Here is a 57,671-nt window from a genome sequence, read left to right as displayed (position 1 = left end):
GGTCACCGATTTGATCAAAAACGAAAAAAGCAGCGGAATAGACGCCTCGCGAGTTTTCCTCGCCGGTTTTTCCCAAGGTGGCGCGGTGGTTTTCCACACAGCGTTTACCAAATGGCAGGGTGCCTTGGGAGGCGTCATCGCCCTCTCCACCTACGCGCCCACCTTCAGCGATGAGCTGGAATTGTCCGCCAGCCAGCAGCGCATTCCCGCTCTGTGCCTGCACGGCCAGCACGACGAGGTGGTGCAGAACGCGATGGGCCGTACGGCTTACGAACACCTGAAGAGCCGTGGTGTCACCGTGACATGGCAGGAATACCCAATGGGCCACGAAGTGTTACCTCAGGAGATACACGATATCGGCGCCTGGTTGAGCGCTCGCCTAGGCTGATACTCCGCATTTATGTAGCCGTATGACAGACACACTACGCCGCGCCCGATTCTTGCATTACACTGCCCGGCGTACATTCCTTAACCAATTAATGAGATCACCGTGCTCAAAGCACTTAAGAAGATGTTCGGCAAAAGCGAGGCTGAGCCGCTCGCGCCTGTCCCCAGTGCTCCTGTCCCCGCCTCCGGCAGCCGCAATGACGGCCAACAGCCCGACCGGACCGCTCCTATCGCGCAGCCGAAGACGCCGCCGGTGACATCGCCCGAACAGGCAACCCCTCAGGCTGAAGCCGCGCCCGCCCCCAAGCCTCGCCGGGAACGCGCCCCTAAACCGCCGGTGATCCCATGGAAACTCGAAGACTTTGTCGTCGAGCCCCAGGAAGGTAAAACCCGTTTCCACGACTTCAAACTGGCCCCGGAACTGATGCACGCCATCCAGGACCTGGGCTTCCCGTACTGCACGCCGATCCAGGCGCAGGTATTGGGCTTTACCCTTGCCGGCAAAGACGCCATCGGCCGTGCCCAGACCGGCACTGGCAAGACCGCCGCGTTCCTGATCTCGATCATCACCCAACTGCTGCAAACGCCGCCGCCGAAAGAGCGCTACATGGGTGAACCGCGCGCGCTGATCATCGCCCCGACCCGGGAGCTGGTGGTGCAGATCGCCAAGGACGCCGCCGACCTGACCAAATACACCGGCCTTAACGTGATGACCTTCGTCGGTGGCATGGACTTCGACAAGCAGCTCAAACACCTCGAAGCCCGTCACTGCGACATTCTGGTAGCGACCCCTGGCCGCCTGCTGGACTTCAACCAGCGCGGCGACGTGCACCTGGACATGGTCGAAGTGATGGTGCTGGACGAAGCCGACCGCATGCTCGACATGGGTTTCATCCCGCAAGTGCGCCAGATCATTCGTCAGACCCCGCCGAAAAACGAGCGTCAGACCCTGCTGTTCTCCGCGACCTTCACCGAAGACGTGATGAACCTCGCCAAGCAGTGGACCACCGACCCGTCCATCGTCGAGATTGAAGCGCTGAACGTCGCCAGCGAAAACGTCGAACAGCACATCTACGCGGTGGCCGGTGCCGACAAGTACAAACTGCTCTACAACCTGATCAACGACAACGGTTGGGAGCGCGTGATGGTGTTCGCCAACCGCAAAGACGAAGTACGCCGCATCGAAGAGCGTCTGGTACGTGATGGTGTCAACGCCGCGCAACTGTCCGGCGATGTGCCGCAACACAAGCGCATCAAGACACTGGAAGGCTTCCGCGAAGGCAAGATCCGCGTGCTGGTGGCCACTGACGTGGCGGGCCGTGGGATTCACATCGATGGCATCAGCCACGTGATCAACTTCACCCTGCCGGAAGTGCCGGACGACTATGTGCACCGGATTGGCCGTACTGGCCGTGCGGGCGCAGCGGGTGTGTCGATCAGCTTTGCCGGGGAAGATGACTCGTATCAGTTGCCGTCGATCGAGACGTTGCTGGGGCGCAAGATCAGTTGCGAGACACCGCCGACGCACTTGCTGCGAGCTGTAGAACGCAAACGCCCGTAAGCTGAAACCCGGTCAAAAATGTGGGAGGGGGCTTGCACCCCGATAGCAGTGGATCAGTCGATACCTAAATTGACTGACACACCGCTATCGGGGGCAAGCCCCCTCCCACATTTGGTTCTGTGTTCGGCTGGCTACTTCCAGCGATCCGCTGCAGCGTGGTCGCTGTCCCGCCCTTCCACCCAGCGCGCACCCTCACTGGTATTTTCCTTCTTCCAGAACGGCGCTCGCGTCTTCAAGTAATCCATCACAAACGCACACGCATCAAACGCAGCCTGGCGATGGGCACTGGCTGCCGCGACAAACACAATCGGCTCACCCGGCTCCAACGCGCCGACGCGGTGCAGTACGTCCAGCTTGAGCAACGGCCAACGCTGCTCTGCTTCCACGGCGATCTTGGCCAGGGCCTTTTCGGTCATGCCGGGGTAATGCTCCAAGAACATCCCCGATACGTCGCGACCATCATTGAAGTCGCGTACATAACCGACAAAACTCACCACCGCGCCCACGCCCACGTTGGCCGCGTGCATTGCGTTAACTTCAGCACCGGGATCAAACGCCTCAACCTGCACACGGATGGCCATGCTCAGCCTCCGGTCACGGGCGGGAAGAAGGCAACTTCGTCTCCGGCGTGTACCGGTTCGTCGAGACTGCACAACTCCTCATTGCGGGCGCACATCAGGCTTGGCTCGTTGAGGACTGCAAACTCCGGGTCACTGGCCAGGGCCAGGCGCACGGCATCCACGGTGGCAAACTCACCTTCCATCTCCAGCGAATCGAAGCCCACCGATTCGGCGTAGCGCGCAAAAAACAGGACGTTAATACTCATACTTGATCCGCCTTGAAATGCCCGCTCTTGCCGCCCAGCTTTTCCAGCAGGCGAATACTTTCGATGGTCATGCCGCGATCCACGGCCTTGCACATGTCGTAGAGGGTCAGCGCAGCGACGCTGGCTGCCGTCAATGCTTCCATTTCCACGCCGGTCTGCCCGGACAGCTTGCAGCGCGCCACGATATGAACCGCGTCCTCGCCATCGGCACTCAGTTCGACCTTGACGCCGGTGAGCATCAGCGGATGGCACAGGGGGATCAGATCACTGGTTTTTTTTGCTGCCTGGATCCCGGCGATGCGGGCCACGGCAAACACGTCGCCCTTGGGATGGGCGCCGTCGACAATCATTTGCAGGGTGCTTGGCAACATGCGCACCCGCGCTTCAGCCACCGCCTCACGGAACGTCACGGACTTGTCGGTGACGTCGACCATATGGGCGCGACCTTGGGAATCGAGATGAGTCAGCACAGCGATACTCCTGATCAGGAGCCGCGATTGTAAACCCAACACACAACAAAATGTGGGAGGGAGCAAGCCCCCTCCCACACTGACCGCATTTACAAATGAGACTCTGCGTATTCAGCCAGGATCGAACGTGGAACACCCTGCAGCGCAATGTGCACGCCGTTCGGGAAGTCTTTGAAGCGTTCAGTCAGATAGGTCAGCCCGGAGCTGGTCGCGGACAGGTAAGGGGTGTCGATCTGTGCCAGGTTGCCCAGGCACACCACTTTGGAACCGGCGCCGGCACGGGTGATGATGGTTTTCATCTGGTGCGGCGTGAGGTTCTGGCATTCATCGATCAAAATCAGGCTTTGCTGGAAGCTGCGACCTCGGATGTAGTTGAGGGATTTGAACTGCAACGGCACTTTGCTGAGGATGTAGTCGACGCTGCCATGGGTGTTTTCGTCATCCATGTGCAAGGCTTCGAGGTTGTCGGTGATCGCCCCCAGCCACGGCTCCATTTTTTCCGCTTCGGTGCCGGGCAGGAAGCCAATTTCCTGGTCCAGCCCCTGCACGGAGCGGGTGGCGATGATGCGGCGATAGCGCTTGGTCACCATGGTCTGCTCGATAGCGGCAGCCAGGGCGAGGATGGTTTTACCGGAACCCGCAGCGCCGGTCAGGTTGACCAAGTGGATGTCCGGATCGAGCAGCGCATACAGCGCCAGGCTCTGGTAGATGTCGCGCGGTTTCAGGCCCCAGGCTTCCTGGTGCAACAGGGGTTCCTGATGCAGGTCGAGGATCAGCAGCTTGTCGACCTGGATCTCTTTGATCCAGCCCACGAAGCCCTGTTCGTCGATGATGAATTCATTGATGTGCACGGCCGGCAGGTTGTCGATCAGTTGTACCTGGTGCCAGGTGCGGCCATGGTCCTGACGGGTTTCGACCTTGCTCACGAGGTCCCAGAAGGAACCGGTCACCGTGTGATAACCACGGGACAGCATTGAAACGTCATCGACCAGTTGGTCGGTGCTGTAGTCCTCGGCCGCGATCCCACACGCTCGTGCCTTGAGGCGCATATTGATGTCTTTGGTCACCAACACCAGGCGCAAGTCCTTGTCACGCGCGTGCAGGTCGATCAATTGGTTAATGATTTTGTTGTCGTTGAGGTTTTCCGGCAGCAGGCTGTTGGGCTCGCTGCGCTTGCTCATCAGAATCGACAGCAAGCCCTTGGGCCCGCTCTTGCCACGCTGGATCGGCACGCCGACTTCAACGTCCTCGGGTGACGCTTCGCCCAGGGTCTTGTCGATCAGGCGGATGGCCTGGCGGCATTCGGCGGCGACGCTGTGGTGCCCACTTTTGAGTTTGTCGAGTTCCTCAAGCACGATCATCGGGATGGCGACGTGGTGCTCTTCGAAATTGAGCAGTGCGTTTGGATCGTGGATCAATACGTTGGTATCAAGCACATAAAGGATTGGCTGGTCGGAAGAAGGGGTGCGTCCATGATCATCCATACTCGGTCACCTTTGTGGGAGCCAGTCGACGCAATACCACGACAGTGCTGCGCCTTGATTCGACCACCGACTGCACCTGAGTGACGTCAAGCGCAGTGCCCACATGAGGAGTCTTGGAAGACGCCACCTGTGTTGCAGGTTTCGGCGATCTGACTTCGTAATACCGCAAAACCCATGACAGGAAAAAGCACTTTGACGCTTTTTTGAAGTTTATTTTTCAGGATGACGAATAGCACTAGCCGAGTGCCATGCACCCCGTTAAAGTCGGAAGTCCGCCTGCATCGAAATGTCGCACAAAATCACCCCGAAAACGCCTCATACCCAACAGGGCCGGGCACTTCATCTTTTTAACGAAATGCTTCCCGGCAGTCCTGCCAACCCAAGCCACTCTGCGCCGTTGCCTGTAGCAACAGCGGCAATGCCACCCGCGCCTTGTCTTGAGTGTCGTGAAACACAATCACCCCTTTGCGCCATAGCAACATCAGTGTGAGCACGCGCTGCATCGACTCATCGGCCTTGAGCTTGCCTGGATCATCCTGGGAATCGATGTCCCACAACGCCACCTGCAAACCCTGGGATTGAAAGAAGCCCTGACTGTCCGCGCGGCGCTGGCCGTACGGTGGGCGGAACAGCGGCACGTAGTTTTCCGGCATCAGGTTCTGTACCAACGACGCACTGCGGGTGACGGAGCTCTGCCAGTCCACCCAATGGCTGTGGGAGCGGTACTGCCAACCCTGGGTGCCGACGCACTGGCCTTGGTACAACGCCTCCACTTGCGCGGCGGAACTGCGCTCGACACGGGTTTGCAAGCTGCTGCCGAGGGCAAAGAACGTTGCGTTCATCTTCTGCTTGCGCAGGTAGTCGGCGAGCCAGTCGGTATTGCCGCTGACCGGTGCAGGGCCGCCGTCGAACGTCAGCAGGAACAGGCGGTCGTTGAATTCGTCGCCATTGCGCTCATGGTCGCCAAACCGAGCAACTTCGCTGCTGATCTGCGGGAAAAGCGCGGCCTTTCTCAGCAGTTCGTCCAGGTAACGTTCATGGAAGGTATGGCTGGGGGCGGCCCAACCTATATAGAAGGAGTCTTGGCTGACTTCGAACTTGCCGGCCTGTTCGCGCAGGTCGTCCATGTTTTCCACCAGGTAGCAGAACGAGGCATCCACCTCGCAGCTCTGCTGGGCGACGGTGTAGTTTTCCAGCAGGCGTTGCCAGAGCTGGCGGCGCAGGTCGTCGATGGCGGCCTGGTTGATGATCCTCAGGCCCAGGCGCTGCTTGAGCGCCGCGTCATCCAGGGACTCGCTGGCCAACAGGCTGCGGGCGAACATCAGAATTTCGGCGCGCGAGGCTACGTCGAACAGCGCTGGGCTGCTGAGTTTTTCAGGCCAGGTGCCACGGTCCAGGCTGGCTACATCCACCGGTGCCGCCTGGGCATTCAGGCACAGCAGACAAGCCGACAACAAAAGCGCTATTCGCACGCAGGGTCTCCCTCTCCAGAGTCACCGGCCATCATAGCGGATCGCGCCTATCGCCATCATAGGTGGAGTCAAAACGCCCGAGCCCCTAGAATCCCCCCACGATTACAGGAGACGACTTCATGCTGACGGTGATTTCCCCCGCCAAAACCCTCGATTTCGAATCAAAACCGGCGACCCCACGCTTCACCCAGCCGCAGTTCCTGGACCATTCCCAGGAATTGATCGAGCAACTGCGTGAGTTCAGCCCAGCGCAAATCAGCGAACTCATGCATGTCTCCGACAAAATCGGCGGCCTCAACGCCGCACGTTTCGGCAGCTGGACCCCGGCTTTCACCCCCGAAAACGCCAAACAAGCCTTGCTGGCATTCAAGGGCGACGTGTACACCGGCCTCAACGCCGACACCTTCACCGATGCCGACTTCAGCTACGCCCAGGACCACCTGCGCATGCTCTCGGGCCTTTACGGCCTGCTGCGCCCTCTGGACCTGATGATGCCGTATCGCCTGGAGATGGGCACCAAACTGGCCAACGCACGTGGCAAGGACCTGTACGCCTTCTGGGGCACGCGCATCAGCGAATGGCTGAACGAAGCCCTGGCCGAGCAAGACGATGACGTGCTGCTCAACCTGGCGTCCAACGAGTACTTCTCGGCGGTCAAGCGCACAGCCCTGAACGCGCGGATCATCAACACCGAGTTCAAAGACCTGAAGAATGGCCAATACAAGATCATCAGCTTCTACGCCAAAAAGGCCCGGGGCATGATGAGCCGCTTCGTGATTGAAGAACGCATCAACGATCCCGCCAAGCTCAAGCAGTTCGATGTGCAGGGTTATCGCTTCAATGCGGAGCAGTCCAAACCGGACAACCTGGTGTTTTTGCGCGATCACGCACCGGAATAAAGCTCTCAACAGCACCGATGTTCAAATGTGGGAGGGGGCTTGCTCCCGATAGCAGAGTGTCAGTCACTGATTGGGTGACTGATACACCGCTATCGGGAGCAAGCCCCCTCCCACATTTTTATCTGCGTTGAATCCGACAAACGCCAACGTTTTGACGTCAAAAAATATCCTGTCGCATTCCTAACGTTTCTTTCACTCGACATTTCTAAATTTTTTTCGTAGTGGCACCACTTTTTTAAAACACTAGTGGCACAAAACTATCTCTCCAAGCCAACTCCCTATAACTACTGGCCCAAATAGCAAGTGCTATCAATATAGTACTAGTGCCATCCCTCCTAATATTTCAAGAAATTTCAGCGCTCTAGATAGGCGGTCTGGAACTTCGTCCCAAAGCACGGCTCATACCACCGGTAACGAAATTCTCTGTTTCTGTAGGAGATGACTTACATGGCGACCAACGGAAGTAGCGAAGTTGTCATATTAAACTTTGACTCATTGGTCATATTGCCAACCGATTAATTAAGAGCGGCGACAAGGATGATTTGCTTCTCCCTATAAGGCCAGGGCTAAGCCTCCCCTAATGGTCAGTGACACAACCCAAGGCATTGATATTTAAAGGCTTGCCGCCTCTATCAAAGCCCTGCGGCACTGGCGCCAGGCCCTTCTCCCAGGAAGGCCGGCTGCATTTGAGGGCAGGTCCCAACAATAAGGCCAAGTTGCGCACAACTTGAGTGCAATCGTTAGTCACTCATTATTCAACATGCCTGTACGCGGTAAGTCGGCGTCTATTCGCCTAACTTTCGTGGCATTTGTGACGCTTGCAAACATGAACTCCGGCCATTAATTGGCATGATTAACACAGAGGTAAATGCGATGCGCATCAGCATATTTGGTCTAGGTTACGTTGGCGCAGTGTGTGCCGGTTGCTTGTCTGCCCGTGGCCACGAAGTGGTAGGCGTAGACATCTCCAAGGATAAGATCGACCTGATCAACGCTGGCAAATCGCCAATCGTTGAACCGGGTCTGGGCGAGCTGTTGAGCCAGGGTATCGAAACCGGTCGACTGCGCGGCACCACCAACTTCGCCGACGCCATCCGTGATACCGACCTGTCGATGATTTGCGTCGGTACGCCGAGCAAGAAAAACGGCGATCTGGAACTCGACTACATCGAAGCCGTGTGCCGCGAGATCGGTTTTGTCCTGCGTAACAAACCCCCCCGCCACACCGTCGTCGTACGTAGCACCGTACTGCCAGGCACCGTGGCCAACGTGGTAATCCCGATCCTCGAAGACTGCTCCGGCAAGAAAGCCGGCGTCGACTTCGGTGTCGCGGTCAACCCGGAATTCCTGCGTGAATCCACCGCCATCGCCGACTACGACTTGCCACCGATGACCGTCATCGGCGAGTTCGACAAAGCTTCCGGCGATGTCCTGCAATCCCTGTACGAAGAACTCGACGCACCGATCATCCGCAAGGACATCGCCGTTGCCGAGATGATCAAGTACACCTGCAACGTGTGGCACGCCACCAAGGTGACCTTCGCCAACGAGATCGGCAACATCGCCAAGGCCGTCGGCGTCGATGGTCGTGAAGTGATGGAAGTGGTCTGCCAGGACAAGACCCTCAACCTGTCCCAGTACTACATGCGCCCAGGCTTTGCGTTCGGCGGCTCGTGCCTGCCAAAAGACGTGCGCGCCCTGACCTACCGCGCCAGCACCCTGGACGTGGAAGCGCCGCTTCTCAACTCGCTGATGCGCAGCAACGAGTCCCAGGTGCAGAACGCCTTCGACATCGTTGCCGGCCACGACAAACGCAAAGTCGCCTTGCTGGGCCTGAGCTTCAAGGCCGGTACCGACGACCTGCGTGAAAGCCCGCTGGTAGAGCTGGCAGAAATGCTGATCGGCAAAGGTTTCGACCTGAGCATCTACGACAGCAACGTCGAGTACGCCCGTGTCCACGGTGCGAACAAAGATTACATCGAAGGCAAGATCCCGCACGTGTCGTCCCTGCTCAACTCGGACTTCGACGACGTGATCAACAACTCCGACGTGATCATCCTCGGTAACCGTGACGAGAAATTCCGCGCCCTGGCGCAGAACGCACCGCACGGCAAGCAAGTGATCGACCTGGTGGGCTTCATGTCCAAAGCCACCTGCGCGACCGGTCGCACCGAAGGCATCTGCTGGTAACAGCAACGGCAAGTTTCAGGCGGCGCGCGTTTCCATCCCCAGCGCTCGCCGCCTGAAACCTCCTTCACCTTCGGAAGATGCTTATGTCCAAGTTAAAACACGTACTACTGCAATCCGCCGGCTGGCTGTTCTTCCTCAGCCTGCTGATGGGTCTCGCCCTGCTGTTGCCGGCGAGTACGTTCGACTCCGAGTCGAAGAATTTTATTTTCCTGATTGGCGCCGTCGGTATCTGGCGCTATTCGATGGGTGCTACGCATTTCTTTCGCGGCATGCTGTTCTTGTACGTGGTCTACCCGCACCTGCGTCGTAAAGTGCGCAAGCTGGGCAAGTCTGCCGACCCGTCCCACGTGTTCCTGATGGTTACAAGCTTCAGGATCGATGCGCTGACCACCGCGCAGGTCTACAGCTCTGTGATCCGCGAGGCCATCGAATGCGGCTTCCCCACCACCGTGGTCTGCTCGCTGGTGGAAATGTCCGATGAGCTGCTGGTCAAGAGCCTCTGGGAGAAGATGAACCCTCCAGAGCACGTGAAGCTCGACTTCGTGCGCATCGCCGGCACCGGCAAGCGCGACGGCCTGGCCTTCGGTTTCCGCGCCATCTCCCGCCACTTGCCGGACGACCGCGCCGTGGTGGCGGTGATCGATGGCGACACCGTGCTTGCCGAAGGCGTAGTGCGCAAAACCGTGCCGTGGTTCCAGCTGTTCGGCAATGTCGGCGGCCTGACCACCAACGAGTTCTGCGAAGTACGCGGCGGCTACATCATGAGCGAGTGGCACAAACTGCGCTTCGCCCAGCGCCACATCAACATGTGCTCCATGGCCCTGTCCAAGCGCGTGCTGACCATGACTGGTCGCATGTCGGTGTTCCGTGCCAGCGTGGTCACCGACCCGGGCTTTATCGCCGACGTGGAAAGCGACTCGCTGCAACACTGGCGCCTGGGCCGCTTCAAGTTCCTCACCGGCGACGATAAGTCCAGTTGGTTCAGCCTGATGCGCTTGGGCTACGACACCTTCTACGTGCCGGACGCCGCGATCAACACCGTGGAACACCCGCCGGAAAAGAGCTTTATCAAGGCCAGCCGCAAGCTGATGTTCCGCTGGTACGGCAACAACCTGCGCCAGAACTCCCGCGCCCTCGGCCTGGGCGTACGCCGCCTCGGTCTGTTCACCAGCGTGGTGCTGTTCGACCAGCGCGTGTCGATGTGGACCTCCCTGCTCGGCCTGACCGTGGCGATTATCGCCACCTTCAAATACGGCGGCGCGTTCATCCTCGCGTACCTGTTGTGGATCGGTATTACCCGCCTGATCCTCACGCTGTTGCTGTCGTGTTCCGGCCACAAGATCGGCCCGGCTTACCCGGCGATTCTCTATTACAACCAGATCATGGGCGCGCTGGTGAAGATCTACGTGTTCTTCCGCCTTGATCAACAGTCCTGGACTCGCCAGGACACCAAACTGACCCGCGATTTGGCCAGCTTTCAACGTTGGTTCAACACCTGGTCGTCTCGGACCATGACCTTCTCCGCCGGCAGCATTTTCGTCGCCGTGTTGCTGATGATGGTCTGACCCTGCCAAGCCTGAATTAACTAGGAAATCGAAAATTATGAACAGCCAAGCAAACGTCAATGTTGTCCACGAATCCGAAGCCCAACGCCAACACGCACGGGTAAAAATCCCGGCCAAATTGCGCTTCTTCGGCAATGACGGCAAACCCACCGAGGCGCGGGTGCTCGATCTGTCCGCCGGTGGCCTGGCATTCACTGCAACCCAACCGCTCAACGTCGGTGAAGTGCACAAGGGTCGCCTGCAGTTCGTGATCGATAACCTCGGTCTGGCGATGGACGTCGAATTGCAGATCCGCTCTTACGACCGCCAGAGCGGCCGTACCGGTTGCCAGTTCCAGAACCTGGAACAGCAGGATATTTCCACCCTGCGGCACCTGATCACCTCGCACTTGTCCGGCGACATCGTGTCCATGGGTGACGTGCTGGCGACCCTGCAACGCGACAACTTCACCAAGGCGCGCAAGGTCAAGGACAGCGGCAGCGGCATGACCGCACTCGGTCGCCTGCGTGCAGTGACGTTCAGCGCGGGGATCTTCATCGTGGGCCTGGCGGCGTTCGGGTTTGTCTTCAAGTCGGTGTACGGCATGTACTTCGTCAGCCACGCCCAGGCCGGTCTGGTCAGCGTGCCGGGTATGAACGTGACGATGCCGCGCGACGGCACCGTGCAAAGCCTGCTCAAAGGTGACGCGATCGCCGCCAAAGGCGCGCCGCTGGCGACCTTCAGCACCAGCATGCTGGATGTGCTCAAGGGCCATTTGGACGAAGACCAGCTACAACCGGCCAAGGTTGAAGAACTGTTCGGCAAGCAAATGACCGGCACCCTGACCTCGCCGTGTGATTGCGTGGTTGCCCAACAAATGGTCGCGGACGGTCAGTACGCCAGCAAAGGCGATGTGATCTTCCAACTGGTGCCACGCGGCGCTCCGGCCAATGTGGAAGCGCGTTTCACCTATCGCCAGTTCGGCGACGTGCGCCCAGGTACGCCAGTGAGCTTCCAGGTTGCCGACGAAGACCAAGTGCGTACCGGCACCATCGTCAGCAGCACCAGCCTGAACAGCGCCGATCTGTCCTCCGACATCCGCGTACAGATCAAGCCTGATGCACCGCTGGACAGCGCATTCGCCGGCCGCCCGGTGGAAGTCACCAGCGACCGCGGCCCATCGCTGAACTGGCTGATCGATAAAGCCATGGCTGCCGGACTGTAAGCGAGGAGATGCCTGTGATGACGCGCCTAAAAACACCGCAATCCCTGTGGGAGCGGGCTTGCTCGCGATGGGATCAGCGCGGTTTGCCTGACGGACCGGGTCGCCTGTATCGGGAGCAAGCCCCCTCCCAAATGGGTTCGGTGGCGTTGCTGGCTATTGCGGTGAGCCTCGCCGGTTGCGCCGGCCTGCCCGACCAACGCCTGGCCAATGAAGCGCTTAAGCGTGGCGACACCGTCACCGCGCAGCAGAATTACCAGCAACTGGCAGACCTGGGTTACAGCGAGGCCCAAGTGGGCCTGGCCGATATCCAGGTAGGCACCCGCGATCCGGCGCAAATCAAACAGGCCGAAGCCACTTACCGTGCAGCGGCAGACACTTCGCCGCGCGCCCAGGCTCGCCTGGGGCGCCTGCTGGTGGCCAAGCCTGGCTCCACCGAAGCCGAGCACCATGAAGCTGAAGGCCTGCTGAAAAAAGCCTTTGCCAATGGTGAAGGCAACACCCTGATTCCACTGGCGATGCTGTACCTGCAATACCCGCACAGCTTCCCGAATGTGAACGCCCAGCAGCAAATCAGCAAATGGCAGGCCGACGGTTATCCGGAAGCCGGCCTTGCGCAAGTGCTGCTGTATCGCACCCAAGGCACCTACGACCAGCACCTGGATGATGTGGAGCGCATCTGCAAAGCCGCGCTGAACACCACCGATATCTGCTACGTCGAGCTGGCCACGGTCTATCAGAAACAAGCCGCGCCGGAAAAACAGGCCGAACTGCTCAAGCAGATGGAAGCCGGTTACAGCCGTGGCACCGTCACCGCCCAGCGCGTCGACAGCGTCGCCCGTGTGCTCGGCGATGCCACCCTTGGCACACCGGACGAAAAAACCGCCCAGGCCCTGCTGGAAAAAATCGCCCCTGGCTACCCGGCGTCCTGGGTCAGCCTCGCGCAACTGCTCTACGACTTCCCGGAACTGGGCGACGTCGACCAAATGATGAAGTACCTCGACAACGGCCGCGCGGCCGACCAGCCTCGCGCCGAACTGCTCCTGGGCAAGCTCTACTACGAAGGCAAGTGGGTACCGGCCGATGCCAAGGCCGCCGAAGCGCACTTCGAAAAAGCCGTGGGCAAGGAAGTCGCTGCCGATTACTACCTCGGCCAGATCTACCGCCGTGGCTACCTCGGCAAGGTCTACCCGCAAAAGGCCCTGGACCACTTGCTGACCGCGGCGCGAAACGGCCAGAACAGCGCCGACTTCGCCATCGCCCAACTGTTTTCCCAAGGCAAGGGCACCAAGCCCGACCCATTGAACGCCTATGTCTTCAGCCAATTGGCCAAAGCCCAGGACACCCCGCAAGCCGTTGAGCTGGCCACCCAGCTCGAAGCACCGCTGACGCCGGAACAACGCGCCCAGGGCCAACGCCTGGTGCAACAGGAACTGGCCGCCCGCGGCACCCTGGCCCAGAGCACGTTGCAACTGCACGCCCTGGATGAAGAAGACGACGGCGAGGAATCCCTATGAAGCTCAATCCATTCGTCAAGGCCGGTATTGGCCTGACCTTCGCCCTGCTGTGGTCGTGCCCGACCCTGGCCGCGCTGACCGAAGCCAAGAACTTCGGCCTGGAAGTGAAAATCACCGGCCAGTCCGAAGATGACCGCGATCTGGGCACGCAAAAAGGCGGCGACGTCAACGGCGTCGGTATCGACCTGCGCCCTTGGATCTACGGTGAAAGCGGCAACTGGAGCGCCTACGCCATGGGCCAGGCGGTTGCATCGAGCGACATCATCGAGACCGACACCCTGCAACAGTCGGCCGACGACGAAAACCAGCAAACCACCAACAACGACCGCAAGACCAAGAAGAACTACTTGGCGATGCGCGAATTCTGGGTCGGCTACAGCGGCTTCACACCCTACCCTGGCGAGATCCTCAAGCTCGGTCGCCAACGCCTGCGCAATGACGACGGCCAATGGCGCGACACCAACATCGAAGCGCTGAACTGGACCTTCGACACCACCTTGCTCAAAGCCAACGTGGGCGTCGCCGAACGCTTCAGCGAATACCGCACCGACCTCAAGGAACTGTCGCCTGTCGACAAGGACCGCCAGCACCTCTACGCCGACGCCGCTTACCAGTGGACGCCAGGCCAGTGGATCGGCCTGCGCGGTCATCACACCCATGACAACGGCAAGCTCGACTACCCGGAACCGGGTCAACCCACCGACTCGTTGGACAAGCGCGAAAACGGCGACCTGACCTGGCTCGGCATCGAAGCCAACAGCGACGCCTACAACTGGCGCAACACCAACACCGTCAACTACTGGGCAAGCGTGACGGGCATGCGTGGCGACCGCGACAAGGTCAACGCGTTGAAGTCTGACGGTTCGAGCCCCGATCAGGCCAAGCGCAGTGACAATCTCAGTGGCTGGGCCACCGATATCGGCGTGCGCCTGCGCCTCGACCCGCAGTGGCAAGTGGGTGCGGCTTACTCCCGCGCCAGCGCCGATTACGAGCAGAACGGCCTGCAAAGCAACCGTTCGAACTGGACCGGTACTCAGTCCCGCGTGCACCGCTTCGGCGAAGCGTTTCGCGGCGAGATGAACAACATGCAGTCCATGAGCCTGTTCGGGTCCTGGCAGTTGCGCGAGGACTACGACGCCAGCCTGGTGTACCACAAGTTCTGGCGCGTGGATGGCAACAAGCCGGTGAGCAGCAACGGCATTGCCGCGCTGGATAACACCACCGACGCCGCCGGTGACATCGTCGCCAGCACCTCCTTGCCACTGGCCGACGGCAAGAAAGACCTCGGTCAAGAGATGGACCTGGTCGTCACCAAGTACTTCAAGAAAGGCCTTCTGCCCGCCGCGCTCAGCCAGTCGGTTGACGAACCCTCGGCCCTGGTGCGTTTCCGTGCCGGTGTGTTCAAACCGGGCGACGCTTATGGCAGCAAAGTCGACTCCTACATGCACCGCGCCTTTGTCGACGTGGTCTGGAAATTCTGATGGGAGCCTGCGCAATGAATGCTCAAAGCCTACTCGTCGCGGCAATGCTGATGGCCAGCGCCACAGCGTTCGCCGATACGGCGGCCAAGGCGCCGACCATCGCCAAGGAACTGCAACAGGCCAAGACCTACACCATTTCCAGCCCGCCTACGGCGCCGCTGGAAATGGCCAAGCCGACCCTGCCGGACCTGTCGGGCTACACCGCCGCCGCGATGGAAAAGAAGATCGTGCGCAGCAAGCCCGGCAAAATCAGCATCCGCCGCATGATGCAGGAAGACGCCCTCAAGGACTTTATCGGCGGCGACAACAAGATGGCCGAATGGGTGGTGCGCCAACACGGCATTCCACAGGCGATCTTTGTCGACGACGGCTACATGAACCTCAAGGACTTGCTGGGTAAAGTGCCCAAGCAGTACTTCAGCGAAACCTCGCCGGGTGTGTTCCTGGCCAAGTTGCCGATCGTGGTCGGGCGCAAAGGCATCCTGGACATCGATAACAAGACCCAGGAGCTGCGCCTGTCCCAACAGGCCGGTTCGTTCCTGATCAACGACGGCCAGTTGTTTGTGCGTGACACCAAAATCACCGGTTGGGACGAAAAGGCCAACGGCCCGGCGCTGTTCAAGTCGCCGAAGGAATTCCGCCCGTTCCTGCTGGCCTGGGGCGGCACCGAGACGTACATCTCCAAGACCAAGATGGCCAGTTTCGGCTACGCCAACAGTAAGTCGTACGGGGTGAGTATTTCCCAGTACACGCCGAACATGGCCAAGGTGCTCAAGCGCCCTGAACCGACCGGCTGGATCATCGACTCCGAGTTCTCGGACATGTGGTACGGCTTCTACTGCTATGAGACCACGGGCTTCGTGATCAAGGGCAATACCTACAAAGACAACATCGTCTACGGCATTGACCCCCACGACCGTTCCCACGGCCTGATCATCGCGGACAACACCGTCTACGGCACAAAGAAGAAGCACGGCATCATCATTTCCCGTGAAGTGAACGACAGCTTCATCTTCAACAACCGCAGCTACGACAACAAGCTTTCGGGCCTGGTGATCGACCGTAATAGCGTCAACAACCTGATCGCCGACAACGAGATCTACCGCAACCACACTGACGGCATCACCCTCTATGAGAGCGGCGACAACCTGTTGTGGGGCAACAAGGTGATCAGCAACCGTCGCCACGGCATTCGGGTGCGTAACAGCGTGAACATCAAGCTGTACGAAAACACCTCGATGGCCAACGGCCTGACCGGCGTGTACGGCCACATCAAGGATTTGACCGACACCGACCGCGACATCGCCCTCGACCCATTCGACGCCAAGGTCTCGCTGATCGTGGTCGGCGGTGAGCTGGCAGGGAACGGCAGCGGGCCGCTGTCCATCGACTCGCCGCTGAGCATTGAGCTGTATCGCGTGTCGATGCTGGCGCCGACCAAATCCAGTGGCATCAGCTTCTCCGGCGTCCTAGGCGAACGCCAGGAAGAAATTCTCGACCTGCTGGTACGCCAGCAGAAAGCCGTGCTGATCGACCCTGTCGAACGCCAGACCGAAATGCAGGACTGAGGATGACCCTTATGCACCCACACATGATCAAACTGCTGAGCCTCTCGGGTCTGACCCTCGGCCTGCTCGCGGCCAGCCAGGGCGTACGCGCTGACGAACTGAAGGCACCGACCTTCACCGCCGAACCGTGCTGCAGCCTGTGCCCGGCCGCCCATGACGCGAAGAACTACACCACGCGCTACCAGCAGAACTTCACCACCCTGGTAGAAGCCCAGGGCGACTGGCTGTTCCGTACCCAGGAAGACTTGCGTACCGAATTCGACACCAGCCCCGCCGGCTACAAACGCATGCAACAACTGCACGATGCGTTCAAGGCCAAGGGCGTGGAACTGGTGGTGGTCTACCAGCCGACCCGTGGCCTGGTGAACCGCAACAAGCTCAACCCTGAAGAGAAAGCCAAGTTCGACTTCGACAAGGCCCTGGGCAACTACAAAACCATGCTCGGCCGTTTCGCCAAGATGGGCTACGTGGTGCCGGACCTGTCGCCGCTCACCAATGAGCAACTGCCGGATGAACTGCCGGCCCACGATTTCTACTTCCGTGGCGACCAGCACTGGACCCCATACGGCGCCCAGCGCACTGCGAAAATCGTCGGCGCCAAAGTGCGTGCGATGCCTGAGTTTGCCGATATTCCGAAGCGTGAATTCGAGACTAAGCGCTCCGGGCGCATGGGCAAGACCGGCACCCTGCACAACATGGCCGGGCAATTGTGCGGCACCAGCTACGCGATCCAGTACATGGACCAGTTCACCACCGAGCCCAAGGGCGAAGCCGGTGACGGCGACCTGTTCGGCGATTCGGGCAACCCGCAGATCACCCTCGTGGGCACCAGCCACAGCGGCAAGAACTACAACTTCGCCGGCTTCCTGGAGCAGGAAATCGGTGCCGACATCCTCAACGTGGCCTTCCCCGGCGGTGGCCTGGAAGGTTCGATGATCCAGTACCTGGGCAGCGAAGAATTCCAGAAGACCCCGCCGAAAATCCTTATCTGGGAATTCTCGCCGCTGTATCGCCTGGACCAGGAGACCATCTACCGCCAGATGATGTCGCTGCTCGACAACGGCTGCGAAGGCAAGACCGCGCAGATGACCGCGAGCACTACATTGAAACCCGGCAAGAACGAATTGATGGTTAACAGTTCGAACAAAGACCTGCGCAACGCCAACCATCAGGTTGATATCCGCTTCGCCGATCCATCGGTGAAAACCTTGCAAGCCACCCTCTGGTACATGAACGGGCGCCACGAGGACATCAAGATCGAGAAACCCGAAACATCCGATACAGACGGGCGTTTCGCCTTTGAACTGCGCACCGATGAAGACTGGGCCTCGCAGAACTTGCTGGCCGTGGAAGTGCAGGGCCCCGAAGCGGGCGCTGCCGCGCAGAAGGTCGAAGCGAAAATTTGCACACGCAACGTATTCCCAAGCGGCGGTCAGAAGACTGCCTCACTCGGGCAATGAGGTTACTTATGCAGAAGTTATGGATTCCATCGTTGCTGGGCCTGGCGATCTTCGCCGGTTCGGTCAACGCCGCCGCCCCACTGCGTCCGCCCCAGGGCTACTTCGCACCAATCGAAGCGTTCAAGACGGGCGACTTCAAGGAAAACTGCGACACCATGCCGACGCCCTACACCGGGCCTCTGCAGTTTCGCAGCAAGTACGAAGGCTCCGACAAGGCCCGCTCCACGCTGAACGTGCAGTCGGAAAAAGCCTTCCGTGACAGCACGGCCGACATCACCAAGCTGGAAAAAGACACCAGCAAACGCGTGATGCAGTTCATGCGTGACGGTCGCCCGGAGCAGCTTGAATGCACCCTGAACTGGCTGGTGTCGTGGGCCAAGGCCGATGCGTTGATGTCCAAGGACTTCAACCACACCGGCAAGTCCATGCGCAAATGGGCACTGGGCAGCATGGCTTCGGCCTATGTGCGTTTGAAGTTCTCCGACTCGCACCCGCTGGCCAATCACCAGCAGGAATCGCAGCTGATCGAAGCCTGGTTCAACAAACTGGCCGACCAAGTGGTAAGCGATTGGGACAATCTGCCCCTGGAAAAAACCAACAACCACTCTTACTGGGCCGCCTGGTCGGTGATGGCTACGTCCATCGCCACCAACCGTCGCGACCTGTTTGATTGGGCGGTCAAGGAATACAAGGTCGGCGTGAATCAGGTCGACGACCAAGGCTTCTTGCCCAACGAATTGAAGCGTCAGCAACGCGCCCTGTCGTACCACAACTACGCCCTGCCGCCGCTGTCGATGATCGCCAGTTTTGCCTTGGTCAACGGTGTTGATCTGCGCCAGGAAAACAACAGCGCGCTCAAACGCCTGGGCGACAAAGTGCTGGCCGGGGTCAAGGATCCGGAGATCTTCGAACAGAAGAACGGTAAAGAGCAGGACATGAAGGACTTGAAGCAGGACATGAAATTCGCCTGGCTCGAACCCTTCTGCACCCTCTACACCTGCGCGCCGGATGTGGTGGAGCGCAAGCACGGGATGCAGCCGTTCAAGACCTTCCGCCTCGGGGGGGACCTGACCAAGGTCTACGACCCGTCGCACGAAAAAGGCAACAAAGGCAGCTGATGGAACACGGTTAGAAATGTGGGAGGGGGCTTGCTCCCGATGGCGGTGTAACAGTCGCCCTCTGTGTTGAATGACACACCGCTATCGGGGGCAAGCCCCCTCCCACACTTGAACCGCGCTTGCCAGTGAAATTGTTGTACCGCCCCCCGTATTTTCGTGGGGGGTTTGGGGGGGCTGCGGCCCTTGACTGTTGGTTAAACATGGAGAGATCGGGATGGTTTTCTCGTCCAATGTGTTCCTGTTTCTGTTCTTGCCGATCTTTCTCGGCTTGTACTACTTGAGCGGGCAACGCTATCGCAACCTGCTGCTGCTGATTGCCAGCTACGTGTTCTACGCCTGGTGGCGAGTGGACTTCCTGGCGCTGTTCGCGGCGGTGACGCTGTGGAACTACTGGATCGGCCTCAAGGTCGGTGCAGCCGGCGTGCGCACCAAGCCGGCCCAACGCTGGCTGCTGCTGGGCGTGGTGGTCGACCTGTGCATCCTCGGCTACTTCAAGTACGCCAACTTCGGCGTCGACAGCATCAACGTGATGATGAAGTCAGCCGGCCTGGAGCCGTTCATCCTGACCCACGTGCTGTTGCCGATCGGGATCTCGTTCTACATCTTCGAGTCCATCAGCTACATCATCGACGTGTACCGTGGCGACACTCCGGCGACGCGCAACCTGATCGACTTTGCGGCATTCGTGGCGATCTTCCCGCACTTGATCGCCGGCCCGGTATTGCGTTTTCGCGACCTGGCTGACCAGTTCAACAACCGCACCCACACTCTCGACAAGTTCTCCGAGGGCTGCACGCGGTTCATGCAGGGTTTCATCAAGAAGGTCTTTATCGCCGACACCCTCGCGGTGGTGGCCGACCATTGCTTCGCCCTGCAAAACCCAACCACAGGCGATGCCTGGCTCGGCGCGCTGGCCTACACCGCGCAGCTGTACTTCGACTTCTCCGGCTACAGCGACATGGCCATCGGCCTGGGCTTGATGATGGGTTTCCGCTTCATGGAAAACTTCAAGCAGCCGTACATCAGCCAGTCGATCACCGAGTTCTGGCGCCGCTGGCACATCAGCCTCTCTACCTGGCTGCGTGACTACCTGTACATCACTCTGGGCGGCAACCGTAAAGGCACGCTGACCACCTACCGCAACCTGTTCCTGACCATGCTGCTCGGTGGCCTGTGGCACGGTGCGAACATCACTTACATCGTGTGGGGTGCCTGGCACGGCATGTGGCTGGCGATTGAAAAAGCCATTGGCCTCAATACCGCGCCGCGCAGTTTCAACGTCCTTCGCTGGGCCTTCACTTTCCTGCTGGTGGTAATGGGCTGGGTGATCTTCCGCTCCGAAAACCTGCACGTCGCCGGCCGTATGTACGGAGCGATGTTCAGCTTTGGTGAGTGGTCGCTGTCGGAACTCAACCGCGCCAACCTCACCGGCCTGCAAGTGGCAACCCTGGTGGTGGCGTACGCAACCTTGGCGTTCTTCGGCCTGCGCGATTTCTACACCAATCGTCCTGCTGAAAAAACCAAGCCTGTCGACCCAAGCCTGATCAAGGCGGTACCCGGCGACAACCCCGGCAGCATCCACCAGCCAGGTTTCACCGTTGGCCAGGACGCCGCCGTGCAACCGGCCTACTGGACCGCTGACTGGCCACGCTACGCCATGCGCGCTGCGGTGCTGCTGCTGTTCGTGGCGTCGATTCTCAAACTGTCGGCGCAGAGTTTCTCGCCGTTCCTTTACTTCCAATTCTGAGGGAGCCGACCATGACCCGTTCATTACGCGTCCTCTATATCAGCCTGTTCATGGTGCTGCTGTTGGCCCTGGGCGCCTGGTCGCTGCGTAGCTTCTTTGGCTTCAGCACCAACGCCGAGGCCACGGTGCTCAACGGCCGCTGGACCAAGGCCGTCGAGACTCACTACGACGACGAGTTCCCGATCAAGCGCCTCGGCACCAACCTCTGGGCGGCGCTGGATTACAAGCTGTTCAATGAAGGCCGCCCTGGCGTGGTGCTGGGCCGCGATCACTGGTTGTACAGCGACGAGGAGTTCAACCCCGCCGTCAACGAAGACCAGAACCTGCAAGGCAACTACGCGCTGGTCGAAGGCGTACGCCAGAAGCTCAAGGCCCAAGGCATCCAACTGGTGATGGCCATCGTGCCGGCCAAGGTGCGCCTGTACCCGGAACACCTGGGTGAAGTAAAGCCGGCGAGCATCCACGCCAATCTGTACCAGGACTTCCATGCCCGTGTTGCCGCAGACAACATCCCTGCTCCCGACCTGCTCGGCCCGTTGCAACAGGCCAAGCTCAGCGGTAAGCAAGTGTTCCTGCGCACCGACACCCACTGGACACCGGACGGTGCCGAAGTCGCCGCCAAGCAATTGGCCAAGGCGATTGCCGACAAGACCCCGCTCCACGGCGAGCCACAGCGCTTTGTCACCGAGGCTGAAAAGACCGAGCCGCACAAAGGCGACCTGCGTCTGTTCCTGCCCCTGGACCCGCTGTTCGAAAACCTGATGCCGCCCAAAGAACCGCTGGAAAAACGCGTCACGCACCTGGCCGAAACCAAAGGCGACGACGCGCTGTTTGCCGACAGCGAAACCCCCGTGGCACTCGTGGGCACCAGCTACAGCGCCAACCCGAACTGGAACTTTGTCGGTGCGCTCAAGCAAGCCTTGGGCAGCGACGTCATCAACTACTCCGAAGACGGCCACGGCCCGATCCTGCCGATGCTCAGCTACCTGAAAAGTGATGACTTCAAGAACAGCCCGCCACAGGTGCTGATCTGGGAGTTTCCTGAACGTTATCTGCCCGTAAACAACGAAATCGGTGATGCCGACCCCGCGTGGGTTGCGCAACTTAAACAAGCCGGTTCGCGCCAACAGAACATGGCACTGAATACCCCAGCTATTAAAAATCAGAAATCCGAGACGCCCGACCGGGCGCAAAACTGAAAGAGAGGTAACTCACATGACTTTCACTACAACTCCTCGTCGTCTCGCTAAAACCCTGGCTATTGCTGCCGGTCTGAGCTTCGTATCCCTGTCCGCCTTCGCCGGTGGTGATGCCGCGCTCTACGGCCCTACCGCGCCAAAAGGTTCGAGCTTCGTACGTATCTATAACGCCAGCAACCAGGAAGTCAGCGCCACCGTCGGCAACACCAATCTCAACGAGGTTGCGCCACTGGCCAGCAGCGACTTCAGCTTCATGCCGGGCGGTGACTACAGCGCCAAGGTTGGTAGCCAGAGCCTGCCGGTCAAACTCGCCGCCGATCACTACTACACCTTGGTCAACAGCGGCAGCGGCCAACCTCAACTGATCGAGGAACCGCCGTTCAAGAACAAGCAAAAGTCTCTGGTGCGCGTGCAGAACCTCAGCGACAAGGCCCTGACCCTGAAGACCGCCGATGGCAAGACTGATGTGGTCAAGTCGGTAGCTGCCAAAGGCCGTGGCGAGCGCGAAATCAACCCGGTGAAGGTGAGCCTGGCGTTGTATGACGGTGACAAGAAAGTCGGCGATGTGAAGCCGGTTGCGTTGGAACGTGGTGAAGCGGCGGTGCTGTATGTCACCGGCTCGGGTTCGAGCTTGTCGCCAGTTTGGGTCAAGCGCCCGGTGTCGACCCGCTGATTAGCTTTTGAAATTGACGCTCCCCCTTGTGGGAGCGGGCTTGCTAGCGAATACGGTGGTTCAGTAACAGATGTGCTGACTGAATCACCGCCATCGGGAGCAAGCCCCCTCCCACAGGCTCTGACCCAATTGATTCAAGGAGAAACACATGATCCCAGTAATCCTTTCCGGTGGTAGCGGCTCACGTCTTTGGCCGCTTTCCCGCAAACAGTTCCCAAAACAATTCCTGGCCCTGACCGGTGAGCACACGCTGTTCCAGCAAACCCTGGAACGCCTGGTGTTCGAAGGCATGGACTCCCCGATCGTGGTCTGCAACAAGGACCATCGCTTCATCGTCAACGAGCAACTGGCCAACCGTAAACTGGAATGCCAACGCATCCTGATGGAACCGTTCGGTCGCAACACCGCGCCGGCCGTGGCCCTGACCGCGATGATGCTGGTCAACGAAGGCCGTGACGAGCTGATGCTGGTGTTGCCTGCCGACCACGTGATCGACGACCAGAAAGCCCTGCAACGCGCCCTGGCCCTGGCCACCGTGGCTGCCGAACGTGGCGAGATGGTGCTCTTCGGCGTACCGGCGACCCGTCCGGAAACCGGCTACGGCTACATCAAGTCCACCAACGATTCGCTGCTGCCCGAAGGCGTTAGCCGCGTGCAGCAGTTCGTGGAAAAACCCGATGAAAAACGCGCCGTCGAGTTCGTCAAAAGCGGCGGTTATTTCTGGAACAGCGGCATGTTCCTGTTCCGCGCCAGCCGCTTCCTGGAAGAGCTGAAAAAGCACGATCCGGACATCTACGACACCTGCGTGCTGACCCTGGAACGCAGCCAGCAAGATGCCGACACCGTGTCCTTCGACGAAGCAACCTTCGCCTGCTGCCCGGACAACTCCATCGACTACGCCGTGATGGAAAAAACCCAACGCGCCTGCGTCGTACCGCTGAGCGCCGGTTGGAGCGACGTGGGTTGCTGGGCTTCGCTGTGGGCGGTCAACGATAAAGACGCCAACGGTAACGTCACCAAGGGCGACGTGGTAATCCAGGACAGCAAGAACTGCATGATCCACGGCAACGGCAAACTGGTGTCGGTGATCGGCCTGGAAAACATCGTCGTGGTGGAAACCAAGGACGCGATGATGATTGCCCACAAGGACAAGGTCCAGGGCGTCAAGCAGATGGTCAACACCCTCAACGAACAGGGCCGCAGCGAAACCCAGAACCACTGCGAAGTCTATCGTCCGTGGGGCTCCTACGACTCGGTGGACATGGGCGGACGCTTCCAGGTCAAGCACATCTCGGTCAAGCCGGGCGCCTGCCTGTCGCTGCAGATGCACCACCACCGCGCCGAACACTGGATCGTGGTGAGCGGCACTGCCGAAGTCACCTGTGACGAGAACGTGTTCCTGCTCTGCGAGAACCAGTCCACCTACATCCCGATCGCCTCGGTGCACCGCCTGCGCAACCCGGGCAAGATCCCGTTGGAGATCATCGAAGTGCAATCGGGCAGCTACCTGGGCGAAGACGATATCGAGCGTTTTGAAGATATCTACGGTCGCTCGACGCCGGTTGAACGTGGCGTGTCGGTGAAAACTATCGCGCAGTAAAACAGTCGTACAAGAAGCCCTCACCCAGCCCATTGCGTCCCCTATCCGCAGTGGGTTGGGTGGGGGCTTTTTGTTTGGGATTTGCGCTGGCTGTGAGGGCCTCATCGGGGCAAGCCCCCTCCCACCTTCGACCGCATTCCAAAGGCTGTACGCGGATAAATGTGGGCGGGGGCTTGCCCCTCCTACATTCGACCGCATTCCAAAGGCTGTACGCGGATAAATGTGGCCGGGGGCTTGCCCCTCCCACCTTCGACCGCACTCCAAAGGCTGTACGCGGATAAATGTGGGAGGGGGCTTGCCCCTCCTGCATTCGACCGCACTCCAAAGTGCTGTACGCGGATAAATGTGGGAGGGGGCTTGCCCCCGATGAGGCCGGCACGCCCACCACAGCACTCAAGGTAGCCAATCCCTCCTACGCTTAAGTTAGGATGCTCGTTCCCTATTCGAGGTGGTCTCCATGTTCTTCGGCGTTTTACTGATCATCACCTGGCTGATCCTCCTGCTACGCTACCCGGCCAAGGCCCTTCCGGTTTCTCTTGCTGCCTTGGCAGGCCTGGGTCTCGTGGCCGTTTGGGTGGTGTGGCTGGACAACCGCGAAGCTTCGCAACTGGCCCGTCTTGAACTGCGCATCACCTACGCCCCGCAGGACTGCCCCGCCGACCGCCCGCTGAAATTGACCCTGAACAACGGCAACGACGCGCCGCTGACCGAACTGCGCTGGCGCGTCGCCGCCTATGCGCCGGGCGACACGGTCAACCTGGCCGATAACGTCTATGCTGCCCCGCGCTATCGAGGCCCCGGCGAATTGCAGGCCGGCGCGACGTGGGACGATTGTCTTCCCACCCCACCGCTGCGCCCCGGTTACCGCCCGCAAACCCTGGAATTTCGTGCCGAGCACCTGCAAGGCAGCTTCTCGGACTGACAAAGGACTGATCCATGCCCAACGTACTCATCACCGGATGTTCCAGCGGAATCGGTCGCGCCCTGGCCGATACCTTCAAGGCTGCTGGCTTCGACGTATGGGCCAGCGCCCGCCGCCAGGACGACGTCGACGCCCTTAGCGCCGCCGGTTTCAACGCTCTGCAACTGGACGTTAACGACAGCGCCGCCCTGCAACACCTGGCCGAGCAATGGGGGGAGTTGGACGTGTTGATCAACAATGCCGGCTACGGCGCCATGGGCCCGCTGCTCGATGGCGGCACAGAAGCGATGCAGCGGCAATTCGAGACCAATGTGTTTTCCATCGTCGGCGTGACCCAGGCGTTCTTTCCCGCACTGCGTCGCAGCAAAGGCCTGGTGGTAAATATCGGTAGCGTTTCCGGCGTATTGGTCACCCCGTTTGCCGGCGCCTACTGCGCCTCCAAGGCAGCAGTGCATGCCTTGAGCGATGCTTTGCGCATGGAGCTGGCACCCTTTGGCATCCGAGTGATGGAAGTGCAACCCGGCGCCATCGATACAAGCTTTGCAAAAAACGCCGGCGCCCAGGCCGAGCTGTTGATCAACGAAAAATCGCCGTGGTGGCCGTTGCGCGAAGGTATCCGTGCACGCAGCCAGGCCTCTCAGGACAAGCCCACCCCGGCCAGGGTGTTTGCGGCGGATGTGCTCAAGGCGGTGCAACAACCACAGCCTCCGCGCCTGTTGCGCTCGGGCAACGGCAGCCGGGCGTTGCCGTTGATGGCGGCGTTGTTGCCCAAGGGGTTGCTTGAGACCGTATTGAAAAAGCGCTTCGGCTTGGCCGGAAAGCTTTAACCCTTCATAAAATCAATAAACGCCCGCACTTTCAGGGGCAGGTGCCGCGTGTCCGGATACACCCCATAAACCCCCTGTGGGGCGAAACGATGATCTGCCAGCAAGCGGATCAATCGCCCAGCCTCCAGGTCATCCTGTACCAGCCATTGCGGCAGGACTGCCACTCCATGGCCGCGCACGGCAAAAGCCTGGAGCACTGCTGCGCTGTCGGCCACCAGTGCAGCGGGCCCGGTGCGGAACTGATGCTCGCCACCCGAAGGGTCGGTCACGCTCAGCTCCGTCAAACGGCCATGGCCCAGCTTGGGCATGTGTTCCAGCTCATCCAGCGTTTGCGCCCCGGCAAGCGCTGGCGCCGCTACCGCAAACACCTCGAACGTCGACAACTGCACCGCGCGATGATTGGAATCCAGCAGCCGCCCCAATCTTATTGCCACATCAAAGCGCTCGGAGATCAAATCAGCGTGAGTGGAGGATGTGGATAAGTGAATGTTCAAGTCCGGGTGCTGGCTGCGGAAAGCTTCCACCGCCGGGGCAACCACGGCCAGCGCATATTCCACTGTGGTGGTGATGCGCAGGGTGCCCTTGAGCTGGGCATGCTCCGAGCGGGCTTCTTCCACGGCCAATTGCGCTTCTTCGAGCACGCGTGTGCAACGCAGGTAGAAGCGTTCGCCGGCATCGGTCAGCGCCAGCTGACGGGTGTTGCGGGTCAGCAAGGTGACGCCGAGTTCAGCTTCCAGGCGCTTGAGGTTGAAACTGACCACGGCGCGGGTCTGGCCCAGTAGATCGGCCGCTGCCGTGAGCGAGCCGGCCTCGACCACGGCCTTGAACGTATCGAATCGGTCCAGGCTTACCATCAGCCGGGCCCTCCTTTGTCAAAATATTTTTGACAAAGTAGCAGCCAAAGCGGCGTATCCCAAACCCGCCGTGACGCCTACCCTGCCGGCCTCTCTTGCAGGATCGCGCCCATGACCTACCCCTCGAAAGTCACCTGGATCTTTTTACTGGGCTTTGCCCTCGACCTGGTGAACATGTTCGTCGCCACGGTCGCCTACCCGGATATCGCCCGCGAATTGCACGCCTCGGTCACACAATTGGCGTGGGTGGGCAACGCCTACATGCTCGGCCTCACCGTGATTATTCCGTTCAGCGTATGGCTGGCAGCCATGATGGGTGAGCGCGGCTTGATGGTCGTCAGCTTGCTGCTGTTTGCCGGGGCGTCGGTAATGGTGGGGCAGGCGAGTTCGACTGAAGCGCTGATCGGTTGGCGTTTATTGCAAGGGTTGGGTGGCGGCCTGTTGATTCCCGTGGGACAGGCGATGGCTTATCGGCATTTTCCTCCCGCAGAGCGCAGCCAACTCACGGCCAGGGTGATGTCGGTGGCGCTGTTGGTTCCCGCACTGTCACCGGCGTTGGGCGGCTTGATTGTCGACAGCCTCTCCTGGCGCTGGATCTTCTATGCCAACCTGCCGCTGGCATTGATCACCTTGCTGCTCGCACAGCTGTGGATAAAACCCGACACCCCCACGCGTGTACGTCCCAAGCTGGAGGTGAGCCGTATTTTCAAACAGGTCAGCAGCCCTATGCTGCGAATCGCCATGCTGGTCTATTTGTTCATTCCCGGCGTATTCATCGGCACCAGCCTGATCGCCATCCTCTACCTTCACGACCTTGGATACGACGCCACCCAAACCGGTGCGCTGATGCTGCCTTGGGCAATGGCCTCGGCACTGGCGATTTTCCTCGGCAAAAAACTGTTCAATCGCTGCGGGCCAAAACCGTTGCTGATGGCGGGCATGGCGCTGCAATGCAGCGGCATTCTGGAGTTGAACGAACCGGCCCTGATTATTCCGGCCTACGCCTTGATGGGCCTGGGCGGCAGCTTGTGCAGCAGCACGGCACAGACGCTGGCGTTTCTCGACATCCCCGCCGAACGCATGGGCCACGCCAGCGCTTTGTGGAATATCAATCGGCAAATCAGCTTTTGCCTGGGCGCAGCCGCACTCAGTGCGCTGTTGTCGGCCTTGGATTCTTACGCCTTAACCTTCACGATTGCAGCAGCCTTGACCCTGCTGCCTCTTTTTGCAGTGCTGCGCCTGGATGCGTCCAGGGTCCGCACATTGCTCCACCCTGCCAGTGAGTCTCCCTGATGATCGATTACAGCGATTTTTTTGAAGAAGTGATCCAGACCCACGTCGAGATCGAGCAATGGTTTGCCGGGGTTGCGCCAGAAGGCACCCTGCAAAATCTGCTTGCGCGCTTCTCGCCTGAGTTCAGCATGATCGCCCCCGCCACCGGCACACGCGTCAATGCCGCCGGGGTCAACGCGCTGTTCACTCGCCTGGGCGGAATGCGCCCGGGATTGAAAATCACCTTGAGTGAAATGACCGGGATTGACCGACATGCGCGCGGGGCCACGGTGACTTATCGGGAGCTTCAGGTGGATGACAGCGGCACTAGGACCGATCGCCGCGCGACCGTGGTGTTTGAGAAGCAGGCGAGTGGCGCGCTGTTGTGGCGGCATTTGCATGAAACTTATGTAGCGCCATGAAATAACTCACAGGCCTGCTCCTACAAAAAATAGCGAACGGCCCGACATCATTACCAGGAAACTATCCCCAGGCTCTTTCACCTCTGTCTACTCACAGGTGAAAGGATGCCAAGCGATTTCCTGCGAAGCGGGGTGCCGGATGCGCACACCACAACTCGCCAGCGACTGACCAGCCTGCTGGACCTGCCCAAACTGTATCGAACCATTGATGCCGACCCGACCATCGTCGGGGCAGGTGTGGTGCATATCGGCAGCGGCTATCAGGTGACGGTGCTGCGCGAGTTTGTGCCGCTGTGCAGCATCAGGCCTAAGAGGGTGATTCTGCGGGAAGTGGCGCGGCCGGTGATGACTGCCGATGAGTATGCGCAGTGGTTGGCAAACTCACCGCGCGAGTCGCAGCTATGGCGCGAGGCAGCGGGGATGGCCTTGGCATGCAGTGGGGCTGTGATTGGGATTATCGTTGCCAAGGTAGGCATCGCGTCAGCGCCTATCAGTGCAGGTTCCAGCCTTGCAATTACTTACATTGCTTATACCGCTGCAGCCGCCAGTGCTTTGCAATGTGGCAACGGCATATGGAGAACCTACAAAGAACTAACCAACCCATCTGAAAACGACTATTACGACAGCCTTAGTTGGTATCAGGCAATGACCGTAGCCTTGGATGGCATTTCTTTGGTGGGTGCGGGCAGCACGACATTTGTCACGGTAAAGACTGTCATGACTATCAAAAATACGACAGGCCGCAACCTGACCGACATTTTGAGGCGTATGAGCCGACAGGAACGCGCAAAGCTGACATACGAAGTTCTGCGCCTGCAGAACCCTCGTCACTCTGGCGAAATAATTCGGTTAAAGCAGTTGGCCGGAACACTCCCCAAGCGCTTCAACAACGGCCAGTTACGCCAAGACCTTCTCATTCAACTCTCCGATCAGGTGGGTGCCGCTCTGGCAGTTACCGGCAGCGGCCTGTCCGGAAATATCAACCCTATTGTTATCGGCATTTATGAAGAGTTCAGCAGCCATGAACAATGACATCAACACCCTGCAAGATCCCCGAACGTTAACTCGATACACCCGACGTTTTGCATTCACTGTGGGTATGGGGGTCTCAATGAACTTAGTCAGCATTTCAGGCAACCTGTCACATAGCCTGTCGTATTACGCCCGAATAAATCATCTCCCTGTCGAATATGCGGTCGTGGCAAGCATGGCACTGCTACTGGCCATGTGCATTGGCCTGACCTTGGTGGCGGTGGGGTTTCGCTCTGGGCCGCCACTGCTTGCAGGCGTCGCGGCACTGAACGCCTTGCTTTCAGCAGGCTACTTGGGAAACAACCCGGTTACTTTGTTTGCATTATTTCCACTACTTCAATCGCTGTTCTGCCTGCTGATTTTAAATACAAGAAACCACCGCCGATTCGTCAGCATGCTGCGGGTCAAACGTCGAAGAAAGTTCAGAGCGAACGCAAAAACCTGAAGCGGTGCCCAATCTGCCTATCAACAAAAATCGAATGTGGGAGCCCCCTCCCACATTTCAGTTCGGCGTTTGGTTAACGATCACGGTGCAGGTGATGCCCGCCGCCAACAAAACGCCTTCCGGCACTTCATCAATGTGAATTCGCACCGGCACGCGCTGGGCCAGGCGCACCCAGTTGAAGGTCGGGTTCACATCGGCGATCAGCTCGCGGCTCTCTGGGTTGTCACGGTCGTAGATGCCTCGGGAGATGCTTTCTACGTGGCCCTTCAACGTCTCGCCGCTCATCAACTGCATATCGGCTTTGTCACCGACCTTCACATGGGGCAGCTTGGTTTCTTCGAAGAAGCCATAGACCCAGAACGAGTTCATATCCACCACGGCCAGCTTGGCTTCACCGATGCGCGCGTAGTCGCCACGATGCACGTTGAGGTTAGTGACGTAGCCATCCACCGCCGCCACGACCTGGGTGCGTTTCAAGTTGAGTTCGGCCGCTTCGAGTTGTGCCAGCGCGTGCTGGTAATCCGCCAGGGCCGAGTCGGCGATGTTGCTGGCGTCGTCGCGGTTTTCCTTGGAAATCACCAAGGCGTCGAGGTCGGCGCGGCGGTGGGCGTTGACCTTGCGCATCTCCCAGGTGGCTTTGCGCGAGGCCACCAACGATTGCGCTTGCTTGACCGCAATGCGGTAGTGCTCGGGGTCGATCTGCATCAGCAGGTCGCCCTTTTTGACCAATTGGTTATCGCGCACGGGCACGTCGATCACTTCGCCGGTAACGTCCGCCGCGACGTTGATGATGTCGGCGCGTACCCGGCCGTCGCGGGTCCATGGCGTTTCCATGTAGTGCACCCACAACGTGCGGCCAATCCAGATCGCCAAAGCCAATACCAGCAGGGTCGCAAGCAGGCTGAAAAACTTTTTCATCGGGGCATTCTCAACGGTAGACGGTCAGCGCCAGGGCGCCGAACAGGCAAACGAACAGGCTCAGGCGCAGCAACGCCGGGTGCCAGAAAAAACGGTACAGGTCGAAGCCGGCCAAGAAGCGGTCCAGCGCCCACGCCAGGCCTGCAGCGATCAGGAACATCAAGGTCATCGTCGGCATGTAGAGGCCGTGGAACGCGATTTCACGGGGCATGGGGGGATCCTTTAAGGGCCGCCAGCGGCGATTGCGGGTCGAGCAACGAGGTGCGGATAAAGTGCAGGTAGCTCTTCACCCGGCGCAGCGCCGAGGTGTCGAAGTGTGGGGCGAAGGGTTCGTCGGTGGCCTGCACGCGGCTGATCGCGTGATCGACGGCAATCAGGCCGCGCTCCAGATTGCTCGCGCTGGGTTGCAGGAACAGCCGCACCAGCGAGCGGCCCATCACGCGGATCGCCTGGCGCCACGGCTGGGACTCGGCATACGCCGGGTGCACTGGCAGGATCGCTTGTTCCTTGCGCAACTCGATGATCGCGTGACCGACTTCCAGCACAACAAACATCCAACGCAGCAAATCACGTTGTACCTGCGGCTGACCGACGGCGAGGCCATAGGCTTGGTGCAACAGGTCACGGGTGCGGCTTTCAAAACTCGACGCCAAACCCTTGAGCTTGCCGCTGATCGCGTACACCACCTGCTCGCGCAAATCCTGCTCCAGGCGGCGCCACAGCCAGCGGCTGTTGGGCGGCAGGATGATCGCGCCGGCGGCCGCGCACACCAGCATGCCGATGATCATGGCGATGTAGTCGTTGATGAAGGTATAGGGGTTGTAAACCGTGAGATTGTCCGGCACCGAGCCCGTGCTGAAGAAAATCAGCAGGCCCACGCCAACGCCTGCGTACTGCGGGCGTGAGGCGAGGAAAGCACCGAGGATGATCACCGGCGCGAGCATCACGCACAGCAGCGGGAAGCCGTCGATCCACGGGAACACGAAGAACATTTCGACAAAGCCCACCAACGCGCCGATCAAGGTGCCGCAGGCCATCTGGAACGCCATGCGTTTCGGGTTGGGCGTGGCGGCTGACAGGCCGACGGTGGCGGCGGCAATCAGGGTCATGGTGGCGCCGCTAGGCCAGGCGGTCGCCACCCAATAACTGCCGAGTACGATCAGGATAAACGACGCACGAATCCCCGAAGCGGCGCAGGCCAGCCAGTTGGTTTTCGGCGTGTAGGCTTCGTCCCAGTCTTCCCGCGCATGGCTGTGGTCGGCCAGGGAGGCATGGGTTTGCGCGTAGTTGTGCAGGTCGTCGACGAAGCGGTAAAGCAACTCGTAGGCGGTATGGAAATCCAGTTGCTCGGCCTCAGTGGGCTCACCTTCCTGGAAGGCCGTGCGCAGGCTGCGTACCTTGGCCGGCAGGCCGTCTTTGTAGGCCGACAGTTGGTTGACGAGGCGTGCCGCATCGGGGCTGGTTAATGCGCGACCGGAGAACCCATCGAGCACTTCGGCAAGGTCCTGCAGGCCGGGCTTGATCGCCGCCGCCACGTGATCCGCAGCATCCGTGCGCAGCCGTTCGAGCAACTGGTGCAAGGCATTGAAGCGCGTGGTGATGCTCATGAATTCGCTGTTGAGGCGACTGAGCCGGCCATTGCGTCGGCGCATATGCGGGTCTTCGAACACGGTAACGCTGCGCAGCCCTTCCAGGCCCACGGCTTCGGCGATGAAGCGCACGTTGCTGGCCTCGAAGCCTTCACGCTGGCTGCGCCCGCGCAAGCCATCGGTGACGAACTGCGCGAACACCCCGAAGCGCTGATACAACGCATTGCGCATGGCGGCGCTGGAGGTCTGCGGCAGAATCGCAGCGCTCACCAGCGTGGAGCAGATAATTCCCAGGGAGATTTCCAGTACTCGCCAAACGGCCGCCATAAAGGCGCCATCAGGATGGGCCAGCGCCGGTAGGCCAACCATCGCCGCCGTATAACCGGCCAGCACAAACCCATAGGCGCGGAAGTTACGGTTGCGCGTCGCACCGGCGGTGCAGATGCCGACCCAGATCGCCAAGGCGCCCAGAAACAGTTCGGTGTTTTGCGCAAACAAGGCGATCAACAACACCATCACCGCCGAGCCCGTCAGGGTGCCGAGGAAGCGGTAAAAGCTCTTGGCGAACACCTGGCCGCTCTGCGGCTGCATCACGATAAACACGGTGATCATCGCGGTGCGCGGTTGCGGCAACTCCAGGCGCATGGCCAGCCACAGAGTGAGGAACGCGGCGATCAACACCTTGAAGATGTACACCCAGGTCACGCCGTCGCTGCGTGCCCAGTCGAAAAAACCACGGCGCCACTCAAGGGAATGCAGCCAGCGCAGCGGTGCAGGCAAGGGAGTCATTACAACCTACTCAGTGATCGAATACGGCGAGGGCCGCCGGGGTTTTGCTCGGGAGGGTCTTGGCGTCCTGCGGTGCGTCCTTGCCTGCTTCGAGGCCACCGCCCAGGGCGGTCACCAGTTCGGCGTGTGCGCTCAAACGCGCGGCCTGGACCTGCTGCTCGATCTGTTGCTGGCGAAACAACAGGGTCTGGGCGTTGAGCACATTGAGGTAATCGGTGAGGCCGCGCTGGTAGGCGATCATCGCGATGTCATAGGTTTTCTGCGCCGAGGCCACCGATTGCGCGGCGAAGCCTTGTTGCTTGTCCATGGATTCTCGGCGGATCAACTGGTCGCTGATGCCCTTGAGCGCATTGATCAGGGTCTGGTTGTAACGAGCAACGGCGATGTCGTAACCGGCGCTGGCTTCACCCAACTCGGCACGCAAGCGGCCGCCGTCGAAGATCGGCAAGGTGATCGCCGGACCGACGTTGTAGTTGAATTTCTTGCCCGCCAGAAACTCCAGCATGCCGCCGCCGGTGGCCATGTAGCCGAGGCTGCCGACCAGATCCACGTTGGGATAAAAACCCGCGTGAGCCACATCGATGCCACGGGCCTGGGCCGCCACTTGCCAACGGCTGGCGACCACATCCGGGCGCTGGCCGAGCAACTGCGCAGGCAGGGTGGACGGCAGTTTCAGTGGCGCGGCAAGGGACAGGCTCGGCCGTTGCAACTGCGCGCCCTCCCCCGGGCCTTTACCCGCCAAGGCCGCCAGTTGGTTACGGCTCAGGGCGATTTCTTCGTCGAGGGCGTCCAGTTGGCGGTGGGTTTCCGGCAGCGGGGTTTCGGCCTGGCTTACATCGAAGTGGGTGCCGATCCCGGCATCAAGGCGTTTGTTGGCTAGGTCGAGGATCTGCTGTTGCTGGGCCAACGTAGCGGCGACGATATCGCGGTTGGCGTAGTGCAACGACAGCTGGATATAGGCGCGCACTACGTTGTTCTGCAATTCCAACTGGGCCTGGCGCGCCTCGGCAGCGCTCATGTGCGCCAGGTCGACGGCACGCTCGGTGGCGTTGCTTTCGCGGCCCCACAGATCGAGGGCGTAGCTCAGGCCCAAGGATGAGTTGTTATCCCAGGTGTTGGCGCCGCTCAGTTCGCCGGGGCCGTAGAACTGATCCTTGGGCCAGTTGTGGCGCTTGAGGGTGGTGTCGCTGTTGACCTGCAACGACTCGGCCGACTCGGCAACCCCGGCCATCGCCCGCGCTTCTCGCACCCGCGCGGCGGCGATGGCCATGCTCGGACTGCTGTGCGTGGCGAGCTCGACCCAACGGTTAAGTTGCGGGTCGCCGTAGGCTTGCCACCATTGTGCGGTGGGCCAATGGGCGTCCTGGGCGGCGCTCTGGATCGCTTCGTCGGTGGCCAGGGTATTGGCGTTCAACGCGTGGCCTTGGGGGGCGATTCCTCCGGTTCCGATGCAGCCGCTGATTGCTAACGATAAGGCCCAAACACTGAGAGTCTTCAGCTCTCTGCTGATGCGACGCGGCACGGCAAGCGAATTCCTGAGGTGGTGATGCGGGGAAGGTGGCGCAATTCTAGGGGGCGGGAGGAATGGCGATAAGCTGGCATTCCTGTGAATCTTTGTTACCGTTCAAGCGATAATCCGTTGGTAGGGATCACTGGACGGCGTAACTTTCTGTCACAATTTGTTATCTCCCCTGAGAACACTCCATGGACACTTTGCAAAACATGCGCGCCTTCAGTTGCGTGGCCGAAGCCGGCAGCTTCACCGCCGCTGCCGCCCAACTGGACACCACCACGGCCAACGTCTCGCGCGCGGTCTCCAATCTGGAGGCCCATCTGCAAACCCGCTTGCTCAACCGCACCACCCGGCGCATTGCCCTTACCGAAGCAGGTAAACGCTACCTGCTGCGCTGCGAACAGATCCTGGCCTACGTCGAAGAAGCCGAGGCCGAAGCCAGCGACGCCCATGCGCGCCCCGCCGGACAGTTGAAAGTGCACACCATGACCGGTATCGGCCAGCACTTCGTAATCGACGCCATTGCCCGCTACCGCCGCACCCACCCGGACGTGACCTTCGACCTGACCCTGGCCAACCGCGTGCCGGACCTGTTGGACGAGGGCTATGACGTGTCCATCGTGCTGGCCAGCGAACTGCCGGATTCAGGCTTCGTCTCCCAACGCCTGGGCATCACCTACAGCATCGCCTGCGCCTCGCCCGACTACGTCAAGGCCAAGGGCTGTGCACAGCGCCCCCAGGACTTGCTCAACCATGCCTGCCTGCGCCTGGTCAGCCCGGTGATTCAGTTGGACAAGTGGACCTTCAACGGCCCCGAAGGCCAGGAAAGCGTGGCGATCAACACCTCGCCGTTTCTGGTGAACTCGGCGGACGCGATGAAAACCGCGATCACCAGCGGCATGGGCGTCGGCCTGTTGCCGGTGTATGCGGCCATTGAAGGCCTGCGTAATGGCACCTTGGTGCGGGTCATGCCCACCTACCGTTCCCAGGAGCTGAACCTGTACGCCATCTACCCCTCGCGCCAATACCTGGATGCGAAGATCAAGACCTGGGTGGAATACCTGCGCGGTTCGTTGCCGGAGATCCTGGCGGCGCATCAGGCAGAGCTGGTGGCGTACGAGTTGAGTGGCAGCCTGAGCGGTGCGCGCCTGGCGAACTGATTGCTACCAGGCGATACAGGTCAAATGTGGGAGGGGGCTTGCCCCCGATGGCAGTGGATCGGTCAATACATCTGGCGACTGACGCACCGCTATCGGGAGCAAGCCCCCTCCTACATGTTTCCCTGCCCACTTTAGGTCTGCCGTGTCCTGACAACAGTGGCAAGGAATGTTAGCTTGCTTGGCATTCTTCCGTAGTCGATGAGCCCGCCTGCCATGAAAAAGACTGTCCTCGCCTTCAGCCGCGTCACCCCAGCCATGATCGAACGCCTGCAACAGGATTTCGAGGTGATCGCGCCTAATCCCAAGCTGGGCGACATCAATGCGCAGTTCAATGAAGCCCTGCCCCACGCCCACGGTTTGATCGGCGTGGGTCGCAAGTTGGGCCGTGCGCAGCTCGAAGGCGCGAGCAAACTGGAGGTGGTGTCCAGCGTGTCAGTGGGCTACGACAACTACGACGTGCCGTACTTCAACGAGCGCGGGATCATGCTCACCAACACCCCTGACGTACTCACCGAAAGCACCGCCGACCTGGCGTTCGCCCTGCTGATGAGCAGCGCGCGCCGAGTGGCAGAGCTGGACGCCTGGACCAAGGCCGGTCAGTGGAAAGCCAGCGTCGGCGCGCCGTTGTTTGGCTGTGATGTACACGGCAAGACCCTGGGCATCGTCGGCATGGGCAATATCGGCGCGGCCGTGGCCCGTCGCGGGCGCCTGGGCTTCAACATGCCGATTCTGTACAGCGGTAACAGCCGCAAGCTGGAGCTGGAACAGGAGTTGGGCGCGCAATTCCGCAGCCTGGACCAGTTGCTGGCCGAGGCAGATTTCGTCTGCCTGGTGGTGCCGCTGAGCGACAAGACCCGTCACCTGATCAGCACGCGCGAGCTGGGGCTGATGAAATCCAGCGCGATTCTGATCAACATCTCCCGTGGCCCGGTGGTCGACGAACCGGCGCTGATCCAGGCCCTGCAGGACCAGACCATTCGCGGCGCCGGGCTGGATGTGTATGAGCAGGAGCCACTGGCGCAGTCGCCGTTGTTCCAATTGAGCAACGCGGTGACCCTGCCGCATATCGGCTCGGCAACCAATGAAACCCGTGAGGCCATGGCCAACCGCGCGTTGGACAACCTGCGCAGTGCTCTGCTGGGCGAGCGTCCGCAGGATCTGGTGAACCCGCAGGTCTGGAAGGGCTGATGCTAAGGGCCCTGATCGCGCCTACAGTTTCCTGCGGCTGGGTCGATAACCTTTCATAGATCGTCATCCCTGATCCACAGAAGGTTTTTATGTCCACCACCAAAGCCCGCGCAGACTCACTCTCACTTCTGCTCTTTACGTTGCGCAGCGGCAAGCTGATGGCCATCAACCTGCTGAAAGTCAGCGAAATCATTCCCTGCCCGCCGCTGACCAAACTGCCGGAGTCTCATCCGAACGTTAAAGGCATCGCCACCCTGCGCGGTGCCTCGCTGTCAGTGATCGACCTGAGCCGTGCCCTGGGCGAACGGCCCTTGGAAGACCCGAACGGCGGCTGCCTGATTGTCACTGACGTGAGCCGTTCCAAACAGGGTCTGCATGTGCAGGCGGTGAGCAAAATCGTGCACTGCCTGACGACCGACATCCGCCCGCCACCCTACGGCTCCGGCGGCAACCGTGCGTTTATCACTGGGGTGACTCAGGTGGAAGGCGGACTGGTGCAGGTGCTGGACATTGAAAAAGTCATCCACGGCATCGCGCCGGCACCGATTGAAGCGGCGCCCACCGACTTGACCATGGAAGAAGCCGAAGTGCTCGGCAATGCGCGGATTCTGGTGGTGGATGACAGCCAGGTCGCCCTGCAGCAGTCGGTTCATACCCTGCGCAACCTCGGCCTGACCTGCCACACCGCGCGCAGCGCCAAGGAAGCCATTGATGTGCTGCTGGAACTGCAAGGTACCGCCGCGCAGATCAATGTCGTGGTGTCGGACATTGAGATGTCCGAGATGGACGGTTACGCCCTGACCCGCACCCTGCGTGAAACGCCAGACTTCCAGCATCTGTACGTTTTGCTGCACACCTCCCTGGACAGCGCGATGAACAGCGAAAAAGCGCGCCTGGCCGGCGCCAACGCGGTACTGACCAAGTTCTCATCCCCCGAACTGACCAAATGCCTGGTGGTGGCTGCGCAAACCGTGGCGCAACAGGGTCTGTAATCGGTGACGGCGTATTACCAACTGCTGCGCCGCGACCTCACTGCCGGCCTGCCCGCGCCACAATGGCCGGCCGGGACCGTGCTGGACCATTACCGTGACGCGTTGGCGCCAGCGATTCACGCCGTACTGCGCATGACCCAGGATCAGGGCGGTGGTCGTGTCGCCAACCTCGATGAATGGCGGCAACAGTTCGTGACCGATGCCGAATTCGACCCCACGCTGTGCCTGGTCGCCAGCAACGCCGACGGTATCCTCGGCGTAGCCCAGTGCTGGACCAGCGCCTTCATCAAGAACCTCTCCATACATCCTTGCGCTCAAGGCCAGGGGCTGGGCCGCGCGTTATTGCTGCACACCTTCCAGGTGTTCAAGCAACGTGGTGAACCCTATGTGGACCTCAAGGTACTGGAAAGCAACCTACGCGCCCGGCAGCTGTACGAGAGCGCGGGTATGGTGTTTGTACTGCGCGATGTGGTCGAAGAGGACTGACAGGCGCTGGCGCATAACTTGCTTCCAGAGAATCGTACCGGTGGAAAGAGGTAAAAACCCGTCACCGTAACTGCGTGCCCTCTGACCTAGCCTGGTGACAGATCCGCCATGAACACCCATTTTTCCTGCGTCGGTTGCGGTAAATGCTGCACCGACCACCACGTCCCCCTGACCCTCGCCGAAGCCCGTATGTGGGCGGCGGACGGCGGTAACGTCATTGCTCTGGTGGAGGGATTCCTCGGTAGCGGACTGGGCCTGCCCCAACAGCAACGCGAGCACGCCGAACGCCGTTCGGTGGTGGTGCCCAGCGGCAACACCGAAGCATTTGTGGCAATCACGTTTGCCGCCTACAACGCCGGGCGCTGCCGGAATCTTGACGAAGACAACCTGTGTCGCATCTATGAGCGTCGACCGTTGGTCTGCCGCATCTACCCGATGGAGATCAACCCGCATATCCCGCTCAACCCTGCCGCCAAGGATTGCCCGCCAGAATCCTGGGAACAGGGCCCGGCGTTGATCATCGGCGGCGAACTGATGGACCAGGAACTCGCAGCGCTGATCCAGCGTTCGCGCCAGGCAGACCGCGATGACGTGCAGACCAAGGAAGCGGTGTGCGCCTTGCTGGGCATTCGCACCACAGCGCTCAAGGGGGATGGGTTTACCGCGTACTTGCCGGACATGGGCGCATTTGCCCAGGCGATTGAGTTGGCAATTGATCAGCCGTCCGTGGCCAATGAGTGGGTGTTTCATGTGTCCGGGCTGGACATCGCCGAACAGGTGCTGGACGCCGGGGCGCAGATTGCTACCGAGGTGCCGGCCAACTACGCGTTTATTTCGTTGCGGGCTGCATAGTCTCTTTATCGACCTAACCCAAAAGCGCTCATGGCGCAGCGTCTAACCGGTAATGCCGGATTATCCGCTGATACTCACCATTCTGTTTCAGCTGTTCGAGGGCGCAGTTGAGTTCCTTGCGCAGTGCGGTGTCGGGCTTACGCACCGCAATCGCCACGCCATCCCCCAGCAGTGCGGCCGAAATGGGCGGGCCCAGGAAGTCGAAATCCCGACCTTCGTCGGTGTCGAGCAAGGCTTCGCGAATTTCTACGGTGCCTTGCAGGGTCGCGTCGATTTCGCCGGCTATCAGACTGCGGACCAAATCATTATTGAGCCAGAAGCTCTTGACGGTGACGCCCCTGTGCGCCCACTTCGTACGGGCAAACGCTTCACGATTGCTCCCCAGCAATACGCCAACCCGCTTGCCCTTGAGCGACTTAACATGGGGCAGCAGGCCTGATGTGCTGCGGCCCACCAGCCGGGTGGTAAAGGGATAGAGGTTATCGGTGAAGCTTACCCAACGCCGCCGTTCCGACGTAGGCGCCATCCCCATGATCGCGTCGAATTTTCTGGCTTCAAGGGAGAGGAAGTCTTCGACAACCACTTGGTCGACCCAAACGCAGCGCGCATTCAACTGCACGCACAGGGCATTGCCCAACTCGATATTGAGGCCAACCAACTGCCCTTGCGGGTCGCGGCTCTGGAAGGGGGGGAATTGCGCAGCAACGGCGAAGCGGATTTCGCGACGCGTTTGATCATCGGCCGCAAGGGCATCAGCCGAAAACAACAGGGCAAGCACTACACAGATGTGTATCAGGGCCAAGGGAAACGTCCTTTTCCGGAAAGACCAGCGTCGCCTCGCTCCCCCCATGAACCTCGGGGGCAGAGCAAAGGCTGTGCAAGCTTTCAAGAAACGGCAGTGGACCTACAATCAGAAAGATCAGCAGAAGCTGTAGGCAACAATCGACACAATGTACCGCTTGTTAACCTCAGCGTTTACCCATCGAACGACGGGTGCCCGGCGGCGCCATGCCCGGTGACTTGGTGTGGCCATTTTTGGCACCGTTCTTGTACCAAGGCTGGGCGGCATTCTTGGCCCCAGCCAGCTCACCCGGCTTGAACGGAAACTTAAACGCCGGGATCTCGGCTTTTTCAACGCCTTCAGCGCTGGCCGGATCGACGATGTCGGTCGCGTCAACAGGGGGTTGTGTCGGGGAAGTCATGGAAGCTCCGGAGCGTGCAGAAAATGATGCGGGGCCGGCTTGCGGGCCACACTGGCGCGCAGTATACCTGCGCGCCTGAGATCTTTAACCACCGCCTGTACGAATGGTCGGAGTTTGCTGACAGCGCTGTCAGTTAGCAGTCACCCTGCTGACCGGGTTGAAGGGCTATAAAGATCACTCACTCTCCCATCCTTTGCCCCGGCGCCTCACCCATGCAGATTCAACGAAAAACCGCCCTGATTGTGGGTGTCCTCGTGGTCGTAGCGATTGCAGCCTGGGCGCTGACCCGGCCGGCCAAGACCAAGCTGGCAGTACCGACCGCGATCCCGGTCCGGGTGGTGAGCGTGGTGCAACAGGATATCCCGCGTTTTGTCAGCGGCATTGGCACGGTGTTATCGCTGCACAGCGTGGTGATTCGCCCGCAAGTCGACGGCATCCTGACCCAATTGCTGGTCAAGGAAGGCCAACGGGTCAAGGTCGGCGACCTGCTGGCGACCATTGATGACCGCTCGATTCGAGCCAGTCTCGACCAGGCCAAGGCGCAGTTGGGCGAGAGCCAGGCGCAACTGCAGGTAGCGCTGGTCAACCTCAAGCGCTACAAGGAGTTGAGCATCGACGACGGCGTGTCCAAGCAGACCTATGACCAGCAACAAGCTCTGGTCAACCAGCTCAAGGCCACCGCCCAAGGCAACCAGGCCGCAATCGATTCGGCCCAGGTCCAGCTTTCCTACACCCAGATCCGCTCCCCCGTCAGTGGCCGCGTCGGTATTCGTAACGTGGACGCGGGCAATTTCCTGCGCACCAGTGATACCCAGGGCTTGTTCTCAGTGACCCAGATCGACCCGATTGCCGTTGAGTTCTCGCTGCCGCAGCAGATGCTGCCGACCCTGCAAGGCCTGATCGCCGCGCCTGCCCCGGCGAGCGTCGACGCTTACCTGGGCGCTGACACCGACGGCCAGACCGGCGACTTGCTCGGTGAAGGCCATTTGAGCCTGATCGACAACCAGATCAGCTCCACCACCGGCACACTGCGCGCCAAGGCTGAGTTCAGCAACGCCTCCCAGCGCCTGTGGCCGGGGCAACTGGTGACCATCAAAATCCAGACCGCACTCGACAAAAATGCCCTGGTGGTGCCGCCGACCGTGGTGCAACGCGGCCTGGATTCGCACTTCGTGTACCGGGTCAAGGGGGACAAGGTTGAGGTGGTGCCGGTGCAGGTCACCTATCAAAACAGCGACGTGAACATCATCACGGGTGTGCAAGCCGGTGACGTGCTGGTCAGTGATGGCCAGTCGCGACTCAAGGCCGGTGCTCAGGTGGAGGTGCTCAAAGAACCACCGCAAGTGATCCAGACCGTCGATGCCAAGGTGCAGCCATGAGCCGCTCGCCTTCAGCCTGGTGCGTCGACCACCCGGTCGCCACCCTGCTGCTGACCTTCGCCCTGGTACTGCTCGGGATGATTGCCTTCCCTCGCCTGGCCATCGCCCCACTGCCGGAAGCGGAATTTCCGACGATCCAGGTCACCGCACAATTGCCCGGCGCCAGCCCGGACACCATGGCCTCATCGGTGGCCACGCCGTTGGAAGTGCAATTCAGTGCCATCCCCGGCATGACCCAGATGACCTCCAGCAGTGCCCTGGGCTCAAGCCTGCTGACCCTGCAATTCACACTCGACAAGAGCATCGACACCGCCGCCCAGGAAGTGCAGGCGGCGATCAACACCGCGTCGGGCAAGCTGCCCAGCGACATGCCGAGCCTGCCGACCTGGAAAAAGGTCAACCCGGCGGACAGCCCGGTACTGATCCTCAGCGTCAGCTCCGACAGCATGCCGAGCACCGAGCTGAGTGACTACGTGGAAACCCTGCTGGCGCGGCAGATCAGCCAGATTGACGGTGTGGGCCAGATCAACATCACCGGCCAGCAACGCCCGGCGATACGCGTGCAGGCCTCGCCTGACAAACTCGCCGCCATCGGCCTCACCCTGGCCGATGTGCGCCTGGCAATCCAGCAATCGAGCCTCAACCTGGCCAAGGGCGCGATCTATGGGGAAAACAGCGTGTCGACCTTGTCGACCAACGACCAGCTGTTTCACCCGGAGGACTACGCCCAACTGATCGTTTCCTACAAGGACGGTGCACCGGTTCAACTGCGCGATATCGCCAAAGTCATCAACGGTTCGGAAAACGCCTACGTGCAAGCCTGGTCCGGTGATACACCCGGCGTAAACCTGGTGATCTCGCGCCAGCCCGGCGCAAACATCGTCGAAACCGTGGACCGCATCCAGGCTGAACTGCCGCGCCTGCAAGGCATGTTGCCGGCGTCGGTGCAGGTCAGCGTACTGACCGACCGCACCAAGACCATCCGCGCCTCGCTGCATGAGGTGGAAGTGACGCTGCTGATCGCCATCCTGCTGGTGGTGGCGGTGATGGCGTTGTTCCTGCGCCAGTTGTCGGCGACGCTGATTGTGTCCAGCGTGCTCGGCGTGTCGCTGGTCGCCAGTTTCGCGGTGATGTACCTGATGGGGTTCAGCCTGAACAACCTGACCCTGGTGGCGATTGTCATCAGCGTGGGCTTCGTGGTGGACGACGCCATCGTGGTGGTGGAAAACATCCACCGCCATCTGGAAGCGGGCCTCGACAAACGCGAAGCGGCCATCAAGGGCGCTGGGGAGATCGGCTTTACGGTGGTGTCCATCAGCTTCTCGCTGGTGGCGGCGTTTATTCCGCTGCTGTTCATGGGTGGCGTGGTCGGGCGCTTGTTCAAGGAGTTCGCGCTGACGGCGACGTCGACCATCCTGATTTCGGTGGTGGTCTCGTTGACCCTGGCACCAACCTTGGCTGCGCTGTTCATGCGCGCCCCGACCCACCCCGCCCACGACAAACCCGGCTTCAGCGAACGCCTGCTGGCCGGATACTCGCGCAACCTGCGCCGCGCACTGGCCCATCAACGCACCATGGCCGCCATTTTCGTGGTGACCCTGGCCCTGGCAGTGGTCGGCTACGTGTTTATCCCCAAGGGCTTCTTTCCGGTACAGGACACCGGCTTTGTGCTCGGCACCAGCGAAGCGGCGGCCGATGTGTCGTACCCGGACATGGTCGCCAAGCACAAAGCCTTGGCCGAGATCGTCAAGGATGACCCGGCGGTGCAGGCGTTTTCCCATTCGGTGGGCGTGACGGGCAGCAACCAGACTATCGCCAACGGGCGCTTCTGGATCGCCCTGAAAGACCGGGGTGATCGAGATGTTTCGGCCAGCCAGTTCATCGACCGCATCCGCCCGAAACTGGCCAAAGTGCCGGGCATCGTGCTGTACCTCCGTGCCGGCCAGGACATCAACCTCAGCTCCGGCCCCAGCCGTGCCCAGTACCAATACGTGCTCAAGAGCAACGACGGCCCGACGCTCAACACTTGGACCCAGCGCCTCACCGAAAAACTGCGTGCCAACCCGGCGTTTCGCGACCTCTCCAACGACCTGCAACTGGGCGGCAGCATCACCCACATCAGCATCGATCGTCAGGCGGCCGCACGCTTTGGCCTGAACGCGACCGATGTCGACCAGGCGCTGTATGACGCCTTCGGCCAGCGCCAGATCAACGAGTTCCAGACCGAGATCAACCAGTACCAGGTGGTGCTGGAACTGGACACCCAACAACGGGGCAAGGCCGAGAGCCTGAACTACTTCTACCTGCGCTCGCCGCTGACCAATGAAATGGTGCCGCTGTCGGCACTGGCCAAGGTCGACCCGCCCACCGTGGGGCCGTTGTCCATCAGCCATGACGGCATGTTCCCGGCTGCCAACCTGTCGTTCAACCTGGCGCCCGGCGTGGCGTTGGGTGATGCGGTCGTCATGCTCAACCAGGCCAAGAATGAAATCGGCATGCCGACGACCATCATCGGCAACTTCCAGGGCGCGGCACAGGCGTTCCAAAGCTCGCTGGCCAGCCAGCCGTGGCTGATCCTTGCGGCGCTGGTGGCGGTCTACATCATCCTTGGGGTGCTGTATGAGAGCTTCGTGCACCCGCTGACGATTATTTCCACCTTGCCCTCGGCCGGTTTGGGCGCGTTGATCATGTTGTGGTTAATGGGGCAGGACTTTTCGATCATGGCGTTGATCGGCCTGGTGCTGTTGATCGGCATCGTGAAGAAGAACGGCATCCTGATGATCGACTTCGCCCTGGAGGCCCAGCGCGTGCGCGGGCTACCGCCGGAAGAAGCGATCTACGAAGCCTGCGTGACGCGGTTCCGCCCGATCATCATGACGACACTCGCCGCCCTGCTCGGCGCGGTGCCGCTGATGGTCGGCAGCGGACCGGGTGCAGAAATGCGCCAGCCGCTGGGGATAGCCGTGGTCGGCGGCCTGCTGGTGAGCCAGGCGCTGACGCTGTTCACCACGCCGGTCATATACTTGTACCTTGAGCGTTTTTTCCACCGGCCCAAACCAGCTGCCGAGCTGGCGACCACACACTGAGGCGGGTCATGCGCGTACTGATTGTTGAAGATGAAGAAAAAACCGCCGACTACCTGCACCGCGGCCTGACGGAACAGGGCTACACCGTCGACGTGGCCCGCGAAGGCGTCGAAGGTCTCCACTTGGCGCTGGAGAACGATTACGCGGTGATCGTGCTCGACGTGATGCTGCCCGGCCTCGACGGCTTTGGCGTGCTGCGTGCATTGCGTGCGCGCAAGCAGACGCCAGTGATCATGCTCACTGCCCGCGAGCGCGTCGAAGACCGCATACGCGGGCTGCGCGAAGGCGCCGACGATTATCTGGGCAAGCCGTTCTCGTTTCTCGAACTGGTGGCGCGCCTGCAAGCCCTGACCCGGCGCAGCGGTGGTCATGAGCCGGTGCAAGTCACCGTCGCCGACCTGTGGATTGACCTGATCAGCCGCAAAGCCAGCCGCAACGGTGTGCGCCTGGACCTGACGGCCAAGGAGTTCTCGCTGCTCAGCGTGTTGGCGCGGCGCCAGGGTGAAATTCTGTCCAAGACAGCGATTGCAGAGATGGTTTGGGACATCAATTTCGACAGCGACGCCAATGTGGTCGAAGTCGCGATCAAGCGGCTGCGCGCCAAGCTGGATGGGCCCTTCGAACACAAATTGCTGCACACCATTCGTGGCATGGGTTATGTGCTGGAGAACCGCAGTGCCGTCTAATTCCATCGCCCTGCGCCTGAGTGGCATGTTCACGTTGGTGGCGCTGCTGATTTTTGTGTTGATCGGTGGCGCGCTGTACCAGCAGGTCGACCGCAGCCTCGGATTGTTGCCGGGCGCGGAACTGGATGCGCGCTACAGCGTGCTGGAGTCCTCGGTGAACCGCTTCGGTACGCCGGACCATTGGGTGAAGATCAAGGCCAAGCTCAAACTATTGAGTGAGGAAGACAAGCGCATCCGCTTCTGGGTAGTCAGCACTGATCCGAACTTCGAGTATGGCGAACCGGATGCGCAGATCCGCGCCTTCGCCGAGGGCCCCAGCGGCAAGCGCGATTTGCATCTGCCGGGCTACACCCATCCGTTCAAAGTGCTGGTGAGCCAGTTTCCAGCCAAGGACCAGCGCCCGCCGTTGCGTTTCATGATTGCCATCGACACCGAGAACTTCCGCGCCACTCAGCATCACTTGCTGGTGGCATTGGTCAGCCTGGCGCTGGTTGGCGTGGTGCTGGCTGCGCTGTTGGGGTTCTGGGTGTCGCGCATTGGCCTCAAGCCCCTGGGTAGACTCTCGGATGAAGCGCGCAAACTCGCGCCGCCAAAACTCTCCGGACGCCTGCAACTGTCGCCACTCCCCCCGGAGCTCAAGCAGTTCGTCAACTCGTTCAACTCCACCCTCGACCGCGTTGAGCAGGCCTACTCGCGCCTGGAATCCTTTAATGCCGATGTGGCCCATGAACTGCGTTCACCGCTGACCAATCTGATCGGCCAGACCCAAGTGGCGCTGACCCGTGGGCGTTCGGCCGAGCATTATCTGGAAGTGCTGGAGTCGAACCTGGAAGAGCTGGAACGCCTGCGTTCGATCATCAACGACATGCTGTTCCTCGCCAGCGCCGACCAGGGCAGCAAGGCCACCAAGCTGATCGAAAGCTCCCTGGCCGATGAGGTGGCGACCACGCTCGACTACTTGGACTTCATTCTCGAAGACGCTCAGGTGCGGGTGCAGGTCCACGGCGACGCCCAGGTACAGATCGAAAAAGCCCACCTGCGCCGTGCGCTGATCAACCTGTTGAGCAATGCGGTTCAGCACACGGCGCCGGGGCAGGTGATCGACGTGAACATTGACGTGCTGGACCATCAGGTGTCCATCGCCGTGACCAACCCCGGCGAGGCAATTGCCGGCGAGCACCTGCCGCGGTTGTTCGAGCGGTTCTATCGGGTGGACGCCTCGCGTAGCAACAGCGGGGCGAATCATGGATTGGGGCTGGCGATCGTCAAGGCGATTGCGTTGATGCACGGTGGCGACGTGTTTGTGCGCAGCGAACAGGGGGGCAATACCTTCGGCATTACTCTGCCGATGTAGGCCGCCCACATGGAGTCAGATCCAATCACTGTTGCGATTTGGGCAACAGTCATTCTCTTGTTACACTCTATATCGTACCGCTCACCTGCGTTAATTTGACGCATCGATGAGCGCGGCGGCAAAGGCAGCTACCCGCTTACCCGAATTTCCCTCGACTTATTTCCAGGGCTCTACACTGGGAATCTGTCTTAAAGCCGCTGATATCAGCGGCTTTTTTTTGCCGTAAAAAAGGCCAGGCACACCCCCACGACATTGGCCGTTTTCGATAGACCAAAGGAGCCTTACCGGTGAAGAACTCGCTGACGTTCACCCCGTTATTCCTCGCGATTGCAGCAACGATCGTCCCCCTTGCCCACGCGGCAGACACTACCCCTACTGAAGGTTTCATCGAGGGCTCGCACCTCAACATCAACACCCGCAACTACTACATGAACCGCGACCGTCGTGACATTCATACCGATGACAGCAAGGAGTGGGGCCAAGGTTTTCTCGGCACTTTCGAATCCGGCTACACCCAGGGCACCGTCGGCTTCGGCCTGGATGCCCACGCCATGCTCGGCCTCAAACTCGACGGCGGTGGCGGCACTGACGGCTCCAGCATTCTTCCCTACGGCAGTACCGACGGCAGCGGCAAAGCCCCCGGATCGTTCTCCACCGCTGGCGCTACTTTGAAGATGCGTGCCTTTGATACCGAGTTGAAGGCCGGTGATCTGTTCCTCAACAACCCGGTCATCGCGGGCGGCCAGACGCGCATGCTGCCGCAGACTTTCCGCGGCGTGAGCCTAAGCAATCACAGCCTCGACGGTTGGATGTTCGAAGGCGGCCAGGCCAGCTTCACCAAGCTCTACAACCAGAGCGGCCACCGTCGCATTGGCACCAGCTACGGCGCACTGCCGACTAACACCGACAGCCAGCACATGAACTGGGCCGGCGTTTCGTTCAGCGGCATTCCCGGCCTGACCAGCAACCTGTACGCCTCCGAACTCAAGGACGTGTGGCACCAGTACTACTACGACCTGGACTACACCTACGCACTCAATGACCTGGTCAGCCTCAACCCGGGTCTGCACTACTACCACACCCAAGACACCGGCCAGTCGTTGCTCGGCGGCATCGACAACAACACCTACAGCCTGCATTTCACCGTGGGCGTGGGTAATCACAGCGTCACCGCCGCTTACCAGCGGGTCAACGGAAACACGCCGTTCGACTACATCGCCCAGGGCGACAGCGTGTACCTGGATAACTCCCAACAATACTCGGACTTCAACGGCCCCAACGAGCGCTCGTGGAAGCTCAAGTACGCCTATGACTTCGCCGGCCTCGGTATGCCCGGGCTGACCTCGGCGGTGTCCTACATCAGTGGCAAGACCGACCTGACCAAGGTCGACCCGCAAAGCAGAGGCTACAGCGCCTGGTACAGCGCCGATGGCAAAGACGCCAAGCACTGGGAACGGGATATCGACGTGAAATACGTGGTGCAAGGCGGCAAGGCCAAGGATTTGGCCATGCGCTTTCAATGGGCAACCAACCGCGGCAGCAATGGTTATTCGGCGGTTGACCGGGACGTGGATGAATATCGGGTGATTATCGACTACCCGATCAACGTATTCTGACCCCTGGAATCTTTCTTTTTAGCCAATGATTTAATTTTCATCGGGTAGAACTAAACTGCCAGCATTCACACCGCTGAAGTCTGCCCGATGAGTCAACGCCCTGTTCGTACCTCGCCTGCACATCCTGAGCTTTTTCTGATTCTGGGCAGCGGCCTCACGGTCGCCCTGATTGTGATTATCGTTGCGGCGTTGTTGGTCCGCGAACACGCCAGCACCCTTCAGGAAGCCAAACGTTCAACCACCAACATTGCCCAACTGATCAATGCCGACGTGCTGCGCAACGTTGAATTGTATGACCTGGCACTCAAAGGGCTGATTGCGGCCAAACAACGTGAAGACCTGTCCCAGGTGGCCGCGAGTATCCAGCATCTGGTGCAGTTCGACCTCGCCACCGCAGCGCCTTTCAAGGGCGAAGTGCTGTTATTGGACCCCACCGGCGCCGTTATCGCAGACTCATCAACGCTGCAGCCGACGCCGCGTAATTTTTCTAACCGCGATTATTTCCAGGTGCACGTAAAGGACAGCCAGGCCGGTTTGTTCATCAGCCGACCGTTCAAAATCCATTGCGACTGTGACCAGGTCTGGCGCATGGCATTCAGCCGGCGAGTATCGGGACCCAACGGTGAATTTGCCGGCGTTGCGGTCGCGACCATGCGTCTGGCGTATTTCGACCAGCTGTTCAACACCCTGACCATCGGCAACGGCAGCAGCGTCAACCTGCTCAACAACAAAGGCATTTTGTTGGCCCAACAGCCACTGCTCGAACGCGACATGATCGATAAGGACTTGAGCGAGCGACCGAACTTCAAGCGCATGCTGAGTGAAGGCAGTGGCAGCTTCCAAGCCATCTCGGCTCTCAGCGGCAAGGAGCGCCTGTACACGTTCACCAACGTCGGAGACTTACCGCTGATCGTGGTAGTGGCACTGTCCAGTGAAGATGTATTCGCCCCTTGGAAACGCGCCGCGCTGCTGACCAGTGGCGCCACCGGCATCCTGTGTATAGGTCTGTTGTGGCTGACCTGGATGCTGCGTCGTGAACTGCGACGACGCTACCGCGCAGAACGGGTGCTGTCAGAACTGGCAGCCACCGACGCCCTCACCGGCCTGCCCAACCGCCGCATTCTGGATGAACGCCTGCGCCTGGAATGGGACCGCGCCCAACGCTCAACGGAGCCGATGACGCTTCTGATGATTGACGTGGACCACTTCAAGGCTTTTAACGATCGCCACGGCCATAAGGGGGGCGATGAAGCCTTACGCTCCGTGGCCCAAGTGATCGGCGGCAACATTCGTCGCCCTGCTGATCTGGCGGCGCGCTATGGCGGTGAGGAATTTGCAGTGGTGCTTCCGATTACCGATGCCAAGGGCGCACAGGTAATCGCCGAGCACATCCGCAGCAGCGTCGAACACTTACCGCGGATAGCCGGGGATGAGAGGCCGATTACTGTGAGTATTGGTATGAGCACCTGGGATAAGCACAGTCGTATGTCGTTGGAAGCATTGCTGCTGAGTGCGGACCAGGCGTTGTATGAGGCCAAGCATACGGGGCGTAATCGGATCGTGGATGCAGCGACGCTGTCATGAGGCATCAGACTAATGTCCACAGAAGACTTGCTGTCACAGCCTTACTCACCACAACAGGCCCGCTTGCCACAGCAAGTCTGTTCACCAGAAAAACAGCCATAAAAAAAGGCCACCCGAAGGCAGCCTTTAAAAACTAAAGAAAGAGAGTTGTTACTTACACCGCCGCAACGGGACGCATGTAAGAGATCGGTGCGGTGCTGGCATCTTCGAAGGTCACGACTTCCCAAGCGTCTGTCTGCTCAATCAACTTGCGCAGCAGCTGGTTGTTAAGGGCGTGGCCCGACTTGAAGCCTTTGAACTCGCCTATCAGGCTATTGCCCAGCAGGTAGAGGTCACCGATTGCATCGAGGATCTTGTGCTTCACGAATTCGTCTTCGTAGCGAAGGCCGTCTTCGTTCAGTACACCATCCGCGTCGACCACAATGGCGTTTTCAACGCTGCCGCCGAGTGCGAGGTTGTGCTTGCGCAGGTACTCGATGTCACTCATGAAACCAAAGGTACGGGCGCGGCTGACTTCTTTTACGAACGAAGTGCTGGAAAAATCCACGCTTGCACTTTGGGTGCGGTCACGGAATACCGGGTGATCGAAATCGATCTCAAAGCTCACTTTAAAGCCTTCGAACGGGACGAAGGTGGCGCGCTTGTCGCCGTCTTCTACTGTCACTTCCCGCAGAATGCGTATGAACTTCTTGGCTGCGTCCTGTTCTTCCAGGCCGGCAGATTGAATCAAGAATACGAAGGGTCCAGCGCTGCCATCCATGATAGGGACTTCGGACGCGGAGAGCTCGACGTAGGCGTTATCGATGCCCAGGCCAGCCATGGCCGAGAGCAAGTGCTCCACCGTGTCCACTTTGACGTCACCGTTGACCAATGTGGTCGACATAGTGGTTTCGCCAACGTTTTCCGCGCGAGCAGGAATCTGCACCACAGGGTCCAGGTCGGCACGAACAAACACGATGCCGGTGTCGACAGGTGCAGGTTTGAGGGTCAGGTATACCTTCTCCCCGGAGTGCAGACCTACACCTGTGGCACGGATAATATTCTTCAGGGTGCGTTGTTTAATCATGGCTTGGACCGCTTGAGCGCAAATTGCGAACTGGTATCAACAAAGGCTGGCGATAATAGCAGACCAGACCTTTGCTGAACACCAATCACCTTCATAGCCCTGATACATTCCATCAATCGGCCTGACGACGCAGGAATGCCGGGATGTCCAGGTAGTCCAGGTCATCTTGCGGATTCGGGCTACGGGACGCCGCAGCACCGGCCTGAGCCTGGTTGCGCATCACGGTCGGACGATCCAGGTCACGGTAGTTCACCGACGGCATTTCCGGGCGCACAGGCGCTGGAGCTGCAGCCGATTGGCTGGCGTGGCTGGCATGGCTGGCATGGTTTGTATGAACGGTGTTGTCGATAACCTTTACAGGCTTCTCGATTTTCGCGCCCAGGCCGGTAGCAACCACAGTCACGTGCAGTTCGTCGCGCATGTCTGGATCGATAACGGTACCGACTTTGACCATCGCGTGCTCGGAAGCGAAGGCTTCGATGATGCTACCCACGTCGGAGTACTCACCCAGGGACAGGTCAGGACCGGCAGTGATGTTCACCAGGATGCCGCGTGCGCCTTGCAGGTTCACGTCTTCCAGCAGCGGGTTGCGGATGGCCGCTTCGGTGGCTTCACGTGCACGGTTAGGACCGCTGGCGCAGCCAGTGCCCATCATCGCCATGCCCATTTCGCTCATGACAGTACGTACGTCGGCAAAGTCGACGTTGATCATGCCTGGGCGTTTGATGATGTCGGAAATACCGCGAACGGCACCGGCCAGTACATCGTCAGCCTTGGCGAACGCAGACAGCAGGCTTGCGTCCTTGCCCAGGATGGTCAGCAATTTCTCGTTAGGAATGGTGATCAACGAGTCAACGCTTTCAGACAGCAGACGGATACCTTCGTCGGCGATCTGCATGCGCTTGCGACCTTCGAACGGGAACGGACGGGTCACGACTGCAACCGTCAGAATGCCCATTTCCTTGGCCACTTCGGCAATGATCGGGGCCGCACCGGTACCGGTACCGCCGCCCATGCCAGTGGTGATGAACACCATGTTGGTGCCTTGCAGCACTTCGGCAATACGCTCACGGTCTTCCAAAGCGGCTTGACGGCCAACTTCCGGATTGGCGCCAGCGCCGAGGCCCTTGGTCACAGCAGTGCCCAATTGCAGGATGGTCCGCGCGCCGATGCTTTTCAGCGCCTGGGCATCAGTGTTGGCGCAGATGAATTCAACGCCTTCAATGTTGCTCTTGACCATATGGTTGACAGCGTTGCCGCCGCCACCGCCGACACCGATCACTTTGATGACCGGGCTGGCGGGGATGTTGTCTACGAGTTCGAACATGTTCCCTCTCCTTTCGTTATCTCTAGTTTTTTCGCCTACTGCTTACATCGGTGTTGCGGTAAAGCTTTAGAAATTGCCTTTTACCCAAGCCTGCAACCGTTCGAACAACGGCGCTTTAGCCTCGTCGTCGCTGCGGTAGCTGTCACGGATGCTCGGGCCCGACAGGGAAATGCCGTCGGTCTGCTTTTGCAGTCCGTACAACAGCAAGCCCACACCGGTGGAATAAATCGGGTTGCGCACCACGTCTCCCAGGCCTTTGACGCCATGGGGCACGCCCAGGCGGACCGGCATGTGGAAGATTTCCTCGGCCAGTTCGACCGCGCCTTCCATCTTCGAGGTGCCACCCGTCAGCACGATGCCGGCCGGGATCAAATCTTCGTAGCCACTGCGACGCAGTTCAGCCTGGATCAGGGTGAACAGCTCGTCGTAACGCGGCTCGACCACTTCGGCCAAAGCCTGGCGCGACAGTTCGCGCGGTGGACGGTCGCCCACGCTCGGAACCTTGATGGTTTCGCCGGCACCGGCCAGCTTGGCCAGGGCGCAGGCGTAGCGAATCTTGATTTCTTCGGCGTACTGGGTCGGTGTACGCAACGCCATGGCGATGTCGTTGGTAACCTGGTCGCCTGCAATCGGGATTACGGCGGTGTGACGGATCGCACCCTCGGTGAAGATCGCGATGTCAGTGGTGCCGCCGCCGATGTCCACCAGGCACACGCCCAGCTCTTTCTCGTCGTCGGTCAGTACCGAGTACGCAGACGCCAGTTGCTCAAGAATGATGTCGTCGATTTCCAGGCCGCAGCGGCGCACGCATTTTTCAATGTTCTGTGCAGCGTTGACAGCGCAGGTCACCACGTGGACCTTGGCTTCCAGACGTACTCCCGACATGCCCAGAGGCTCGCGAACGCCTTCCTGGTTATCGATCACGTAATCCTGCGGCAGGGTGTGCAGCACGCGCTGATCGGCCGGGATCGCCACGGCCTGGGCGGCGTCGAGGACGCGCTCAAGGTCGGCGGCGCTGACTTCACGGTCACGGATCGCCACGATACCGTGGGAGTTCAGGCTACGGATATGGTTGCCCGCGACGCCGACAAACGCCGAGTGAATCCGGCAACCGGCCATCAGCTGCGCTTCTTCGATAGCGCGCTGGATCGATTGCACAGTGGACTCGATGTTCACCACCACGCCCTTCTTCAGGCCCCGGGACGGATGCGTGCCAATACCGACGATTTCGATCGCGCCGTCTTCCCCGACCTCGCCCACCAGCGCCACCACTTTGGAGGTGCCGATATCGAGACCGACGATCATTTTGCCGCTTTGCACGTTTGCCATGGGTCCTGCCTCTTCTTAATTCTTCGCGACAGCGGGTTGCGCTGCCGTGGGCGCAGCCGGTTCACGCCAGCCGACGGCAAGGCCGTTGGCGTAACGCAGGTCGACGCTCGCAATGTTCGTAATCTGTTCTTTCAAGGTCTTGTCGTAGATGGCAATGAAACGGCGCATCTTTTCCACCAAGCGGTCGCGTCCCAGCAACAACTGGATGCCCGGGCCGGAACTGCCTGCCCCGGTCGTCAAAAACCAGCTACCCCGTTCACGCAGTTCCAGGCGTGCAATGGAGAAGCCCATTGGCCGCAGCATCTGGCTCAAGGCCTGGTACTGCTGCATTACTTGCTGCTGCGCCCGCTGCGGCCCGAACAGCTGCGGCAGGTGCTCATAGTTGGCCAGCTCACGCGGGGTGAACGCCTGGCCCTGGTTGTTCAACAGCGCTTCATCACCCCAACGGGCCACGGGCAGTTGTTCCTCCAGGCGGATCGTCACCTGGTCCGGCCACACACGACGAACTTCGGCGTGGGCGATCCACGGCATCTGTTCCAGCTCACCGCGCATACCGGCCAGGTCGATGGTGAAGAAGCTCGCGGCCAGGTAAGGGCCAATGCGCTGCTGCACCGCTTGCTGGCTGATGTAGCTCAAGTCGCCCTGCACGCTGATCTTGGTGATCGGACGGTCGGCGTACGGCAATAGACGCTGCGCACCTTCGTAAGTGCCGAAACCCAATGCCACCAGCAGCACCGGCCAGAACAGCGCCTTGAGGAAACCAAAGTTGGCTTTCGGCAGGCGCGCCGACATCGGCTCTTTAGCCACCATTCGGCTGGCACCCCGTGGCACCGGCTTGCGGCTCGGTGCTTGTGGGGGCTGATGACGAAGCGATGCGCCTTTCATGTACTTAGCCTCTTGGCTCAATGCTGGCGGCAAGAATTGCCAGCACCAACTGCTGGAAATCCAAGCCGGCTGCGCGAGCGGCCATAGGTACCAGGCTGTGGTCGGTCATGCCTGGCGCAGTGTTGACTTCCAGGAACCAGAACTCCCCTTGGTCATCCTGCATCACGTCTGCCCGCGCCCAGCCGGCGATACCCAGCGCCTCACAGGCCTTCGCCGTGAGGTCCATCAATTCCTGTTCCTTGGCTGCGTCAAGGCCGCACGGGACCCGATACTGGGTATCGGATGCCAGGTACTTGGCGTCGTAGTCGTAAAAGGTGTGGGGCGTGCCCAATGCGATAGGCGGCAATACTTGGCCACGCAGGGTGGCGATGGTGTACTCGGGACCCTGGATCCACTGTTCCACCAACACTTGCGAATCGTAGGTACTTGCCGCTTTCCATGCGTCGATCAATTCGGCGGCCGAGTTCACTTTGGCCATGCCGATACTGGAGCCTTCATGGGCTGGTTTGACGATCAAAGGCAGGCCCAGTTCCTTGGCTGCAGAAATACAATCGTCTTCGCTGCACAGAACAGCGTGACGCGGGGTTGGAATACCCAGGCTGTGCCACACCTGCTTGGTGCGCAGCTTGTCCATGGCCAGTGCCGAGGCGAGGATGCCACTGCCGGTGTAAGGAATACCGGCGCATTCCAGCAGGCCCTGCATGCTGCCGTCTTCACCGCCACGGCCGTGAAGAATAACGAAGGCGCGGTCGATCTTTTCGGCCTGCAGGCGGGCGAGGAAGTCATCGCCCACGTCGATACCAAACGCATTCACACCGGCGCTTTGCAGGGCTTCGAGCACTGCGTTGCCGGACTTGAGCGACACTTCGCGCTCGGCGCTCTTGCCGCCGAACAGCACCGCCACACGGCCGAAGTCGGCTGGCGCGATTGTCGAAAACAGGGAGCCGTAGTCAGTGGTCATTTCGACTTCCCCTTCTCGGCGGCAAACAGCGGGCTCGCCAATAGTTTAGGGGCAAGGCCGCCGATATCACCTGCGCCTTGGCACAGCAGAATGTCACCAGCGCGCAGCAGCGGTTTGACGATCGGTGCCAGGTCCACACCGCGCTCGATGTAGATCGGGTCAAGCTGACCACGCTGACGAATGCTGTTGCACAGCTTGCGGCTATCGGCGCCCGGGATCGGTTCTTCACCGGCCGGGTAAACCTCCATCAACAGCAGCACGTTGGCATCGGCCAATACATTGACGAAGTCGTCATACAGATCGCGGGTCCGGCTGTAGCGGTGCGGTTGGTAGACCATCACCAGACGGCGCTCCGGCCAACCACCGCGCACGGCCTTGATCACTGCGGCAACTTCAGTCGGGTGGTGACCGTAGTCGTCCACCAGCATCACGTCGCCACCCTCTACCGGCAGTTGGCCGTAGACTTGGAAGCGACGGCCGACACCCGCAAAACGCGACAGGCCTTCCACAATGGCTTCATCGCTGACGCCTTCATCGGAAGCGATGCAGATGGTCGCCAGGGAATTCAATACGTTGTGGTTGCCCGGCATGTTCACCGACACATCCAGCGGCTCACGGTCAGGACGCAGTACGGTGAAGAAGGTTTGCATGCCTTCCTGGCGCACATTGATCGCACGCACGTCGGCGTCTTCGCTAAAGCCGTAGGTCACGGTCGGACGCTTGACCAGCGGCAGGATTTCACGCACTACCGGATCGTCCAGGCATACCACGGCCAAACCGTAGAACGGCAGGTTATGCAGGAACTCAACGAAGGTTTTCTTCAACTTGTTGAAGTCACCGTCGTAGGTCGCCATGTGGTCTTCGTCAATGTTGGTCACGACGGCCACAAGCGGTTGCAGGTGCAGGAAGCTCGCGTCGCTTTCATCGGCTTCGGCGATCAGGTAGCGGCTGGTGCCGAGCTGGGCATTGGTGCCGGCTGCATTCAGGCGGCCACCGATAACGAAGGTCGGGTCCAGGCCACCAGCGGCGAACACCGAAGCGATCAGGCTGGTCGTGGTGGTCTTGCCGTGGGTACCGGCGACGGCGATGCCGTGGCGATAACGCATCAACTCGGCCAGCATCTCGGCACGTGGCACCACGGGAATGCGGCGCTCAAGGGCGGTGGCCACTTCCGGGTTGGAAGTGTTCACGGCGCTGGACACCACCAGCACGTCGGCCTCAGCCGCGTTCTCAGCGCGGTGGCCGATGAAAATCTGTGCACCAAACGACTTCAGGCGCTCGGTGACCGGCGACTCTTTCAAGTCCGAGCCGGACACTTGGTAGCCCAAGTTCAGTAACACTTCGGCAATGCCGCACATGCCCACGCCGCCGATACCGACGAAGTGGATGCGACGGATGCGGCGCATCTCGGGTTGTGGCATGGCTTTCTGATTCTCAACCATGGGCCACCTCCAGGCAGATATCCACCACGGTGCGGGTTGCGTCAGGTTTGGCCAGGCGGCTTGCGGTGCTCGCCA

Annotated in this window: 51 protein-coding genes (2 of these 51 cut by a window edge); 32 read left to right on the top strand and 19 right to left on the bottom strand. The window is 60.2% G+C overall.

Going from position 1 to position 57,671, the window contains the following annotated elements:
• On the top strand, positions 1-388 hold the 3' portion of the coding sequence (locus tag BW43_RS16240; protein WP_032886377.1) for an alpha/beta hydrolase. The gene continues 269 nt to the left of window position 1, outside the view; 388 of the gene's 657 nt are visible here — the last part of the coding sequence; the start codon falls outside the window, past its left edge; its stop codon occupies positions 386-388.
• A 96-nt stretch (positions 389-484) separates the two neighbouring features.
• Entirely contained in the window at positions 485-1,948 is a 1,464-nt protein-coding gene (gene rhlB / locus BW43_RS16245) for an ATP-dependent RNA helicase RhlB (RefSeq protein ID WP_177326431.1), read from the top strand.
• A gap of 131 nt (positions 1,949-2,079) precedes the next feature.
• Here the strand turns inward: rhlB and moaE are convergent, their stop codons facing one another.
• The 5 genes from moaE to BW43_RS16270 all read right to left on the bottom strand — a co-directional run bounded on the left by moaE (position 2,080) and on the right by BW43_RS16270 (position 6,200).
• Positions 2,080-2,529 (bottom strand): molybdopterin synthase catalytic subunit MoaE, encoded by a 450-nt coding sequence (gene moaE / locus BW43_RS16250; protein ID WP_032886375.1) that lies wholly within the window; start codon positions 2,527-2,529, stop codon positions 2,080-2,082.
• Between the two features lie 2 nt (positions 2,530-2,531).
• Complete coding sequence (gene moaD, locus BW43_RS16255; RefSeq protein WP_032886374.1) at positions 2,532-2,774, bottom strand: molybdopterin converting factor subunit 1; 243 nt, start codon at positions 2,772-2,774, stop codon at positions 2,532-2,534.
• A complete protein-coding gene (moaC, locus tag BW43_RS16260; RefSeq protein WP_032886373.1) occupies positions 2,771-3,244 on the bottom strand; it encodes a cyclic pyranopterin monophosphate synthase MoaC in 474 nt (157 codons plus the stop codon). The genes moaD and moaC overlap by 4 nt, the downstream gene beginning before the upstream one ends.
• A gap of 89 nt (positions 3,245-3,333) precedes the next feature.
• A complete protein-coding gene (locus BW43_RS16265; RefSeq protein ID WP_032886372.1) occupies positions 3,334-4,728 on the bottom strand; it encodes a PhoH family protein in 1,395 nt (464 codons plus the stop codon).
• 347 nt (positions 4,729-5,075) lie between these two features.
• Positions 5,076-6,200, bottom strand: a complete 1,125-nt coding sequence (locus BW43_RS16270; RefSeq protein ID WP_032886371.1) for a polysaccharide deacetylase family protein — start codon at positions 6,198-6,200, stop codon at positions 5,076-5,078.
• A gap of 119 nt (positions 6,201-6,319) precedes the next feature.
• On the opposite strand from BW43_RS16270, the gene yaaA reads away from it, so the two are divergent.
• From yaaA to BW43_RS16345, 15 genes are all read left to right on the top strand, one after another.
• Positions 6,320-7,099: a peroxide stress protein YaaA gene (gene yaaA, locus BW43_RS16275; RefSeq protein ID WP_032886370.1), complete on the top strand. Its 780-nt coding sequence runs from the start codon at positions 6,320-6,322 to the stop codon at positions 7,097-7,099.
• An 873-nt stretch (positions 7,100-7,972) separates the two neighbouring features.
• Positions 7,973-9,289, top strand: coding sequence for a nucleotide sugar dehydrogenase (locus tag BW43_RS16280; protein WP_032886369.1), 1,317 nt, complete (start codon positions 7,973-7,975; stop codon positions 9,287-9,289).
• Positions 9,290-9,372: 83 nt separating this feature from the next.
• Positions 9,373-10,854, top strand: coding sequence for a mannuronan synthase (alg8, locus tag BW43_RS16285; RefSeq protein WP_032886367.1), 1,482 nt, complete (start codon positions 9,373-9,375; stop codon positions 10,852-10,854).
• Between the two features lie 37 nt (positions 10,855-10,891).
• On the top strand, positions 10,892-12,058 hold the full coding sequence (locus tag BW43_RS16290) for an alginate biosynthesis protein Alg44 (RefSeq protein WP_032886365.1): 1,167 nt from the start codon (positions 10,892-10,894) through the stop codon (positions 12,056-12,058).
• A 131-nt stretch (positions 12,059-12,189) separates the two neighbouring features.
• Positions 12,190-13,572, top strand: a complete 1,383-nt coding sequence (gene algK / locus BW43_RS16295; protein WP_032886363.1) for an alginate biosynthesis TPR repeat lipoprotein AlgK — start codon at positions 12,190-12,192, stop codon at positions 13,570-13,572.
• Positions 13,569-15,053, top strand: coding sequence for an alginate export family protein (locus BW43_RS16300; protein ID WP_032886361.1), 1,485 nt, complete (start codon positions 13,569-13,571; stop codon positions 15,051-15,053). Before algK ends, BW43_RS16300 begins: the two co-directional genes overlap by 4 nt.
• The gene (gene algG / locus BW43_RS16305) at positions 15,053-16,621 is read left to right on the top strand and encodes a mannuronan 5-epimerase AlgG (protein ID WP_032886358.1); all 1,569 of its coding nucleotides are present in this window, start codon (positions 15,053-15,055) and stop codon (positions 16,619-16,621) included. Before BW43_RS16300 ends, algG begins: the two co-directional genes overlap by 1 nt.
• An 11-nt stretch (positions 16,622-16,632) precedes the next feature.
• A complete protein-coding gene (locus tag BW43_RS16310; RefSeq protein WP_032886487.1) occupies positions 16,633-18,081 on the top strand; it encodes an alginate O-acetyltransferase in 1,449 nt (482 codons plus the stop codon).
• Positions 18,082-18,089: 8 nt separating this feature from the next.
• A complete protein-coding gene (locus BW43_RS16315; RefSeq protein ID WP_081797682.1) occupies positions 18,090-19,199 on the top strand; it encodes a mannuronate-specific alginate lyase in 1,110 nt (369 codons plus the stop codon).
• A 214-nt stretch (positions 19,200-19,413) separates the two neighbouring features.
• Positions 19,414-20,946: an MBOAT family protein gene (locus BW43_RS16320; protein ID WP_032886355.1), complete on the top strand. Its 1,533-nt coding sequence runs from the start codon at positions 19,414-19,416 to the stop codon at positions 20,944-20,946.
• 11 nt (positions 20,947-20,957) lie between these two features.
• On the top strand, positions 20,958-22,145 hold the full coding sequence (locus tag BW43_RS16325) for an alginate O-acetyltransferase (RefSeq protein WP_032886354.1): 1,188 nt from the start codon (positions 20,958-20,960) through the stop codon (positions 22,143-22,145).
• Positions 22,146-22,161: 16 nt separating this feature from the next.
• Positions 22,162-22,818 carry an alginate O-acetyltransferase AlgF gene (locus BW43_RS16330; protein WP_032886353.1) on the top strand — a complete coding sequence of 219 codons (657 nt, stop codon included), beginning with the start codon at positions 22,162-22,164 and terminating at the stop codon, positions 22,816-22,818.
• A 148-nt stretch (positions 22,819-22,966) separates the two neighbouring features.
• Positions 22,967-24,418, top strand: a complete 1,452-nt coding sequence (locus BW43_RS16335) for a mannose-1-phosphate guanylyltransferase/mannose-6-phosphate isomerase (protein WP_032886351.1) — start codon at positions 22,967-22,969, stop codon at positions 24,416-24,418.
• Positions 24,419-24,875: 457 nt separating this feature from the next.
• Complete coding sequence (locus BW43_RS16340; protein ID WP_032886350.1) at positions 24,876-25,340, top strand: hypothetical protein; 465 nt, start codon at positions 24,876-24,878, stop codon at positions 25,338-25,340.
• A 14-nt stretch (positions 25,341-25,354) separates the two neighbouring features.
• A complete protein-coding gene (locus BW43_RS16345; RefSeq protein WP_032886348.1) occupies positions 25,355-26,167 on the top strand; it encodes an SDR family oxidoreductase in 813 nt (270 codons plus the stop codon).
• Here BW43_RS16345 and BW43_RS16350 read toward each other — a convergent pair.
• Positions 26,164-27,021 carry a LysR family transcriptional regulator gene (locus BW43_RS16350; protein ID WP_032886347.1) on the bottom strand — a complete coding sequence of 286 codons (858 nt, stop codon included), beginning with the start codon at positions 27,019-27,021 and terminating at the stop codon, positions 26,164-26,166. The genes BW43_RS16345 and BW43_RS16350 overlap by 4 nt on opposite strands.
• A 111-nt stretch (positions 27,022-27,132) precedes the next feature.
• On the opposite strand from BW43_RS16350, the gene BW43_RS16355 reads away from it, so the two are divergent.
• The 4 genes from BW43_RS16355 (at position 27,133) to BW43_RS28310 (ending at position 30,192) form a co-directional block, all read left to right on the top strand.
• On the top strand, positions 27,133-28,314 hold the full coding sequence (locus tag BW43_RS16355) for an MFS transporter (RefSeq protein WP_032886346.1): 1,182 nt from the start codon (positions 27,133-27,135) through the stop codon (positions 28,312-28,314).
• Positions 28,314-28,715 carry a hypothetical protein gene (locus BW43_RS16360; protein ID WP_032886344.1) on the top strand — a complete coding sequence of 134 codons (402 nt, stop codon included), beginning with the start codon at positions 28,314-28,316 and terminating at the stop codon, positions 28,713-28,715. The genes BW43_RS16355 and BW43_RS16360 overlap by 1 nt, the downstream gene beginning before the upstream one ends.
• 105 nt (positions 28,716-28,820) lie before the next feature.
• Positions 28,821-29,747: a hypothetical protein gene (locus tag BW43_RS16365; protein ID WP_050442824.1), complete on the top strand. Its 927-nt coding sequence runs from the start codon at positions 28,821-28,823 to the stop codon at positions 29,745-29,747.
• On the top strand, positions 29,737-30,192 hold the full coding sequence (locus BW43_RS28310; RefSeq protein WP_241089444.1) for a hypothetical protein: 456 nt from the start codon (positions 29,737-29,739) through the stop codon (positions 30,190-30,192). Before BW43_RS16365 ends, BW43_RS28310 begins: the two co-directional genes overlap by 11 nt.
• A gap of 57 nt (positions 30,193-30,249) precedes the next feature.
• Here the strand turns inward: BW43_RS28310 and BW43_RS16370 are convergent, their stop codons facing one another.
• From BW43_RS16370 to BW43_RS16385, 4 genes are read right to left on the bottom strand one after another with little or no spacing between them, the layout of a single operon-like run.
• Positions 30,250-31,110, bottom strand: coding sequence for an HlyD family secretion protein (locus tag BW43_RS16370; protein ID WP_032886342.1), 861 nt, complete (start codon positions 31,108-31,110; stop codon positions 30,250-30,252).
• Positions 31,111-31,120: 10 nt separating this feature from the next.
• Entirely contained in the window at positions 31,121-31,321 is a 201-nt protein-coding gene (locus tag BW43_RS16375) for a DUF1656 domain-containing protein (protein ID WP_032886341.1), read from the bottom strand.
• Positions 31,311-33,488 carry an FUSC family protein gene (locus BW43_RS16380; RefSeq protein WP_032886340.1) on the bottom strand — a complete coding sequence of 726 codons (2,178 nt, stop codon included), beginning with the start codon at positions 33,486-33,488 and terminating at the stop codon, positions 31,311-31,313. Before BW43_RS16380 ends, BW43_RS16375 begins: the two co-directional genes overlap by 11 nt.
• A gap of 10 nt (positions 33,489-33,498) precedes the next feature.
• Positions 33,499-35,010: an efflux transporter outer membrane subunit gene (locus BW43_RS16385; RefSeq protein ID WP_032886339.1), complete on the bottom strand. Its 1,512-nt coding sequence runs from the start codon at positions 35,008-35,010 to the stop codon at positions 33,499-33,501.
• A gap of 182 nt (positions 35,011-35,192) precedes the next feature.
• Here BW43_RS16385 and BW43_RS16390 point away from each other — a divergent pair, with 182 nt between their 5' ends.
• The 5 genes from BW43_RS16390 (at position 35,193) to BW43_RS16410 (ending at position 39,679) form a co-directional block, all read left to right on the top strand.
• Positions 35,193-36,161, top strand: a complete 969-nt coding sequence (locus tag BW43_RS16390) for a LysR family transcriptional regulator (protein ID WP_027604744.1) — start codon at positions 35,193-35,195, stop codon at positions 36,159-36,161.
• A 213-nt stretch (positions 36,162-36,374) separates the two neighbouring features.
• The gene (locus BW43_RS16395; RefSeq protein WP_032886485.1) at positions 36,375-37,349 is read left to right on the top strand and encodes a D-glycerate dehydrogenase; all 975 of its coding nucleotides are present in this window, start codon (positions 36,375-36,377) and stop codon (positions 37,347-37,349) included.
• A gap of 89 nt (positions 37,350-37,438) precedes the next feature.
• On the top strand, positions 37,439-38,341 hold the full coding sequence (locus BW43_RS16400; RefSeq protein ID WP_032886338.1) for a chemotaxis protein CheV: 903 nt from the start codon (positions 37,439-37,441) through the stop codon (positions 38,339-38,341).
• A gap of 3 nt (positions 38,342-38,344) precedes the next feature.
• Positions 38,345-38,827, top strand: a complete 483-nt coding sequence (locus BW43_RS16405; RefSeq protein ID WP_032886337.1) for an N-acetyltransferase — start codon at positions 38,345-38,347, stop codon at positions 38,825-38,827.
• A gap of 108 nt (positions 38,828-38,935) precedes the next feature.
• Entirely contained in the window at positions 38,936-39,679 is a 744-nt protein-coding gene (locus BW43_RS16410; protein ID WP_032886336.1) for a YkgJ family cysteine cluster protein, read from the top strand.
• Between the two features lie 28 nt (positions 39,680-39,707).
• Here the strand turns inward: BW43_RS16410 and BW43_RS16415 are convergent, their stop codons facing one another.
• Positions 39,708-40,481 carry a transporter substrate-binding domain-containing protein gene (locus BW43_RS16415; protein ID WP_032886335.1) on the bottom strand — a complete coding sequence of 258 codons (774 nt, stop codon included), beginning with the start codon at positions 40,479-40,481 and terminating at the stop codon, positions 39,708-39,710.
• Between the two features lie 166 nt (positions 40,482-40,647).
• Positions 40,648-40,881, bottom strand: a complete 234-nt coding sequence (locus BW43_RS16420) for a hypothetical protein (RefSeq protein WP_032886334.1) — start codon at positions 40,879-40,881, stop codon at positions 40,648-40,650.
• A 212-nt stretch (positions 40,882-41,093) separates the two neighbouring features.
• On the opposite strand from BW43_RS16420, the gene BW43_RS16425 reads away from it, so the two are divergent.
• The 6 genes from BW43_RS16425 to BW43_RS16450 all read left to right on the top strand — a co-directional run bounded on the left by BW43_RS16425 (position 41,094) and on the right by BW43_RS16450 (position 50,586).
• A complete protein-coding gene (locus tag BW43_RS16425; RefSeq protein WP_032886333.1) occupies positions 41,094-42,260 on the top strand; it encodes an efflux RND transporter periplasmic adaptor subunit in 1,167 nt (388 codons plus the stop codon).
• Positions 42,257-45,346, top strand: coding sequence for a multidrug efflux RND transporter permease subunit (locus BW43_RS16430; RefSeq protein WP_032886332.1), 3,090 nt, complete (start codon positions 42,257-42,259; stop codon positions 45,344-45,346). The genes BW43_RS16425 and BW43_RS16430 overlap by 4 nt, the downstream gene beginning before the upstream one ends.
• An 8-nt stretch (positions 45,347-45,354) precedes the next feature.
• Complete coding sequence (locus BW43_RS16435) at positions 45,355-46,032, top strand: heavy metal response regulator transcription factor (protein ID WP_032886331.1); 678 nt, start codon at positions 45,355-45,357, stop codon at positions 46,030-46,032.
• On the top strand, positions 46,022-47,386 hold the full coding sequence (locus BW43_RS16440) for a heavy metal sensor histidine kinase (RefSeq protein WP_032886330.1): 1,365 nt from the start codon (positions 46,022-46,024) through the stop codon (positions 47,384-47,386). Before BW43_RS16435 ends, BW43_RS16440 begins: the two co-directional genes overlap by 11 nt.
• Before the next feature lie 287 nt (positions 47,387-47,673).
• Entirely contained in the window at positions 47,674-49,002 is a 1,329-nt protein-coding gene (locus BW43_RS16445; RefSeq protein WP_032886329.1) for an OprD family porin, read from the top strand.
• 87 nt (positions 49,003-49,089) lie between these two features.
• Positions 49,090-50,586, top strand: coding sequence for a sensor domain-containing diguanylate cyclase (locus BW43_RS16450; protein ID WP_032886328.1), 1,497 nt, complete (start codon positions 49,090-49,092; stop codon positions 50,584-50,586).
• A 154-nt stretch (positions 50,587-50,740) separates the two neighbouring features.
• On the opposite strand, the gene lpxC is transcribed toward BW43_RS16450, so the two are convergent.
• The 7 genes from lpxC to murG all read right to left on the bottom strand — a co-directional run.
• Positions 50,741-51,652, bottom strand: coding sequence for a UDP-3-O-acyl-N-acetylglucosamine deacetylase (gene lpxC, locus BW43_RS16455; RefSeq protein WP_003171886.1), 912 nt, complete (start codon positions 51,650-51,652; stop codon positions 50,741-50,743).
• Positions 51,653-51,764: 112 nt separating this feature from the next.
• Positions 51,765-52,979 (bottom strand): cell division protein FtsZ, encoded by a 1,215-nt coding sequence (ftsZ, locus tag BW43_RS16460; RefSeq protein ID WP_032886327.1) that lies wholly within the window; start codon positions 52,977-52,979, stop codon positions 51,765-51,767.
• Between the two features lie 66 nt (positions 52,980-53,045).
• Positions 53,046-54,308 (bottom strand): cell division protein FtsA, encoded by a 1,263-nt coding sequence (gene ftsA / locus BW43_RS16465; protein WP_032886326.1) that lies wholly within the window; start codon positions 54,306-54,308, stop codon positions 53,046-53,048.
• 15 nt (positions 54,309-54,323) lie between these two features.
• The gene (locus BW43_RS16470; protein ID WP_032886325.1) at positions 54,324-55,193 is read right to left on the bottom strand and encodes a cell division protein FtsQ/DivIB; all 870 of its coding nucleotides are present in this window, start codon (positions 55,191-55,193) and stop codon (positions 54,324-54,326) included.
• A gap of 4 nt (positions 55,194-55,197) precedes the next feature.
• The gene (locus BW43_RS16475; RefSeq protein WP_032886324.1) at positions 55,198-56,154 is read right to left on the bottom strand and encodes a D-alanine--D-alanine ligase; all 957 of its coding nucleotides are present in this window, start codon (positions 56,152-56,154) and stop codon (positions 55,198-55,200) included.
• The gene (gene murC, locus BW43_RS16480; protein WP_032886323.1) at positions 56,151-57,596 is read right to left on the bottom strand and encodes a UDP-N-acetylmuramate--L-alanine ligase; all 1,446 of its coding nucleotides are present in this window, start codon (positions 57,594-57,596) and stop codon (positions 56,151-56,153) included. The genes BW43_RS16475 and murC overlap by 4 nt, the downstream gene beginning before the upstream one ends.
• A protein-coding gene (gene murG, locus BW43_RS16485) for an undecaprenyldiphospho-muramoylpentapeptide beta-N-acetylglucosaminyltransferase (RefSeq protein ID WP_032886322.1) crosses the window boundary here: on the bottom strand, positions 57,589-57,671 show its 3' portion. It continues 988 nt past the right edge of the window; the window shows 83 of its 1,071 coding nt (coding positions 989-1,071); its start codon lies beyond the right edge, outside the window; its stop codon occupies positions 57,589-57,591. The genes murC and murG overlap by 8 nt, the downstream gene beginning before the upstream one ends.

This window comes from Pseudomonas sp. RIT357, from assembly GCF_000632245.1.
GTDB classification, from domain to species: domain Bacteria; phylum Pseudomonadota; class Gammaproteobacteria; order Pseudomonadales; family Pseudomonadaceae; genus Aquipseudomonas; species Aquipseudomonas sivasensis.
The sequence above is the reverse complement of the archived record's forward strand: the minus strand, read 5'-3'. Positions and strand labels throughout refer to the sequence as shown.

Coding starts and splice junctions, on each gene's coding strand:
- BW43_RS16370 (WP_032886342.1), bottom strand. CDS start 31,110: ATGAAAAAGTTTTTCAGCCTGCTTGCGACCCTGCTGGTATTGGCTTTG.
- lpxC (WP_003171886.1), bottom strand. CDS start 51,652: ATGATTAAACAACGCACCCTGAAGAATATTATCCGTGCCACAGGTGTA.
- BW43_RS16345 (WP_032886348.1), top strand. CDS start 25,355: ATGCCCAACGTACTCATCACCGGATGTTCCAGCGGAATCGGTCGCGCC.
- BW43_RS16375 (WP_032886341.1), bottom strand. CDS start 31,321: ATGCCCCGTGAAATCGCGTTCCACGGCCTCTACATGCCGACGATGACC.
- ftsA (WP_032886326.1), bottom strand. CDS start 54,308: ATGGCAAACGTGCAAAGCGGCAAAATGATCGTCGGTCTCGATATCGGC.
- BW43_RS16335 (WP_032886351.1), top strand. CDS start 22,967: ATGATCCCAGTAATCCTTTCCGGTGGTAGCGGCTCACGTCTTTGGCCG.
- BW43_RS16340 (WP_032886350.1), top strand. CDS start 24,876: ATGTTCTTCGGCGTTTTACTGATCATCACCTGGCTGATCCTCCTGCTA.
- BW43_RS16400 (WP_032886338.1), top strand. CDS start 37,439: ATGTCCACCACCAAAGCCCGCGCAGACTCACTCTCACTTCTGCTCTTT.
- BW43_RS16325 (WP_032886354.1), top strand. CDS start 20,958: ATGACCCGTTCATTACGCGTCCTCTATATCAGCCTGTTCATGGTGCTG.
- moaD (WP_032886374.1), bottom strand. CDS start 2,774: ATGAGTATTAACGTCCTGTTTTTTGCGCGCTACGCCGAATCGGTGGGC.
- BW43_RS16350 (WP_032886347.1), bottom strand. CDS start 27,021: ATGGTAAGCCTGGACCGATTCGATACGTTCAAGGCCGTGGTCGAGGCC.
- BW43_RS16425 (WP_032886333.1), top strand. CDS start 41,094: ATGCAGATTCAACGAAAAACCGCCCTGATTGTGGGTGTCCTCGTGGTC.
- ftsZ (WP_032886327.1), bottom strand. CDS start 52,979: ATGTTCGAACTCGTAGACAACATCCCCGCCAGCCCGGTCATCAAAGTG.
- BW43_RS16320 (WP_032886355.1), top strand. CDS start 19,414: ATGGTTTTCTCGTCCAATGTGTTCCTGTTTCTGTTCTTGCCGATCTTT.
- algK (WP_032886363.1), top strand. CDS start 12,190: ATGGGTTCGGTGGCGTTGCTGGCTATTGCGGTGAGCCTCGCCGGTTGC.
- BW43_RS16470 (WP_032886325.1), bottom strand. CDS start 55,193: ATGAAAGGCGCATCGCTTCGTCATCAGCCCCCACAAGCACCGAGCCGC.
- BW43_RS16390 (WP_027604744.1), top strand. CDS start 35,193: ATGGACACTTTGCAAAACATGCGCGCCTTCAGTTGCGTGGCCGAAGCC.
- BW43_RS16395 (WP_032886485.1), top strand. CDS start 36,375: ATGAAAAAGACTGTCCTCGCCTTCAGCCGCGTCACCCCAGCCATGATC.
- alg8 (WP_032886367.1), top strand. CDS start 9,373: ATGTCCAAGTTAAAACACGTACTACTGCAATCCGCCGGCTGGCTGTTC.
- BW43_RS16280 (WP_032886369.1), top strand. CDS start 7,973: ATGCGCATCAGCATATTTGGTCTAGGTTACGTTGGCGCAGTGTGTGCC.
- yaaA (WP_032886370.1), top strand. CDS start 6,320: ATGCTGACGGTGATTTCCCCCGCCAAAACCCTCGATTTCGAATCAAAA.
- BW43_RS16290 (WP_032886365.1), top strand. CDS start 10,892: ATGAACAGCCAAGCAAACGTCAATGTTGTCCACGAATCCGAAGCCCAA.
- BW43_RS16420 (WP_032886334.1), bottom strand. CDS start 40,881: ATGACTTCCCCGACACAACCCCCTGTTGACGCGACCGACATCGTCGAT.
- BW43_RS16475 (WP_032886324.1), bottom strand. CDS start 56,154: ATGACCACTGACTACGGCTCCCTGTTTTCGACAATCGCGCCAGCCGAC.
- BW43_RS16310 (WP_032886487.1), top strand. CDS start 16,633: ATGCACCCACACATGATCAAACTGCTGAGCCTCTCGGGTCTGACCCTC.
- murC (WP_032886323.1), bottom strand. CDS start 57,596: ATGGTTGAGAATCAGAAAGCCATGCCACAACCCGAGATGCGCCGCATC.
- BW43_RS16315 (WP_081797682.1), top strand. CDS start 18,090: ATGCAGAAGTTATGGATTCCATCGTTGCTGGGCCTGGCGATCTTCGCC.
- BW43_RS16265 (WP_032886372.1), bottom strand. CDS start 4,728: ATGGATGATCATGGACGCACCCCTTCTTCCGACCAGCCAATCCTTTAT.
- BW43_RS16430 (WP_032886332.1), top strand. CDS start 42,257: ATGAGCCGCTCGCCTTCAGCCTGGTGCGTCGACCACCCGGTCGCCACC.
- BW43_RS16365 (WP_050442824.1), top strand. CDS start 28,821: ATGCCAAGCGATTTCCTGCGAAGCGGGGTGCCGGATGCGCACACCACA.
- BW43_RS28310 (WP_241089444.1), top strand. CDS start 29,737: ATGAACAATGACATCAACACCCTGCAAGATCCCCGAACGTTAACTCGA.
- BW43_RS16330 (WP_032886353.1), top strand. CDS start 22,162: ATGACTTTCACTACAACTCCTCGTCGTCTCGCTAAAACCCTGGCTATT.
- BW43_RS16380 (WP_032886340.1), bottom strand. CDS start 33,488: ATGACTCCCTTGCCTGCACCGCTGCGCTGGCTGCATTCCCTTGAGTGG.
- BW43_RS16410 (WP_032886336.1), top strand. CDS start 38,936: ATGAACACCCATTTTTCCTGCGTCGGTTGCGGTAAATGCTGCACCGAC.
- moaE (WP_032886375.1), bottom strand. CDS start 2,529: ATGGCCATCCGTGTGCAGGTTGAGGCGTTTGATCCCGGTGCTGAAGTT.
- BW43_RS16300 (WP_032886361.1), top strand. CDS start 13,569: ATGAAGCTCAATCCATTCGTCAAGGCCGGTATTGGCCTGACCTTCGCC.
- BW43_RS16355 (WP_032886346.1), top strand. CDS start 27,133: ATGACCTACCCCTCGAAAGTCACCTGGATCTTTTTACTGGGCTTTGCC.
- BW43_RS16360 (WP_032886344.1), top strand. CDS start 28,314: ATGATCGATTACAGCGATTTTTTTGAAGAAGTGATCCAGACCCACGTC.
- algG (WP_032886358.1), top strand. CDS start 15,053: ATGGGAGCCTGCGCAATGAATGCTCAAAGCCTACTCGTCGCGGCAATG.
- BW43_RS16435 (WP_032886331.1), top strand. CDS start 45,355: ATGCGCGTACTGATTGTTGAAGATGAAGAAAAAACCGCCGACTACCTG.
- BW43_RS16450 (WP_032886328.1), top strand. CDS start 49,090: ATGAGTCAACGCCCTGTTCGTACCTCGCCTGCACATCCTGAGCTTTTT.